The following is a 57671-nucleotide window of genomic DNA, read 5'->3' on the forward strand; positions in this document are numbered from 1 at the left end:
AATTCCCGAGTTTTTGCATCCGGCCTGCGAAACCCGGTCGGCATGGCCTGGGAACCCACGACCCAGACGCTGTGGACTGTCGTTAACGAGCGTGATGGATTAGGCGACGAGGTACCACCCGACTACCTGACATCCGTGCAAGAAGGTGGCTTCTATGGCTGGCCCTATTGCTATTGGGGCAAGACGGTGGATGATCGCGTGCCACAGGACGCCGCAATGGTTGCGACCGCCATCCGGCCCGATTATGCACTCGGTGGGCATACAGCATCGCTCGGCCTATGCTGGATGCCAGCCGGAACCTTGTCAGGCTTTGATGAGGACGGCATGGTCATCGGCCAACACGGCTCGTGGAACCGCAGCACCTTGAGTGGCTACCGCGTCGTTTTCGTACCCTTCCATGATGGCAAGCCGTCTGGCCCACCGCGCGACATCCTCAGCGATTTTCTGGCTCCGGATGAAAAGTATTCTTATGGCCGCCCGGTAGGCGTCACCATCGGCCCCGATAACTGCCTGCTGGTTGCCGATGATGTCGGTAACGTGATCTGGCGCGTGAGCGGCGCCAGCTAAATGATAGGCGCAGTCAGGCACCTTGCCGACTGCGCCCCACTCGATCAACCCTGGGCGCTATGCACCCACACCGGCGCAGACACACCCTCTGGCCTGTCAACAGGCATGCTTTGCATGACCACATCCCCAACCGCCTCGGCTGTAGCTGCTGACAAGGTCCAGCCCAGATGCCCGTGTCCGGTGTTGTAATAGACACCCCGCAATTTACCCGCACCAACCCGCGGCATCATATTGGGCATCATCGGCCGAAGACCTGCCCACGGCACCACGTGCTCAGTATCAACACGTGGAAAATATCGACGACACCAATCAATCAATGGCCTGATCCGATCGTCACGAATATCGTAGTTGACCCCGTTGAACTCAGCGGTTCCAGCAATACGAAAACGATCCTTACCCAGACGGCTGGTCACCACCTTGGCATCATCATCCAGCAAACTGACCCAGGCAGCCGCTGATTGGCTTTCCTCATCAGGCAGATTGACCGTTATGGAATAGCCTTTCACCGGGTAGATATTCACGCGATCACCCAATTGCGCGCCCAGTCTGCGACTCTCGATACCAGCGCAGATCACGACCCCATCGTAACTTTCAGTTTCACTGTTGGCACTGCCAGACTGGGTAAATTCCAACCTGACCCCGGCGCCGTCATGATGCAACTGCTGGACAGACGAATCATAGACAAACGTGGCCCCCAGACGCACACAAGCAGCAGCCAGCCCACGCGTGTATTTGTGGATATCACCTGTAGAGTCGCTCGGTGTGTAATAGCCGGCATACAGATCACCACCCAATGCAGGCTCGATGGCCTTCATCTCTTCCACGGTAACGGCCTTGCGCTCAAGCCCGCCATCGGCCAACATCTTGTTGACGCGAGTCGCGTGCTCGAAACCCTGCTGGTTCTGATACATATGCAGGATGCCGCGTGTCTGATGATCGAATTCTATATTCTCGCGCTCAGCCCAGGAAAACAGATGCTCCCTTGCAGCGATGGCCAGACGAGCAGACTCGATGGTGTTCTTCTCGTAGTGGGGAATGTTGCTCATGAACTCAGCCATCCAGGAGTACTTGTGCCAGTCCGGCTTGGGATTGACCAGCAATGGCGCATCCTTCCTCAACATCCATTTGATGCCCTTCAGGATGGTGGAAGACTGGGTCCACACTTCGGCATTCGAGGCCGAGAGCTGGCCACCGTTGGCAAACGAGGTCTGCATGGCAGCGTATCGGTGTTTGTCGAACACCGTAACGCTATAACCTCGTTGTAGCAGGGAATAACAGGTGGTAACGCCAGTAATTCCGGCACCGATAACGGCTATATGCTTCATGATCAGATTCCACTCAAACAGGTAAACACGATGAATTGCCAAAGCAATTCGTTTATCCCATCTGTCTTTGGACCTGAGAGCTTATGCCGCCTGATCAGCTTTTCTGATCCGGAACACTACCCCTTCGGTGGATGCACCCGATATCTCAGGCTCATCACTCTCCAGATGTCTCGTTGGGTATTGGGTCCTGGCTGCCTGAGAGTTTCCTGGGTGTTGCTCCTTCGGCGTCAACCTTCAACCTGGTACGCTTAAAAGCTACCCGGCTCATGCTGATCTCTCCCCTATACCGTTTTGATGCACCGCTGCAAAGACCAGCGAATGCCGTCAAGACGCGCGAACTATGCCAGAGCGCGTCTCACAAGACAAGCCTCTTGCCGTACCAAGCGCTCATAGAACCATAACGTGGCTATTTAACGCCCCGGGAGGGCGTAAGAGCCTCAGCGTTTGAGATAGGGCTTCAATATACCCAGCCAGCCCTTGCGGATACGCTCATATTCGTACTGGCAGCTCTGCGCACGAGCTTGCGTCAGACCATTCTCAGCATCGAGCAGATCAGCATGGGCTTCCGGATCACTACCGTAGACATGACACAAGGTGGTATGGAATCGCTGGATGTCGAGACTATGCTCACTCCAGAAGTCAGGCTCTTCCTGCCTTTCGAACCGTTCGCTCTCCAGACCAAACATCTCCGCCGCATTGAGCACAACTCTGGCGCCATCTTCGACATACTCCAGCAAAAGTACGCTGGCCAGCGCATCTGCGGCATCCTCTTCACGCGCCAGCAGGGGCATGTCATATTGCGAATACAGAACATGACCGACCTCATGAATCAGGGTATGCAGATAAACATCTGCAACCGGTGCATTCCGAGTGCCGAAATAGGACTCGATGACGTCGGCGAAACTGCCGGGCATCCAGATCTCCTGAGTATCCGGATCAAACAACGGCCCCTCCTCCACTTCATTGAGTACAGTGACCGTCTTCTTGAAACGCAGTAACTTATTGATGAAATCGACCTGCTCGGGCAGGTATTTGTCACGACTGATGACCGATCTGAGCACCATGCGAGGCTCAGAGCCCTGACTCTCGTCAGGATTATGCACAACTGGTTCACTAATCGACACAGGGACAGCTGGCTGAACCAGCACCACCGCTTGAGGTAGTTCTGACTGTTCCTCGCTCAGGCCACAGGATGCCAGTACCACTGTCAACAACACGGCGGCTGAGCCACGGATCAACTTGCCCGGACTGACGCCTTGGCGGAGAAAACCGGCTATCGATCTACACATTATTTTCGCTGATCAATGGTTCTTTTGAATTGCATAATTATTAACCCTACATTCAGGAGGGTTATAGCCTCGCAGACAGATTCGGATCAATGTTTGTTCCGGCCAGCAGTATGCCCACTTGCACGTTTGCATGTTGAGTCGGAATCATCTGCGCAGCGTTGTTGACTATACCTTGCCAACAGGCTGCTGCCTGCGGCATTTAACTCACTTTCGAGTTTTCAGGTAGACATGGAAGCATTTCATCAAGGTCAAATGGATTCTCCCGGCACGGTGTGCAATTGTCAGCGCAGAGCCCCAGGCCAGAGGGCTGCCAGATTCGTGAAGTTGCAGCCGCAGATCATCAGGCCCTGCCCAGTCATGGACAGCTCACATACCAGTTGGCTGGCTTGACACGCCACTCACGGAATTCTGCCAGAAGCTTCTTGAATACATTGCAACTACGTCCCTGAACTGCCTGAGAGTTGCAGAGATTTAGTCATCGTTGCAAAAACTATCAACACGGGTGATGGCCTTGCTTTTGAAGATATAGTGAATCTCGGGCATCTCTTCAATGAAAACTGATGAAGAAACCGCTGCATCTCTGCTTGCAGCGCAGACCCGCCCTTCTCACAGTGTAACCAGAACCCATAGAGCAATTTCATGGCAATGAATAATGATCAACAGTCCGGTTTTTCGTGGAAATGGGTCATCGTTGCGGTTGTACTGATCGGCGTGACAGCAGCCTGGTTCCTGTTACCAGCCAAAGAATGGCTTGATTCCTTCAGCAGCTGGATAAAAGAGCTCGGACCTCTGGGCTGGCTATTGTTCGGGCTGGTCTATATTGTCGGCACGATTGTGCTGGCACCAGGTTCTGTGTTTTCGATTGCCGCAGGCCTGACGTTTGGCGCGTGGGGCTACCCACTGGTCGTGGTGTCTGCAACCATCGGCGCGGCCATTGCATTCATTATCGCTCGTCACCTTGCACGCGACCGGGTACGCAAGAAAGTAGACAACTCTCCAAAGTTTGCGGCAATTGATAACGCGGTCAGTGAGGATGGTTGGAAAATTGTTGCGCTGATGCGTCTCAGTCCAGCTGTGCCATTCAACTTGCAGAACTATTTTTTCGGTGTCACCGATGTCAGTTTCTGGCACTACGTGGCAGCAACCTTCGTCGGCATCCTGCCAGGTACGGCGCTGTATGTCTATCTTGGTGCAATCGGCTCAGCCGCCGGCGGCGACTCTGGAGGTCCGGCCAAATGGGTATTCTTTGGCGTCGGTCTGCTGGCAACAATTGTTGTTGTCGTACTTGTCACTCGCAAGGCAAAGGCAAAACTGGACGACTATGGAGTTGATGATGAGAAAAACGAAGATTCAGCCTGATAACAGGTTGACGAAATTCCGATTTGCATTGATTTGCTTATCCACGGTTTTGATATTGCAAGGCTGTGCTGCCATCTCAGGCAATCCTGAAAAGTCATTATCGACCACTGATGCAGCTGGCAAACAGTTGCAAGAGCCACGGCGATCATCCAGTGAACTGACAGAAAACGATGAACGCACTGATGCAGATCGCAATCTCATTCTCAGCGAGGGCTACAGCCAGCTTTATGAAGCGGCCCAAGGCCTGAAGTTTCTTGATGAAGCCTTACTGCTGAAAGTCGAAACTGACGACTTCCAGAAAGTGGCCGAAAACACTGCGGACTATTTTGCCAGACTGGAGAAGACGCTGGAGCAATTGAATCGGGATTATCCGTCATTGCGACTGGATAATAACGGACTGCCAGTACTAATGAGGATGTGGATCTGCTGAATGCCAGGCACTTCAATCAATAACGGATAACCTGCCCGATAGATGCCTATCGGCAGGCGAAAATTCGGCATTTAATGAGCAATTCAGGTTATCGATTCGTTTTCATAACTCAGTGCACACGGTGAACGCTTGTGGACAGCTGCGGTCTACCCCTGAATCGCAGCTTTTACTTACCATTCACCTAACTGGAGTCACAGATCATCATGACCTTATTAAAACGATTTACGGCCGCAGCATTACTTCTATTGCTGACAACGACAGCTGCATTTGCAGCCTCCCCTATCAACACACTGGAAAAATCTGGCCTCTTTGGTGGCTATGAACCGACGGGAATCGCCCTTCACGGATACGATACTGTTGCCTATTTCACAGAAAGCAAACCCGTTGAAGGCTCTGACCAGTTCACCACGCAATGGCAGGAAGCAACCTGGAAGTTCGCCTCCCAGGAACACCTCGATCTGTTCACGGGAAATCCTGAAAAATACGCCCCACAGTACGGTGGATATTGCGCTTACGGTGTGGCTCAGGACTCTCTTGTCAAAATCGAAGTCGACAACTGGAGCATTGTGGATGGCAAGTTGTATCTGAACTACGACGACAAATTACAGGGCAAGTGGGAGCAGGACATTCCCAAGTTCATCAGCGATGCCGACCAGAAATTCGAAGGTTTGCTGTCTGCCGAATAGGAAGACAAGCACGCCCCTTGAACCGCGCGTTTATTGGCACAGCCAATAAAACCCTTTGTAACACCTACAGTACTAAAGTTTTCAGCCGACTACCTTCAGGTAAGGCAGCGCCGGTGTTCGGCCATGCCATGTCACTGGATGAACACTGTCGCAATGCTTCGAATAGTAGATTGTCTGACTCTTGATCACGACCTTAGCCTGGTGCTGCTGGCTGCCATGATATGCCTGCTGGGCTGCTTTGCCTGTGTCTTTGTAACCGGCAGGGCCATGTCCGGCGAGCGCTCACGAATTTGGGTATCGCTGCTCAGCTTGTGTGCGGGCTGTACCGCCTGGTCCACGCACTTTATCGCCATGCTGGCTTACCAAACCAGCGTCCCGATGACCTACGATCCGACAAAAACCGTACTCTCACTGATTGTCGGTATCGTTGTTATCAGCATCGGCTTTCTATTTTCGTTCAAACAACGCCATATAAAATCAAGGCGTTTGCTGGGTGGTGCTCTGGTCGGTGCAGGAGTCGCAGCCTTGCATTACATTGGCATGGCAGGCCTTCTGTTTCCCGGCTCAATAAGCTATGACGCCGATCTGATTATCGCCTCTTTGCTGGCCGCTCTTGGGTTTGGCGCCTTCTCAATCGACAGCCTGTTTGATCCCAGTCGAGACAAGCTGAATGTGTTGGCTGGCACACTCCTGGTGCTACTGATCGTCTCTTTGCACTTTCTGGGTATGTCAGCTGTCAGCCTGGAACTTGGCTTTTTTGATGCTACCGCCGGCATATCACGATCCTTCCTCATTGCCGGGGTAACAGTGTCGTCACTGACCGTCCTGACGATCGGAATTGCTGCATCCATGTTTGACAAGCGCTTGTCTCTGCAACTAGCCACGCAGGCAGAACGATTCAAAATGTTGGCTGACGGCGCTTTTGAAGGACTGATTGTTCACCAGAATCTTGACATCATGGACACAAACCTGGCGGGTCGCACCTTGTTGGGACTGGATCTGGATACTAGCGGCAGGAATCTATCAGAATGGTCCATCGTTGAGGTGTCAGAGCTGCGAATAGGTGATGACACCCTTGTGCAGGAGGTTCAGATCAACGATGGCAAGGGCATCGACTTTCCGGCAGAAATCTATCGTCGAGCCATCATGCTACACAATGGCGAAATAGGAGAAATGATCTCGATTCGCGACCTGACTCAACGCCGGGAAAATGAAGCACAGATTGCACATATAGCACTACATGACGCTCTGACAGACTTGCCTAATCGCCGATACTTCAATGAACTGGCGAATTGCGCCATGGCGCGCGCCAAACGCTCAGATGCCTCTTTCGCCCTGTTGGCCATGGATCTGGACAACTTCAAGTCAGTTAACGATATGCATGGGCATGCTGTTGGCGATGAACTGATACAACTCGTGGCAAAACGATTAGACGCACTGCTAAGAGATGGCGATGTGGTTGCACGACAAGGCGGGGATGAATTCACGCTACTGTCCACATCCGTTGATCAGCCCGCACAGTCCATGGAACTGGCACAACAGATACATGGGATTTTCAGCTCCAGCATTACACTGAATGGCGCTCAGTTGATGGTTGATGCATCGATCGGCATCGCGGTTTTTCCGGCAGATGGTGAAACACTCGAAGAGCTGATGCGCAATGCGGATACCGCCATGTACGAATCCAAAGCCGAAGGCAAAGCCACGACTCGCCTCTTTGAACCGCGTATGAATATTCATCTGGATGCCAGACGAAACCTGGAGGCACGCTTGCGAGAGGCGTTAGCACTAGGGGCCTTATCGTTGAATTATCAACCACTGGTCAGCTGTGATGATCGATCGGCGGTGTGCTTTGAAGCACTACTACGATGGACAGATGCAGAACTGGGCTCAGTCTCACCGGTGGACTTTATTCCTGTAGCCGAACAGACCGGCCTGATCGTACCTATCGGGGAATTTGTCTTGCGTCAGGCCTGTATGGATGCGGCCACCTGGCCTGAGCCGATACGTGTTGCAGTGAACCTGTCTGCAGCACAGTTCGGCAAACAGAACATCGTAAAAATCGTCAAAGCTGCTCTGCAAGCAAGCGGCCTGAGCGGTACCCGGCTGGAACTCGAGATTACCGAATCACTGCTGATCAATAACAAAGATGACGTACTAAGGACTCTGGATGAGCTCAAGATGCTGGGCATACGCATTGCCATGGATGATTTTGGTACCGGTTATTCTTCCTTGAGCTATCTGCAAAGCTTCAACTTCAACAAGATCAAGATTGATCGGGCATTTGTATCCGACCTTGAAAGCAATCCGGAGAACGCCAGCATCGTTCAGGCGGTCATATCCATGGGCAAGAGTCTGCACATGCGCGTCGTGGCTGAAGGCGTGGAGACTCGAGAGCAGGCAGACATATTATCGAACCTGCAATGCGACGAATTACAGGGCTATCTGATATCCAGACCTATGCCAGCGGCACAAGTCCAGGAATTTCTTCGCAGTACAGCTGAAGCCGACAAGCCTGACGAGGACTTGCCATCACTGGCCGCCTGAGAAGCTTGCCAGACTCGTTCTCTATAAACACCTGACTTGGCTGCTCAACAGGCTCGGCAGACGAAGCCCGACTGAGCCAATCAGGCCGTTGGAAATAAATCTTCACTCACCGCTAACAGGTGGAACTTCATCTTTGCCTGTGCCGAGTCGGTATCACGCTGTTCAATAGCTGCAAAAATGGCCTCGTGCTCGGCAAAGCTGTGATGCGCAGGCGTGGGCTCCTCAGTCCGTCGGTTCAACCTTCCCCAGACGATAGTGCGGCGCAAGGCATTGAGCTGCTCATACATGGTAATGAGCGGCGTATTCTGAGTGGCTTCAGCGACGAGACTGTGGAACTGATTATCAATTGATTCGTATTGACGCCAGGCAACCGCCTCGCGCGCCTTGATACAGCTGTCATGCAATTGCTCAACGTGCTCGGCAGTCGCATGCAGTGCAGCCTCACGAGCCAGCATCGGTTCAAGCACCAATCGGGCATGCATGACTTCTCGCGGCGTGGTGCGCTTGGCAATGGCTGCAATCGACAGAAACTCCGCGCCCTTGCCGTGACCGTTACCCACGAAGGTACCGCGTCCCACGTGTCGCCAGATAACGCCCTCTGACTCCAGTATCGCAAATGCCTTGCGTAACTCCGATCGTGCAAGACCCAGGGTTTCGCACAGCTCCCGTTCGGCCGGCAAACGATCATTCAGGTCGAAATCTCCCTGCGCGATATAAGCCTGCAGCTGTATCAACGCTCCTTCGCTGTTCTCTCTTTTCACGCCTGTTTGATGGATTTTCAAGTGAGTCTGGATCATAAACAATGGTGAACCAATATACAAATTGATTATTCAATTAGAAACCAAACAAAACCAATTTCACTGATCCAATGAGACTGATGGCATATAATATCGATATTTTTTGAACATCAAACACTGGAAATGTTTAGTGAAATTATTCTTATCTTATTGTTTTAAATATATTTATTATGTTTTTCAAGCACTAATTCGACCCCATTATTGCTCAGGAATAGGTCTTGTGCCCATTGTGAAATTACTTTATGGTTTCTGAAAGTCAATTATTGGTTCAAATCAATAAACCAATTTTGACTAAACAACACCTATCAATTTGTGGAGATCACGACCAATGCACTTTGCCACCATCGCCGTTAAAGGATTATCTGTAGCGGTAGTCCGCCTCAATGACGACTCCGTGCTGGAAATAGCCAAAGCGGCCACATCCGCAGTGGACGGTGCGGCTGCGGACTCACTGCGTGAAGGATCCCTGCAGGCAATCATCGAAGGCGGTGCAGAGGCACTGGAAGCTGTTCGCACGCTGGTTGCCGAAGCGGAATCCGGAAAACATGCCGATGCGCTACACGCAATCAAGGACATCGAGCTCCTGGCCCCGATCCCATCACCACGCAAGAATATCTTCTGCGTGGGTAGGAACTACGCAGAGCATATCGCCGAAGGCGACAGAGCTCAGAAACAGACGGTAGGTGTTACCGAGTATCCGGTGTATTTCACCAAGCCTCCAACCGCAGTCATTGGCCCCAAGGCACTGATCCCGATCTTCCCGAGCCTGTCCGAAAATATCGACTACGAGGTTGAATTGACCCTGGTCATTGGCAAGGCTGGCAGAAACATCTCTAGCGACCAGGCCTACGATCACATCTTCGGCTACACGATCATCAATGACATCACAGCACGTGACATTCAACGTCGTCACGGTGGTCAGTACTTCAAAGGCAAAGGCCTGGATGGCTCCTGTCCTTGTGGCCCATGGATAGTGACTGCTGATGCCATCAGCGATCCCCACAACTTGTCCATCGGCCTGTCAGTCAATGGCGAGGTCCGTCAGAACGGATCAACGTCGGACATGATCTTTGATATTCCAACCCTGATCGAATCACTGTCACAAGGGTTGACACTGGAGCCTGGCGATATGCTGGCAACCGGCACCCCTTCCGGTGTCGGCTATGCCATGGACCCACCAAAGTATTTGAAAGATGGCGACACCGTAGTTTGTGAGATATCCGAAATTGGACAACTCGAGAACACGATGACTACTGCCACCTAGGCAGGAGTTGCATTATTAACAAGAACCACTCACGCTAGACAGGAGAAATACACCATGATCACCCGTCGCACGTTCACAGCTGCACTGCTTGCAGCTCTGCCGCTGACACTACTCAGCGCGCCGACCCTCCACGCTCAGGATCTGCGAGAAATCACCTTCGTTCAGCCCAGCCCCTCAGCCATTAACTCCTATCCGGTTTTTGTCGCTATCGGTGAAGGCTACTTTGCCGAAGAAGGCTTGAAGGTAAACGTTGAGGCCATCAATGGCTCTGGTGCAGTTCTGCAGGCTCTGTCTGCAGGGCAGGCGCTATTCGGACGACCGGGCCCCGGCCCATTACTGGCTGCCCGTTCACGCGGTGTTGATGCCGTATTCTTCTACAACGTTGCTTCACGCAACAACTTTGGCATCGTGGTTCGCGCAGATTCCGACATTCAGGATCTGGAGGGTTTACGCGGCAAGGTCATTGGTACGGGAACAGCAGATGGGGCTGAAGTCGGATTTGCCCGCAATGTCATGTCTGACGCCGGCATGGTCGCCGGTGAAGACTTCGAGTTTCTGACAGTAGGCGATGGCGGCCCAGCCACTGTTGGCTTCAACAGCGGCGAGATGTCCGCCTATTCATCCTCAACGGCAGATTCAGCGGTTCTCAACCACCGTGGCATGAAGGTGCGGGATATCACGCCTCCCAAATTTGCCCGCTTCTTCGGCAATGGCCTGGTCACCATGGGAGACACGATTCGCAATGATCGTGAACTGGTGGAAAAATTCGGTCGAGCGTTCATTCGCGGTCATGCCTTTGCACTGGATGAGGCCAATCGTGAAAAGGTCATGACTCATTTGACCGCAGGTAATCGCCAGGAAGGCGAAGATCCGGAATTTCAGGGCGCGCTGTTCGATGCCATCAAATCAAAGACCACACCTGTCGACATGACCAATGGTCTGGGCTATCTGCCAGAGGAAGTCTGGGAAGAATGGCAGGAAAGCCTGGTCGCAGGCGGTGAGCTACAAAGCCCACTGGATGACCTGACTTCTGCCTATACGAACGAGTTCATCGCCGACTGGAATGAGGTTATCAAGTAATGAACGCTCTCGCAGCCGCACCGGACACATCCACCGTGCAAGCAGAAGCCGTCTATGAATTGGCGAATGTTGGCAAGACTTACGCCCGCAACAAGGTCGTTGCTCTTGAAGGTGTCAGTCTGACACTTGAAAAGGGCAGCTTCTCGTCAGTCATAGGTTCCAGCGGCTGCGGGAAATCCACTTTGTTGAAAATCATGGCTGGGCTATTACCGCCCAGCACCGGTCGGGTCGTTCTGCAGAACGATCCGGTCATCGGTCCCCGCAGAGACATTGGCATGATGTTTCAGCATGCCACCCTGTTTCCCTGGCTGACCACCGTTGAAAACATCGTTTTGCCCATCGAAATACGTGATGGACGTGCTGCAGCACAGCAGGCCAAGACACGAGCTCATGATCTGCTTGATGTCGTCGGCTTGAAGGGCTTCGAGGATGTCTATCCGAACGAGCTTTCAGGGGGTATGGCACAACGGGCGTCCATCTGTCGCATGCTGATCACCGAACCTGCCGTCTTGCTACTGGATGAACCATTCAGTGCGCTGGATGAGCTATCTCGCGACATGATGAATATGGAATTGCAGCGTATCTGTGCCGAGCAGCATGCAACCGCTTTTCTGGTCACTCACTCTATCGCCGAAGCAGTCATCCTGTCCGATCACATCTATGTCATGAAGCCACGCCCGGGAAGATTGGCCGAAATTGTCACGGTGGATCTGCCAAGACCGCGCACGCTGGACATGATCACAACACCAAAATTCGGAGCCATCGTTGACTACATCCGCCAGTTGCTGGACAAGGGAGCAGAGCTGTGAGACAGGCCAGCGTCAGTACCAACCCGGCACCCATGCCGAGTGAAGAGACGATCTGGGTAGAACGCGAATCCTTGCTGGATCGCATTCCACGCAGTGTCTCCATGGCGTTTGTATTCGTGTTGTTCGTGGGCTCCTGGCAGCTATCAACCAGTCTGGGACTCGTGTCTCCGATCATATTGCCGACCCCACTGGAAGTCTTCAACGACCTGATATTCGTTGGCAAGAACCTGCTCACCGGCGACTATATGCTCGGCGCAATGTGGATCACCATCAAAGAGGTAATCTACGGTTTTGCCCTGGCTATCTTCATCGGTTTCTCTCTCGGTGTACTGGTCGGCGAGACAGCATTCGGCGAACGTGCAGTCATGCCCTATCTGGTAGCACTGGATACCATGCCCAAAGTGGCTTTCGCCCCCCTGTTCGTCGCCTGGTTAGGCTTTGGCATTGAATCCAAAGTGGCACTCGCAGCCTTCATCGCCACTTTCCCGATTGTTGTCGGTACCGCAGCAGGCCTGCACGCTGCCGATGAAAATGCACGCATGCTGTTCAAGACCATGGGGGCCAGCAGATTGCAGACCTTGATCAAGATGAAGCTGCCGATGGGTCTTCCCCAGATATTCACTGGTCTTAAAATAGGTGCTGTTGGTGTCATGGCCGGAGCCATCACAGGCGAGTTTCTCGGTGGTGGCAAAGGCATCGGTGAATTGATTCGAGTCGCTGCATCACAGCTGCATACACCTCGGGTTTTCTCCCTTATTCTGTACATCAGCCTGTTAGGACTGGCGCTCTACGCCCTCGTGACATGGACACAGCGCCGTACCGTGTTCTGGCAGAAAGACTCAGTCGGAGCTCGTGATGAGTGATCCAGACAAGCCGGTCAGTGTCGCCAGCCTGCAAGCCTTCATTCACCGAGCTCTGACATCACAAGGTGTGCCGGAGGCTGACGCCAGCAAGGTATCAAGCCTGATGGTGGAAGCCGACATCTTTGGCCATGATACTCACGGTGTTTTTCGATTAAGACAATATCTGGCACGACTACGTGACGGCGGTTGCAATGCGCAGCCCAACATTGTTGTTGCCCATGAGACTGTGGCCACGGCCCTGATCGACGGCGATAACGGCCTCGGTCACCTGGCCATGAACCAGGCTTGTGAGCTGGCCATCGAGAAAGCTCGCAGCGCAGGAATTGGCTGGGTTGGTGTGCGACGCGGCAATCACGCAGGACCACTGGCACTGTATGTACGCCCGCAAGCCAACGCCGGCATGATCGGCATGGCAGCAGCAGTGGGCAGTGCCAATCACGTCCCCCCTTTTGGAGGAACAGACCTGCTATTGGGTACTAATCCAGTCGCTATCTCAGCACCCAACGGCAGCGATGACCCATTCGTACTGGACATGGCCAGCACCGTGGCTGCCATGGGCAAGATCAAGACGCTGGCACAGCGCGGCGAAGCCATGCCAGAAGGCTGGATGGTGGGACGTGATGGAGAACCGCTGACTGATCCGAACCGCAAGTCAGAAGGCTTTCTGCTACCCATCGGAGGCCCCAAGGGTTTCGGCTTATCGGTTGCCATCGGTCTGCTGGCAGGCGTTGCTAACGGGGCAGCTTTTGGCTCGAATGTCGTGGACTTCACCGCTGATACCAGCAGTGAAACGAACACGGGACAATTCGTCATGGCGCTTGACCCTGCAGCTTTTGGCATGGGAGAAGACTTTGCACAAACAGCCGCACAGGCCTTCGATGAGATGCGCGCCTCCCCGCCTCTGCCCGGACATGCGCCGGTACGCTTACCGGGTGATGGCAAGCATGAAGTGGCCGAGCAACGTCGTCGCAATGGATTGTTACTCGGTCCAGCCTTGCATCAGGATTTACTGGCACTGGCAGAACTGCATGGGTTTGATGCAACCCTGGAACCTGGCATATGAAGAAACAATCGCACTGCAGACGAGATGACTCTACTTACATTCGAACCGACTGAGCTGACAAGGTCACATTGAGCTGGAAGCTGCCCTCATTTACCAACCACTTGCGCAATGTATAGGTACGGACACCTGCTGCATGCATGGGGTCTGCATCAGCGATGGCACGGGCGGCCTGCATCGATTCGGCCCGGTAGATGATCAGACCGTTGCCTTGCATCTGCTCACCCGTGTCGTCCGAAAGCGGTCCAGCGAAGACCAGCGCGCCACTGCGCTCCTGCTCCAGCTGATATTGAAGATGTGCAGGCAAGGTGTCTGCCAATTGTTCCGGCTTCACCGCCGTTGTCTCGACAACATAGAGCTCCAGAGCAAGTGATCCACGCTCTTGTGCTGCCTTTTTATAGTCATTCCACGCTGGCATTTTTTTCTCCTTTAATATCGATTTTTATTGACAATAACACATATTATCGTTATTAATGAATGTATTTCGTCAGTCTTGTTTTCACACGCACCCAATCGAGGAGCCGATGTCTAGCCCTAACGAACACAACAACCATTCGACCCCTGAATCTGCTCAAGCAAGCGTGCGCGCGTTGCGGACACGGATGCCACAGGTGGACCCGGTGGCGATTGATGTCATTCTGCGAGCCGCACGATCACACTACGCCTGGACCGATCGGCAGGTCTCCGATGACACACTGCGGGAGCTGTATGACATCACTGCAGCAGGCCCTACCAGCATGAACACCTGCCCGGCGCGCTTTGTTTTTGTCAAGTCGGAAGAGGCTCGAACACGTCTGGCCAAGTCGTTGAAGGACAAGAACATCGACAAGATGATGAGCGCACCCGTCGCCGTCATCATTGCCTTCGATCTGGACTTCTGGAAAGAGCTGCCCTTTCTCTTCCCACACGAGGATCGACGTGGATTCTTCAAAGGCAAGGAGCAGCACTGTTATGACACAGCCTTTCGCAACTCATCCTTGCAGGCCGCCTATTTCATGATCGCAGCGCGTTCACTGGGACTGGATGTGGGCGCCATGTCCGGATTCTCCAACCAGATTGTCGACGAAGAGTTCTTTGCAGACACATCCCTGCGATCCAACTTCCTGTGCAATCTCGGCTATGCCGATGAAAGCGCAATCTTCCAGCGTCTGCCTCGATTCTCATTCGAACAAGCCTGCTCGTTTGTCTAGTTTGTTCAAGCAGTCGCCTTTATCCGATTAACTCAGCCAGGAGATTGACCTCATGAAAATGCATACGATTGTTGGCACCGTTGGTGTTGCTCTATCCACTTGCCTTATGCAGCCCTTGATGGCGGCAGAGACTATCCAGGCCGTTGTCATCGACGGCTATCCTGCAAAAGCCATGTGGGTCCAGGAATTAAGCAATTTCTTCATTCCTGAAGTGGACAAACGTCTGGCCGAAACAGGCAATTATGAAATGAATTGGCAGGAAAGTTATGGAGGCACGATCGTCAAACCCAAAGGTGTATTGGAAGGCATAGAGCTGGGCCTGGGCGATATCGGCATTGTCACCACGATCTTTCATTCATCCAAATTGACAAGTCAGGCCCTGGCAGCGGTAACACCTTTCATCACAACCGACGCCAGAGTTGTAGCCAAGGCCATCGATGAGATCGCAGTAGAATTCCCAACAATGCAAGAGGAGTTCGCTGAACAGAACCAGATACTCCTGGCTACCGGTGTGGTTCTGGATACCTATCAGCTGTTTGGCAAAGAGGCTATCAGCGCGCTTGCAGACATGGAAGGTGACAAGATTGCTGGTGCCGGCATGAATCTGCGTTATCTGGAAGGCCTTTCAGGCACTGCCGGTGTTCGAGGTGGACTGACTGATTTCTACAGCATGTTGCAAACAGGCCTTGCCGATCAGGCAATGCTCTGGCCGGAAGCGGCAAGTACCTTCAAGATTGCCGAGGTCGCCCCTTTCATGCTTAAAGCAGACATGGGTGCAGTCAATTCCAAGACCCTGACTGTTAACGCCGACTACTGGGAAAAGCTGCCCGAAGAGGTCAAAGTCGTTCTCAAGGAAGTCGCTGTCGCCTACCGTGATCATGTAGCGAATATTGCCATGGATCGTGCAGCCAGCAGCATTGAAGAATTCGTAGCAGCCGGTGGAACCGTCGTTGATATGGATCCTGCACAACGCAAAGCCTGGGCCGATGCCATGCCCAACATTGCTGTTGAATGGGCCGAAGAGCTGGATGCCAAGGGCAAGCCTGGTTCAGACATGCTCAAAGCCTATATGGACAAGCTGGAAGCGGCAGGCTTCACCCCGGTTCGTGACTGGGCTTCTGAGCTTTGATCGCCCTCTGTAACTGATCATTTTTCATAAAAGATAACGGAGGATATATGAGTGATATTTTTGCATCTTCATGGCGCTTTATCACGCTCGTTGCCGAACGTATATCCATGGGTGCCAATGTCGTTGGCACCCTGACCGTTCTGGCACTGGTAATGGTTGTGAACTACGACGTCATTGCACGAGGCTTCTTCGGTGCACCCTTCATGGGTGCAGTCGAGGTGGTTCAGTTCACACTGGTATTCATTGTTTTTCTGCAACTTCCCGATGTCGTTCGGGTTGGCCGCCTCACTCGTTCAGATGGGTTTCTGGCAATTCTTGCAACGGTAAAACCTACTCTGGCACTTTGGCTACAAAGAGCAGTGGATGCACTGGCGGCTGTCTTCATGATGTTAGTGGCCTATGCCCTCTGGCCCGAGTTCATGAAGATGTGGGAATCAGATGACTATTTTGGTGTTCCCGGTGTTTTTACTGCTCCATGGTGGCCTATCAAACTTGTCATTCTGGCCAGTGGCGCTCTTTGCGCTCTGTTGTTCATCATCAAGATCGTAAACGCCAAACCTGACGTTGCCCAGAACAAGGGTGATGTAAACGAAGACTCAGCGAGCTGATTGGTATGTCCCCCTTTGAACTCGGTACGGCGTCCGTTATCGCCATCGTCTTTCTTATCTACCTCGGTGTCTATATTCCTGTCGCACTGGGCATGGTGTCTTTCGTATCCATCTGGTTTATGCGAGACAACTTTGACCTGGCTGTCAATCTATTGAAGATTGCGCTGAGCGATAGCGTCATGGAGTACACCTTCGCCACCGTGCCACTTTTCACCTTCATGGGGCTGATCGTCTCCAAGGCGGGTATGGGGCGCGATATCTACGAAGTCATGAACGCCATATTCAGCAAGATCACGGGTGGCATCGGCATGGCAACCGTCGGTGCCAATGCAATCTTTGCCGCCGTCACCGGTTCATCAATCGCCTCCGCCTCTGTCTTCTCAACAGTGGCGGTGCCACAGATGCTGAAATATGACTACAATCCACGATTTGCTGTTGGTGTCGTAGCAGGCTCGTCTGTATTGGGCATGATCATCCCACCCTCGGCCATGCTCATCATCTACTCGCTGGTTGCAGAGCAATCGGTCGGTGACATGTTTCTTGCCGGCGTGGTGCCTGGTGTATTGCTGGCCATTGCCTACCTGGTTACCATCTGGGCAGCTGGGCGATTTGCACCCGATTTTGTCGGTGGACGCCATATCGATGATACCGAGACTCTGACCTCATCAGAGATCTTTACCCGCACAGCGCCTCTTTTAAGCCTTGTCCTACTGGTTCTGGGTGGTATTTACACCGGTTGGCTGACTCCTGTGGAAGCCGGAGCCGCAGGCGCACTCTTCGGACTGCTCATCGCCCTGATTCAACGACGCATGACGCTCACCAGTTTCAAGGATGCCTTGCTGGAAACCGGACACATCACCGCCTCCATTCTCTTTCTGATTACCGCCGCATCCATCTACAGCCGCATGCTTGGCCTGGCAGGACTGCCCAATGAGCTGGCCGCCTGGATTGCTGCCAATCAATTCTCCTTTGCCGTTGTCATGGTGATCTACGTTGGCATGATGCTGTTTCTGGGCACCTTGCTGGATACCGCCTCCATCATCCTGATTGTCGTCCCTCTTTTCCTGCCACTGATCGAAGCACTGGGCCTGAGTCCGGTCTGGTTCGGCATCGTGACTGTGGTGGGAGCAGAAATCGGACTGCTGACACCGCCATTGGGCATCAGCTGCTTTGTGATAAAGGCAACACTCAATGACGATCGAATCACCTTGAAAGATGTCTTCCTCGGAGCATTACCGTTCGCGTTCGTAATGCTACTGATGTTGATTGTCCTGATCAGTTTTCCAGAAATCAGTCTTGTACTGCTAAACCATTAAAGGCACTCGTATGCAAAACGTTACCGAAGACAACATCACTGATACTTTTCTCAACTACTTTGGCAAAGACACTGATCCACGAGTTCTGGAGATCATGAGCAGCCTTGCCAGACACCTGCATGACTTTGCCAGGGAGACCCGAATCACCCACGCCGAATGGCAGCAGGGCCTGGAATTCTTGAGGGCCACGGGCAGAATCACGACCCCCAAGCGCGACGAGTTCGTTCTACTCTCCGATGTGCTTGGCCTTTCCTCACTGGTCGACATGATGCACTCCCCCGCGGTGGGCACCAGCTCCAGCGTGCTAGGGCCCTTTCATGTATCAAACCCACCGGCTCATGATCTGGGCAGTGATTTGCGTGGTGAATTCGATGGCGAAGTGGTTCTGGTCAAAGGCCGCATCCTGGATGTCGATAACAAGCCAGTCAGTGGTGCCACGATCGATATCTGGCAGACCGCACCCAATGGCATGTATTCATCGCAGGATCCGGATCAGGATGATTTAAATTTCCATGCAAAATTCACTACCGATAAAGACGGTAACTACAGCTTCACAACCGTCAAGCCAGTTCCCTACACAGTACCCACCGACGGACCTGTCGGAGACATACTCAAGGCCACCGGTCGTCATCCCTGGAGACCTTCGCACTTGCATTACATTGTTGAGGCAGAAGGCTTCCGCTCTCTGGTTACCGAAGTGTTCCCATCCGATGACGAATACCTGAATCACGACACTGTCTTCGGAGTCCGGGATGACCTGATCATGCATTACCTGCCACAGCCAGCAGGCTCGTTTCCTGAAGCGGGATTCGAACTGAGTGGCTCCGTCAAGGAGCCGTGGCTGTTGGTGGAATTCGATATCGTATTGGTTGCAGCCTCCAGCATATAGGCAGAGTGTTAGCCTGAATATTTCACCAAGAGTTGGCGGAGCACCTGTAAAATTGTAGGCCGATCAAAGCTTTACAATCAAAAACAGGAGCGCCCCGCCAGTGTCAAATTGTACCCTCAAACGCAAGCTGAAAAAACGTAGCATCCAACTGGATTTCAGCGGTGGAGATGTCAGTGGCATTGGAGGGGTTGAACTGCTGCGGGCAGCCGATGATCGCCTCGGACTGTGCAAGGCGGCTTCCAGGCTTATGCACGACCCTCGCGATCAGAGTGGCGTGACACACCAGTGGGATGCGCTTGTGCGTCAACGTATTTTCGCTATAGCGGCAGGCTTTGCCGATTTGAATGACCATCAACAGTTGCGTCATGACGCCGCTTTGCAAAGTGCGGTCGGAGTGCTTGAGCCCATGGGTAGCGCTCCCACACTCTGCCGAATGGAAGCTGCTATCGCTCAGCATTCAACGGTACAAGCGAGAAAAACGGTGTTTGAGATGCATCGATTGATTCTGGAGCGATTCATCGCCTCGTTTGATGAGCCTCCCAAGTCTTTGATTCTCGACTTTGATGGCACTGATGATCGTGTTCACGGTGAACAGCAAGGTCGGGCATACAACACACACTACGATGGCTATGGCTTTCTGCCGCTCTACGTGTACTGTGGAGAGAAGCTGTTGGTCAGTTACCTACGCCCCATCAATCGCCCTGACGCCACTCATTCGGCAGCGGTGCTGTCGCTGCTGGTTAAAGGCATTCGAGCCCATTGGCCGCAGGTGAACATCGTTTTTCGTGGCGATGGGGGCTTTTACCGGCCGCTATTGCTGAGCTGGTGTGAGCGTCATGATGTTCGCTATATTGTGGGTTATACAACCAACAAGGTGCTGATGAGCGAGTGTCAGGTCAGCCGGGAGACACTGAGCAGTTGCTGGCTGTGGTTCGAGCACAAGGATGTGGATATTCCTGCACTCAAGGTATTCAAGGATATTGACTACCAGGCGGGTAGCTGGGTTCGCCCCCGCCGAGTCATTGCCAAAATGGAATACAACGAGATAGGACCCAATCAACGCTTTATCGTCACGGATCTGGTTGGCGAAGCTGAACAGCTCTATAGCGAGGTCTATTGCGAACGTGGGACCATGGAAAATCGGCACAAAGAGCTGCAGATGGGTCTATTTGCTGACCGTACAAGTTGCACAGCTTGGTGGAGCAACCAGCTGCGCGTGATGTTCTCCTCACTGGGGTATGTGTTATGGCAGACGGTGCGAGAGAAAGGATTGGCAGGAACCTCACTGGCCAGGGCCCAGGTATGGACGTTGCGCCAGCGCCTGGTCCATATCGGTGCCGTGGTGATCAGAAACACGCGACGGATTGTGATAAAGCTGAGTAGCGCGGCGTTAGAAAAAGAGAATTTTCTGATTGCGTTGCAACGTCTAGAAGCAGCGTAGCCATTGGCTATGAAATCTCTGGCCAGCCGAGATGGGGGAAAGGGGGCCTGTACCCGAAACTCAAAAAAATAGTCACTTTTGGTGCTATCGGCACTGATTTATGCTCAACAAGGTGACGTAGTTGCATTACTTGAGGCCGATGAAATATTCAGGTTAGTCTCTTTCAATGACCCAGAAAATCAGTGAAACTGTCAGCCTTAGAGCGTTGGAGGTGCTTGACGAGCTTGCTCGAACAGGCTCGATGCAGGAAGCGGCAAGCAAGCTGAACATGTCGGCACCTGCCACGTCGCAGCAACGCTTCATTACGCTGATACTGGACTGCACACATGCGCCAGCACAACCCGGTGACAGCATGATTGCCAATGAGTGGTCGGTACCGTCACCTCAGCCGGTTGGGGCTATCGAGTAGGCAAGAATATAGCCATGGGCTTTGTTGATGCAGCATTCACCGAGCTGGGTTGCAAGCTGCAAGTTGCAAAAAGAATCAGTGCAGTCCCTGGCTTGGCATGCGGTCACAGATTCTGGGTGGTTATGAAGTTCGGCTTTGCATTGGACAAATCGTCGACGGCTTCGTTAAACTGTACGTACACATTCAAGTATGGTGGTCGCCGCGTTTTGCAAGCACTAAACATTCAAGGATTGTTCAACGTCTCTCCATTCCCGATCGCCAAGCCTGGCAGCTGATGACCAGAATGGGCGCTTCATGAAAAGAAAACCACCCTGGAACGAGGCAGTGCGGCTTGCTGCTCTCGAACGTTACGGTATCCTCGACATGCCCTCTGATGCAGTTTTGAACAGCATTGTTCAAGCTGCAGCAAATCTGTGTGAAACACCCATTGCTCTGATAAGCCTCGTTGACTCTTCCTACTTGTGGCTCAAGCCCTGTGTGGGCATGCCAGAGATAAAGGCACCTCGCGATTATTCCTTTTGTAACAATGCTATCCAGGAGCCAGAAAAACTCTTGGAAGTTGAAGATGCCAGCAAGGATGAGCGCTTCAAGAACAATTACTTGGTGACGGGCGAACCAAATATTCGGTTCTATGCGGGCAAACCATTAGTAACACCCGATGGTATTGCTTTGGGTACCTTGTGTGTCATCGATTATAAACCCCGACGGTTATCTACCACACAACGAGATGGCCTCGATCAATTGTCCAATGCAGTTATGGAACTGTTTCACGAGCGACTTGAATCCAGAATAACGGCGATTGATCATATTGTCGAACAAGCTATTCAAGACGGCGTGATGATCACCGATGCCAATCAACCCGGCAATCCGATAACTTATGTAAACCAGGCTTTTGAACTCCTGACTGGTTATTCCAAAGCGGAAGTGCTGGGTAAGAACCCTCGATTTTTACAGGGGCCAGATACAGACCCCGACAAGCGATCACAACTGTGCAACGCGATCGCAGAACACAAATCCTGTACTGTCACCCTAAAAAACTACCGCAAGGATGGTGTTGGATTCTGGAACCAGCTGACCGTATCGCCAGTGATGGATTCATCTGGCAAGCTCATCAGTTTTGTTGGGATTCAACGCAATGCAGACGATCGGCTGCTCGCCGAGGACCGATCACTTCGATTATCAAAAACCAGGCAACAGCGGGAACAGGCACGCGCAAGCCGTAATCGACTGGCGCAGATTGTAGAAGATTCTACCAACGAGATTTATGTGCTGGATGCAGATAGCTTTCAGATCATGAATGCCAATCGCAGCGCACGCAATAACCTGGGCTACAGCTTTGACGAATCCCAACAGCTCATGCCGTGGGATTATGTTGAAGGGCTGACTCAGGAAAACATGAACGGGCTGATCGCCCCTCTGAGGGCCGGTGTGCTTGATACCCAAGTATTTGAAACGGTCCACCGCCGCAAAGATGGAAGCACCTATCCGGTTTCTACCCACCTGCAATATATGGCTGCACAGGATCCACCTGTTTACACAGCCATCGTTCAAGATATCACCGAGCGCCAGCGCCAGGAGGAAAGTGTTCGGCTGCGTGAGCGTGCGATCGAGGCGTTGGATGTCGGTGTCACCATCCTTGATGCGACCAAGGAGAATAATCCACTGGTTTATGTGAACCAGACACTATGCAGGATGACTGGTTATTCGGCCGATGAATTGATCGGGCAAGGTGCTGGCATATTTCAGAGAAATAACCGCCAGCAGATTCCCCATCTTGAAGTCAAGGCAGCACAGGCTAAAGGTGAGTCAGTACAAGTGTTGTTCAATAGCGTACGCAAGAATGGATCGCGCTTCATGAACGAGCTGTCACTTTCACCGGTTCATAATGCCAAGGGAAAACTGACTCACTACATCGGTATAAACCGAGATGTGACTGAGAAACTCGAGACTGAAGAACGATCGCAGCGGTCACGAAAAATTGAAGCAGTCGGTCAGCTTGCAGGTGGTATCGCACACGATTTCAACAACCTTCTGAGGTCATTACCGGAAATCTGGAATTCTTGACGATGGATATCACGAATGAGATTCATCGTGATTATCTCAACAAGGCTGACACTGCTGCTCAAATGGGGGCACGTCTGACTCGCAGGCTGCTTGGTTTCGCCAGGCAAAGACAGCTGAAACCGACGGTGCTGAACGCCAACAAACATGTTCTCGCTGCCATAGAATTGTTGCGCTCAACCATTGGTCAACACATTACTTTGTCCTCGGACCTAGCCGACGATCTATGGAGCATTCTTTCTGACTCCAGTGAAATCGAGAATACCGTAGTCAACCTTGTCATCAATGCACGCGACGCCATGCCCAGAGGCGGAACAGTCACTATTGAAACAAGGAACGTAAGCTTTACAGGACTTGAAGCTGAAAATTCCTTTGGAATACTCCCGGGGAACTACATACGATTGTCAGTTTCTGATACCGGAATCGGTATGAACGAAGTGGTAAAAGCCCATGTTTTTGAGCCTTTTTTTACTACCAAGAAAGCCAATTCGGGTCTTGGACTAGCCTCTATTCATGGGTTCGCACGGCAGTCAGGTGGCGATGTGCATATTCATTCAGATACCGATCATGGAGCTGTAATCAGTGTCTTTTTGCCTAGCGACTGTGAAACTGTCGCCTGAACGACTGACGTTGAACTTGAGATGACTCAACCCACTAAAAGGGTCAGCCGAGTTCTAGTGGTTGAGGATAACCGCATGGTCCGGGATCTCACGGTTGAACGCTTGCACGCGCTGGGTTATGACACCGTGCAGGCGAATGATGGACCATCAGCCATACAAATATTCAAGAATGACGCTGCTTTTGATCTGCTCCTGACCGATATCGTCATGGAGGGCGGTCTGTCTGGATTCGAGGTAGCTCAATGGGTTCAGAATCATGCGCCTCAGTGCCATATCCTTTTGACGTCAGGTTTCAGTGAACAGATGGCCGAAGCCAGCAACTTTGATATCGGCGAACTACGTGTACTTCAAAAACCCTACAGCCTTGCTGAGTTGCAGCAGAGAATCAACGACGTTTTTGAAACAATCGATTGATACCAGATCGTCAACGCACAGGCAGTCAGGGATACTGGCAGACAAAATCGATCCGGATCTGTGATCGAATGGGTAGAGCAGATCGTAGTAACAAACATGCAAACCGCAGCCCTCATCTTTCCCCACCAGTTGTTTGATCAACACCCGGCCATACGTGACGACCTCGAAAAGGTCTATCTGGTTGAAGAATCACTGTTCTTCGGTGATGATCGTTACCCACTCACCTTCCACCGCCAGAAACTTGCCTATCACCTGGCGACACTCGATGCCTATGAAAAGCGGCTGAAGCAACAACACCCGGTCGAACGAATTGCCTATACCGGCAAGTCCTCACTGCTAGACACGCTGATGGTGCGTCTTGCAGAAAACGGATGTGATTGCCTGCGAGTAGTCGATGTTCACGATTTCGAACTGAACAAGCGCTTGCACCGATCCTGTGCAAAATCACAGATCGAGCTGGTGATTCTGCCGACTCCCGCCTTTCTCAACACACCCGAAGAGAACCAGGATTTTCGTAGCGGGCGCAAACGATGGTTCATGGCAGACTTTTACCAGTGGCAAAGACGCAGATTCGATGTACTGATGGAAGATGGCAAGCCTGCCGGTGGGCAATGGAGCTTCGATGAAGACAATCGCAAGAAAATGCCCACCGCAGAAATAAAATTGATTCAACCGCTACCAGTCAAACAGAGAACAGCCCGAATCAGACGCGCCTGCGACCAGGCCGACAAACTCATTCCCGATGCCCGTGGTCATCTGCATGACTGGCTGTATCCCACGACGCACGAAGAGGCCGCCGATTGGCTTGATCGATTCTGTGCAGAGCGCTTTGCCAAATTTGGCCCCTTTGAAGATGCCATGGTTCATGGACAGAGTTTTTTGCATCATTCGGTTCTCACTCCCATGCTCAACACCGGACTGCTGACACCACAGCAAGTTCTGGATACGGCGCTGGCGGCACAGAAGGAATACAAGATCCCGCTGAACAGCGTGGAGGGTTTTATCAGGCAATTGATCGGCTGGCGCGAATTCATGCGCGCCACCTACGATGATCTGGGTGTTCGCATGCGCACCACAAATCACTGGCAACATCACAATCCTCTACCCGATGGTTTCTACACGGCAGAAACGGGTATCGCACCGATTGACGACTGTATCGGGCGAGTTCTGGAGACCGGTTATTGTCATCACATTGAACGACTCATGCTACTCGGCGGTTTTCTTTTTCTGTGTGAGGTGGATCCGGATGAAATCTACCGTTGGTTCATGGAAATGTTCATTGATGCCTATGACTGGGTCATGGTACCCAACGTCTATGCCATGAGCCAGAATGCTGATGGTGGCTTGATCACCACCAAGCCCTATTTTTCCGGCTCAAACTACGTGTTGAAGATGAGTAATTATCAGCGTGGTGACTGGTGCGATATCTGGGATGGCCTCTACTGGCGGTGGATCTGGAAACAGCGCAAGGCATTGAGTGGCAATCCACGCTGGGCGATGATGTGCCGTGCCGCAGAAAAGATGGACGCTGAGAAACGACAGAATCACCTGAATTGCGCAGAAGCGTATCTCGAATCGATGTAAGCCGGTCTGCCTTGCCGGACAGGCACAAATGACACAGACACAATGGCAATAGAGGCATGTTGGATGACTGCCTGAGTGACAACGCACTTTTCATCAGTGGTACAAGAAGCCCATACAGTCAGCGTGGTTCCTGTGAGTACACTCGCAGGTGCTGTAAACCACACTGGAGTAAACCATGTCCCACAAATATACCGGCGGATGCGATCACATCCATACACATTCCGACAACGACCCTATCGATAATCACACCTGCCATTGCTCAGTTTGCAAAAACGTTACAGGCCAGGACAGCACCCATGTTGTATTTTTCAACCATGGCGATGTAGTGGTTGATCACCCCGAGAATCTGAAGCGCCAGCCATTCAACGCTAACAACCCTGATGGGCCACTGGAATTATGTACCTGTGGAAGCTGTGGCACACCCATCATGCTGGATGACAAGGAAAGCCGTATTCGCGTCATCGTGCCGAACCTGATGGGATACACATCAGAGAATCTGGCTGCCTCCTATCATGCATTCTATGATCCGGCGACAGGTGAACCCCGGCCCGATGACGGTCGTCCGGTGCATGAAGGACTACGACCTGACTTTGTGTGGCCAGCCTCTGCCTGAGGCAGCACTCTGACTCAGCTTGAACAGGCTCATGTCCGGTTACGGGCATGGGCCTTTGTTTCGTTTCACGATCCCTTACGCCAGTAATCGGATTCTACCGACTCGAATGTTGGATCGTCCCACTTGCCCGTCAAGCTGTAATCCATCAGGCCAAGCCTGTCAAAATCAATGCCGATAGCCTTGAGAAAACCGGTTGCCACCAGTGCCCCAACCCCGCCAGTGGCACCTGCCGAGATGAGACCAATAAGCGGTAGAGCTGCACTGATGCGAGGTAGAACGGTAATGCGCTGATCAAATTCCTGATTGATGATATCCGACTGTCCAGAGATATCCACTACACCTATCGGACCGGTGAGCTGTACCAATGCAGCATTGGCCACGCCCTTGTCGATAGCGATATCGCCGGTGATTCGCTCAAATGCAAGCCCGTCAGCCGTGACATCCTTGAAGTCCAGTTCCAGACGTCGAGGCAGTGCCTGGAGCGCGAACAGACCTACCATTTTCCCTCCGCCAGGCTCTAAAGGAATAATGCTGCCTCGTTCGATCAACATTTTTATGCTGCCACTGAGCTCCACCAATTCGGGACTATACAAGGGCCCCGGCCATGACAAATAGACCTCAATGTCACCTTCTCCATCCGAAATCTTGTCGTCCATACCAATATACGTCAGCCCTTCGCCGAAGTCGTCAGCCTGCAACACCATGTTGAGCTGAGAAATCTGTTCACCGGCAAGCTTCGGATTAACGTTCTGAGGATCTTTCACGCGCCAGTAACCCTGCCCCACCAGACGCATGGTCTGATAGGCAAAACCGAGCGTTGTGATATTCAAACCGCTCACATCAGGCTGCGCTCTGATGACAAGATCACGCAAGGTATAGCCATCATGTGTCAGCCTGCTGATTTTCGCATCAACGGGCGGCAGACGACGAGGATCAAGCTCCTCGGTTCGATCAATGACTGTCTCCTCGCTCACTCTGGACATCAGCGCCGTGATCAGCGAGCTGTCCAGATGCTCGATCTCAGCCTTCATTTCTATTTCTTTTGTCCAGTGCTCCCTTGGGTACTGCACAAGACCACTGACCGATGGATTATCGATCTGCGCATTGACATAGGTTTCATCAGAACTTACTCGCAAGGTAGCAGGGCCCAGTAATCGCTCACCTACCTGCAGAGACTCTATATCCAGTTCGCCCAGCATCGGCATGATGATTGATGGCCCATCTTCACCCTCAGGTATTGATTCAATGAACGTGGATAGGGTATCAACCCAGGCATCCATGGCAACAGTTCTGGCGCTTCCCTGCAGGCGAATACCTGGTTCCCGCTGATCAATCCATGCTTCTGGCAACGAACCTTCGCCAATATGAATCAGCAAGGATTCCAGTTCCTCGGCCGTGGTCAGCGCGTTGACATGCAGCTGGTTGTCGTAGTGAACATCCCAGACCTGCGACTCGCCACCGTCTATGAAGGCGGTACTCAATTTAAAATCGACAGCCTTGCCGCTGCTCTTGTGAAACGGCACCGGCAACAACAACTCGGTGCCTACCAGGTCACTTTGTAATTCCATTGTGACACCTTCCTGTGCAAGACGATCAGCTGAATGCGGTGCACTCAGTTCGATGTCCCATGAAGACGCCCCTCGCAGGAACTGATCCAGCGAGCTACCATAGTGTGCCAGCGCCTCGTTGCCTTGCAGAGCTCCGGTAATACCAATACGCGTCGTCGCATCAATTCCCTGGCCCTCGGTTCTTGCCCTCACGATCACGGCACGATCCAGTGCCCGAGCACGAAGACCATTGATAGTAATGTTGCCTTCATGATCAAACTTGACAGCGCCATTGACCTTCTTCAGGCTCATATCAGCGAGGCCAAGATTGATTGTATTGTCTCGAAAGAAAACAGAGCCGTCGAGCGTCAGAGGCAAGGCCTCCGGATTGCTGACGTCTATCGGCTCATCACTCTGATGCAGCGGCACTGACAACGCCAGGTCCATATCGGCCTTGCCGGTACCGGAGACCTCTGTGAATACGGGCTCAAGAATACTTTGCAGTGGTCCGGTATTACCAAATTCAATGATGTCCTGCAAATTGCCTCGCCCCGTGGTCTCTATCTGCAATACAGGCTTCAGCAGATTGTTGATTCGCACGGCAGATTGCGTGATGTCGAATTTGCCCAATCGCGACATTTGCGCACTGGCGGTCAGCTGAAGACTATCCAGATCCAGCTTGCCATTCAAATTCGCGACTTCCGGCCAGTCCGGCAAGAACGATAGACGCCCCTCACTCAGATCCACACTTGAATGAAATACCCCTTCACTTTCATTAAAGGGAAATTCAGAGATATTGCCAAAAAACAGAAGTGAGCCGTTTTTCGCAGCCCCGCCCAGAATCGAGGTATCGAACCACGCAGACAGACTTTCTCCCAGTTTTCGACGTGGCAACCATTGCTTGATTGCGTTGATGTCTGTCGCAGAATATTGACTCTGAGCATCCAGATGCGGTGACTGACCAGGCACCAGAGTGGCTTTAAGGCGAGTAGATGTCTCGATACCATCGTCCAATAATCCGATATCAGCCTCCAGCAGTACATGCTGACTGTTGCGTGCATCGAAAGTCACAGCCGCATCAAGCGTGTCCAGCTCGACAGAGTCATCGAAAAAGCCGGGCCACGACAAACTCATGGTATCGCCAGTCAAGCTCAACTCGCCCTCCAGCTCAACGATATCCATACGTCCGTTGATAGAGCTGAATCCCGGAAAATCACCGACCGGAGCTATCGTCAGCTGATCGATATCCGCATGCGCACTCAGATTGGGAACACCGCCCTGTTGAGTGATATTGAAATCCAGATCCCGCAACCAGCCACTGGGCTGTGCTTGTTTCAGCACGCCCTCACTCTCAGGATTCAGACGCGACAATATACTGGCTGGCAGTCCAGTGAGTGCCTTCAGAGATAGCTGCGCATCACGAGCATCCAGCTCCCAGTCCAGCGAGCTGTCCGGATCCTTGCGCTGCCAGGAGAGCGACAGTTCATCGATGCGCGATTCACCATCATCAGCATTCAGAGTCAAATCGCCAGCGTTGAGTATCGTCTTGTCTTCCTGCACCGACAAACCAAGCATGGCACTCATGCCCTGCAGTAGAACATCGCCGCTATCGGTGTCCGTTATCGCACCGGTGCTTATCGGTCCATTCGCCGACACCAGCCGTCCGTCCTCCCATTGTCCCCACATTTCCAGCGACACCGCGGTATCCAGATGAGCCACCGCGTTACGCTTGAGATTCAGTAGCTGTGCCAGGCCCGGTATTTCAGACAGTGTCTTGACCTGGAGTTGATTGGCTCGCAGATACAACTTTCCATCGGACTGCGCAATGTCGTCGGCATCCCCAATCAGATCAATACCCGCCTCCAGTGAACCTCCCAACTCGCCAGGCAACTTCAGCTCTATGCGCAGCTGGTGTATATCGCCGACGTTTTCGGCCCGGATATTCAAATCCTCTACGACCAGCGTTCGCCCGGCACGGGTGTCAATCAAGGTCAACTGGGTATCCAGCAAGCCGACTTTTCTGGCGTTGAGTAGCCAGGCAAGCACGTCGACACCCGGCCCCACTTTCTGGGAAGAGTCAGCAGTCGCAACACCACCTGTGCGAACCGATTCCATCCCATGCAGGCGAAACTGGCCATCGGCATCGGCTTCAATGGCAAGACTGGCTCCCATCAACGTCAGCTCGTTGATGATCGGCACACCACGCAGCAGAGATTTGGCCAGATTCATGTCGATCAGCAGATCGTTCAGGGTCACCTTGCGATCGGGTGTTTCAAGCACGGCGACATTCTTTGCATGCAACAAAGGGCCAGCGCCTTCCCAGCTGAAAGAGAGCTCGCCGATATCGACCGGACTCTTCAGGTAGTCGCTGACGCCAGCTTCGATGGTTCCCTTGTAGTTGGCCACCATCGGCAAACCGAGTCGTGCGACCGCGGTGAACAGCGCCAACAGGATCACCATCACGCCCACAATGAACAGGCATACCCGAAAAGTATGACGCGCCGCGTGAATGATCATGATTGAGTGCTACCCGTCAACATGAGTGTGAAAGGCTCTGGCTACTGTAGGACGACGTCGTAATGTTCACGAGTGTAATATTGTTCTGCCTGCAGTCGAATCGGGACTCCTGCGAAATCCTGAAGCTCTGCCAGATCGTCCGAGCGCTCTTCCGTAAACCATTCCACGATCTCACTGGATGCCAGGACAGTTACCGAAACGATATCGAACTGCCTGACTTGACGAATAATCTCTCTCGCAATTTCAAATCCCACTGTCTCCAGTGTTTTCTGCATACCGCGACCATCACAAACCGAACATTCCGAGCACAACACCTGCTCTAGTGACTCGCGTGTACGCTTGCGAGTCATTTCAACCAGGCCCAAAGGCGACACCTCGTTGACCTGGGTGCGAGCGTGGTCGCGTTCCAGGGCTTTTTCCAACGCCCTGAGCACCTGTCGACGGTGCTCCAGAATCGTCATATCGATAAAATCGATAATGATGATGCCACCCAGGTTACGCAAGCGCAGTTGTCTGGCAATAGCCTGTGCTGCTTCAAGGTTAGTCTTGAAGATGGTTTCTTCAAGGTTGTGCTTTCCGACAAAGCCACCGGTGTTGACATCGATCGTCGTCATTGATTCGGTCTGATCAATGACAAGATGACCACCAGATTTGAGTGAAACCCGCTTGTTCAGTGCCTTGTCGATCTCATCTTCAACCCCGTGCAGATCAAAAATGGGTCGCTCACCCGGATAATGTTCCAGGCAAGTCTCTAACTCAGGCACGTATTCGTTGCAAAAAGTCACACATTGCGCATAGGTTTCTCGTGAATCTATCCGGATTCGTTCGATATTTCCGCGATTCAGATCGCGCATCATGCGCTGTACCAGAGGCAAGTCACGAAAGATCACGGCACCTGGCTTGCTGGATTTGCGCCTTTCCTGAACGCCTTTCCAGGCCTTGGCCAGATATTCCATATCGGCCTGTAACGCCTCCGTCTCAGCTCCCTCGGCGGCTGTTCTTACAATGTAACCATTGCTTTTGGATTCTCCGCGCAGCAACTCTATATTGCTGCGCAACCGTTCTCGCTCGGCCTCATTATCGATACGCACTGACACACCGATATTGTCCTCGTAGGGCATCATGACCAGATACCGACTGGGAACAGTCAATTTGCTGGTGACACGCGCCCCCTTGGTTCCCAGCGGATCCTTGGTGACCTGTACCGCCAGTGTCTGGCCTTCATGTAACAGCCTCGCAATGGAAGGCTCTGCCTGATTAGCGTTTGCCGCCTGCACATCCGATACGTGCAGAAAGGCTGCCTTCTCCAGACCGATATCCACAAAGGCCGCCTCCATACCAGGCAACACACGCTTGACGGTACCCTGGAAGATCGTACCCACACGACCGATTTTCTGGGCACGCTCGATCCATATTTCAGTGAGCATGCCGTTCTCAACCGTTGCGACACGCGTCTCCTGAGGGGTCACATTGATCAGCAATTCTTCAGTCATGTTGGGAAGTATCTGTGTGACTCATCCGGAAATAGCTGAGTCCGTTACGCAGGGTAATTCGCTGACAAGCCTGCCTGTGTCAACAGGTGATTCGTTTCGTACAACGGCAATCCCACTACATTACTGTAGCTGCCAGACAGGTAGGCGACAAATTGTGCCCCCAATCCCTGAATTGCATAGCCACCAGCCTTGTCGACCGGTTCGCCGCTCTGCCAATAGGCATTGGCCTGCGCCTTGCTGACAGGACCGAATCGAAGCTGGGTCGCGATGCAGATCTGGTTTTTCTCTGGAGCTGAACCGACACTCTTGAAATCGGCTCGCAACACACAAACACCCGTCAATACCGAGTGCTCACGATCGGCCAGTCGCTGGAGCATGCTCAAGCCATCAGATTTGCACTGTGGCTTGCCAAGAATCTCCCCATCCAAGTCTATGACCGTATCGGCGCCCAACACTACCACGCCATTACCAGAAGCTGGCTTATCCTTTTGGAACCCCAGTTGCAGACACCGTTCTGCCTTCTGACACGCCAGCCGTGTAACCAGTGCAGCGGGAGTCTCACCTTCGAAGGCCTGCTCGTCTATATCGACCGGCATGCAAACCGGATCGAAGCCAAGCTGTCGGAGTAATTGCTGGCGCCGCGGCGAGGCGGATGCAAGAATGAACTGGGTATCGTGGAAAGCGATCATGACTCGACTTCGGCACAGGCGATACCGGGCAGAAACCTTGTTGATCAGGCCCGGTGGTAGGGATGATTATCCAGCAGAGTCTGTGCCCGATACAACTGCTCTGCCAACACGACGCGAACCAGCGGATGAGGAAACGTCAGTGGCGACAGACTCCACATCTGATCAGCCCGCTCGCGGCAGCGTGGATGTAATCCATCCGCGCCCCCAATCAGCACCACCAGAGACTTGCCTAGCTCCTGCCAACGCTCGAGTTGCCCGGCAACCTGCTCTGTAGACCAGGCAGCGCCGCGATTGTCCAGCGCTATCACATGCGCCTTATCCGGAATGGCGGCGAGCAACATATCAGCCTCGCGCGCCATGATCACATCACTGCTGTCACCCTGTGACTGGGCAAATTCACGTACTTCGAATTGCCAGCGCCGAGGCATACGCTTGATGTAATCTGCCGACGCCTGGTTCACCCAGGCTGGCATTTTACGACCGACGGCATAGACGCTTATCTGCACTGGCTCAAATCAGATTGATGCTGGGCTAAACAGACAGAGGCTCTAGTGCGAACCTGCCACATTGGATGAATCAGTGTCCTCATCGTCCGCTGCATGCTGTTGAGTATCAGGACCGACAGACCACAGCTTCTCCAGAGAGTAGAAGTCACGCTTCTCTTCAGTCATGACATGCACAATGACGTCACCCAGATCAACCAGCACCCAATCGCTGGAATCCCCACCTTCGACACCCAGTGGCGGATGGTTAGCTTCCTTGGCGGCCAGACGTACGGTTTCTGCCATTGAACGCACGTGTCTTTGGGACGTACCCGTTACCACGATCATCGCGTCAGCGATGCTTGATTTTCCCACAATATCGATCACGGTCAGATCGATCCCTTTCATGTCTTCGAGGACCTGTACGGACATATCGATGACGGCTTGACTATTCATGCTCAGAACGTTTACTGCTCCCGTCGGTGCTCGTTTGTACCCTGAAAAGGGACCTGGCACTGACTATTGACTTTTGCGATACAAATTATTCCGCCCAATATACTCCAGTACCTGCTCTGGGAGCAAAAAACGCACAGTTTGTTCGTTGGCAATGCGACGTCTGACGTCTGTGGCCGAGATAGCCATCTGCGTTACCTCACACAATTCGATGACTCCCGCGCCCCCGCTTTCGATCTTGTGCCCGCAACGCTCTTGCTGACGCGCCACCAGGCGGGCCGAGAAGTCTGAATGCTCAGCCTCCGGTCGGCCGACGATCACCAGATTAGCCAGATTCAGAATACCCTCCCAGTCATGCCAGGTATCAAACGCTGCGAAGGCGTCCATACCCATGAAAAACAACAGAGTGGCCTCTGGCTGCTCGGCATGGATTTCACACAAGGTGTCGAAGGTGTAACTGGGTTTGTCTCGCAAGGCCTCGCGCGTATCAACTTGCAGCCGCGGTGCATCCTGCAGTGCTATTTTCAGCATGTCGATACGACAATCGGTCGTCGCCGCGGTCGGACCACGATGCACAGGCCGGTGATTGGGCAGCAGATAGAGCTTGGATAGCTGGTATTGCTCTGCCATTTCAACGGCCGGGCGCAAATGGCCGTAATGAACGGGATCGAAGGTACCGCCAAACAGACCGACCCGGGTATGGGCGCCAGAACGGCTACCGTCGACAGCTGATTCGCTAGCCACGAGTCGTGTAGTCCCCGTTAACCACATATTTTTCGGTCGTCAGACCCAGCACCCCGACCGGACCACGGACATGCATGCGGTTGGTGCTGATGCCGATCTCTGCACCCAGACCGTATTCGGCTCCGTCTGCAAAACAGGTCGCGGCATTGACCATGACCGAGGCGGAATCCACCTGTCGGACAAACCGACGGGCGCGCCCGATATCATTGGTCACGATGGCATCGGTATGAGCTGAACCATGACGAGCGATATGCTGCATGGCCGCATCCATGTCGTCAACAACACGAATCGAGAGAATCGGCCCCAGATACTCTGTATCCCAGTCAGCCTCAGTCGCAGCCACCATGCCAGGAACAAGGGCAAGTGTTCGCTCACAGCCCCGTAGCTCGACCTCTTTCGCAGCAAAGGCATCTACCAGCATGGGCAATACCCGCTCTGCCTCATCCCCATGCAGCAACAAGGTTTCCATCGAACCGCAGATGCCGTAACGATAAGTCTTGGCGTTCAACGCCACCTCGACCGCCCGAGCCAGATCGGCACCAGCGTCGATGAAGACATGGCAGATACCGTCCAGATGCTTGATAACCGGCACTCGCGCCTCTTCACTGATGCGTTTGACCAGCCCCTTGCCGCCTCGCGGAATAATGACATCCAGATATTCATCCATTGCCAGCAAAGCCCCAACCGCCGCCCGATCAGTGGTTGCCACCAGTTGCACCGCCGCTTCCGGCAAGCCCGCCTTTTGTAATCCCTGACGCACACACTCGGCAACGGCCTGATTGGAGTTGAACGCCTCCGAGCCCCCACGCAGAATGACCACATTGCCGGATTTGATACACAGGCCAGCTGCATCAGCAGTGACATTGGGGCGAGATTCGTAAATAACACCAATAACACCCAGAGGCACACGCATGCGAGCGATTTCCAGCCCGGACGGACGACGATCAGTTGCCGACAAAGCCCCGATCGGATCCGCCTGTGCAGCGACGCTGCGCAGTCCCTCAGACATGCCGCTGATCCTGGCCGGCGTCAGTTCCAGCCGATCCAGCAAGGCGGCATCGATGCCCTTGACCCTGGCGGCCGCCAGATCCTTGGCATTGGCAGCCAACAGTATTGACGCGGCTGCATCAATGGCATCAGCCATGGCCAGTAACGCCAGATTCTTTTGTCCGGTATCAGCAACCGACAGCACTGCAGCGGCGCCTCTGGCAGCCTTGCCCATGGCGTTTACGTCGGCTAGTACCTGACTCGTCATGTCCTTGTCTTCCAATGTCACCGTTTTTCGCTCCTACTCAACCGCGGCTATGCCACGTACACTTCGACCATCATCAATTTACAGACAACGCCACGACTTCACATGCAACTCGTCGACTCGCATTGCCATCTGAATTTTCCCGACTTCAAGGATCGGATTCCCGACATTCTACAGAACGCGGCTGATAATCAGATCCACCATCTGCTTTGTATCGCCACCAGCTGGGAAAATTGCGAAGAAGTGCTGGAGCTGGCCCGGACCCATGCCCCCATCAGTGCCTCAGTCGGCGTGCACCCGACAACCGAGGGCGGTTATGAGCCTACCGTCGATGAACTGCTGGCGGCCGCTTCACACAAGGAAATTGTCGCTATTGGCGAGACCGGCCTCGACTATTTCCGCAGCACCGGAGATGATCTGACCTGGCAACATGAGCGTTTTCATCGCCATATCGAAGTGGCCCGCCGCACCCAGAAGCCACTCGTGATCCACACTCGTGCCGCCGCCGAGGACACCATGAACACCCTGCGAGAGCACAAGGCCAGCGAGGCCGGTGGCGTGATGCACTGCTTTGCAGAAGACTGGGAAGTTGCCCAACAGGCACTGGACATTGGTTTCTATATCTCGTTCTCCGGCATCGTGACCTTCAAGAGTGCCAAAACGATTCAGGAAGTTGCCCTCAAGGCTCCACTGGACCGAATACTGGTCGAAACCGATGCGCCCTACCTTGCACCGGTGCCGCACCGCGGCAAGACCAACGAGCCGGCTTTCGTGCGTCATACCGCCGAATATGTGGCGCAGCTACGAGGCATTTCTCTGGAGGAACTGGCCGAAGCAACAACCGACAACTTCTTCCGACTGTTTTCAGGCGCAGCCGCATTGACGGGACGTAACGCTTGACATCCTCCCCTCCCTAAAACGAACGAAGGGGATTCCTACAGCGCTCGGTATGGTTTTACCGTTCGCTTCGGTGGGTTCCTGTTTCATTGAGGCTGCTTGTGCTGCGTACTGCTGCAACTCAAGTCTAACGTCCCCTCCGCAGGCATAACACGGCATGTCCTGCCGCTGATAGAAATACTAACACAGCTCTAACGTTCGTTTACATCCCCGCCCTGAAGGACCGGGCTTTTCACTCAATCTGGTAAGTTGCTGCATCTGCCAGCAACCTACCTCCGGACATCGCTCTGCCGATACCCCACAGAGCTTCTTGCAAGCGCCGGAGCGCCGGAGCGCCGGAGCGCCGGAGCGCCGGACCGCTAAAGATCCAGAACTTGCAGAAAGCTTGCAACCCGTTCCACCACTTCTGACTCTTTTTCCCGATGCGGAACATGCCGAGTGTCCGGCATGAGTTCGACCTGTACCGGACCGCCGGCCAACTCGCCCATCAATTGTGGATGTCTTGAGGTTCCGTACTCATCTTCGGCTCCGTGAATAGCCAGTATCGGACATGTCAATTGCGGCAGGACAGGCTCTAGAGTCCAGCAAGCAAATGCAGGACTGAGCCACGTACTTATCCAGGCATCCAGCACCCACTCGGTTTTTTCACCGTGGAATTTTCTCAAGCGATCCAGCTGTTTCTGGTCTTTGAACAATTCGCGAGCCTGCTCGACTCCCAGTACGGTTTTCTCCTCGACAAACATCTGGGCAGACTCGGTGATCAATGCAGCACAGGCCTGGCCATGAGCCAGCGCACAGTGCACCGCCATACCTCCGCCAACGCTATGCCCGAACAGAATAAAGCGATCGATACCCATGTCCTGCACTAGCGCAGCAAAGCCGGTATTTGCCTCGTCTGATACAAAATCCTGCGCCAGCTTGTGCGGGTAGGGGTCCGATTGGCCAAAGCCCAATCGGTCATAGGCAATGACAGTCCGTCCCGTGGCCACGGCCAGTTCGGCAGGAAAACTGCGCCAAAGCTCCACACTACCCAGAGAGTCGTGCATCAGAATAATGGGTATGTCTGATGCAGATGGCGATGATGCCTGCCAGGAGCGGACAAAGAGGCGCCCTTGCAGGCGACCGTCTGCGTCTTCAATCCAGTGGTCCTTTACGGTGACGTCGAGCATCCTGGTACCCTGACCGCTCAGGCGGCATCTTCCTTCTTGGCCACTTTGTGCTCTTCTTCCTTAAGACCCTGCTTCCAGTAGCTGGATATATACAGGTGTGATTTTTCGATCTGTTTGTCGACTCGCAGAAATTGTCGAATTTTCTTCATGGTCTTGAATTCACAGGCAGCCCAGGCAGCCACCTGCCCATCAAACCACTCCAGCTTTTCCAGCGCATGAAATAGTGGCGACTCATCGGAGCCTGCATGCGGGTTGACGACCCAGATAACGTCCATATTCACTGGCACCTGCAGATCTTGTTTATCTTCATCAGCCAGGATTTCCACGACAATATAGCCCCCTGCACTTTCAGGCAATAACGCAAGATTGGCAACCAGTGCCGGCAGTGCGGTCATATCGGCTGCCAGCAGAAACCAGTCAGCATCGGTATTGATGAAGGTGGCAGGGCCGGGGCCGAAAACGGGCATGGCATCGCCGGGTTTCGCATCAAGCGACCAGGGAGCCGCAATGCCACTAGCCGTGCCATCTGAGCCGACATGCAACATGAAATCGACATCGATTTCAAATTGTTCGGCACGGTGTTGTGCCACGGTATAGGTTCTCATGATGGGTCGCTCCGGATTACCGGAGTCAAAGGTCAGCTTGATGTAAGCCCCTTCAGCATTGTCAGGAAAACGGGCAAGGTCCTCGCCCTGTAGAGTAACCCTGCGCATATTAGGGGTAAGTTGAGAGACCGCAGTAACCGTCAGTTCTTTCGGTGAGCGTTTTTCAGCCATGGTTCATTCTCGATTCGTCTAAGCATGTCCTCGATACCGGCAGGCAGCAGCTATGACAGGCCGCAAGCCTGCACTCCCTATCGAGCGATCTCCACAATATACACCCGCACCCTTCTTGCCTGAGTTTACCGATTTGTATAAGGAAGTTTGAAATGGTTAGGGCTTGTTACACGAATATCAAGCGGCTGGCAGGCAAGTTACGCTCAGGCACACTGACTTAAAGCAAACGACCTTCAGGCACACCATCCTCAGACCTGTCTGGCAACAAACAGCCCGGGCGTGCGATTGACTATCGCCACCAGCGACAGCATGACAGGCACCTCAACCAGCACACCCACAACGGTTGCCAGTGCGGCACCTGAGTTCAGACCAAACAGCGAGATGGCGACAGCCACTGCCAGTTCGAAAAAGTTTGAAGTTCCAATCAGACTCGCAGGCCCCGCCACATCATGCGGCAAGCGCAAGGCTCGTGCAGCGGTATAGGTAATGGCGAAAATCCCGTACGCTTGTAAAACAAGCGGTATGGCGATCAGCACGATGGTGACCGGTTGGCTGACGATCTTGTCGGCCTGAAAGCCGAACAGCAACACCACGGTTGCCAGCAAACCGACAATGGACCAGGGTTTCAGTCTACCGACAAAGGCGCCCAAAGCATCAGGATCGTGGCGAGCTTCCAGTTGCCGTCGTGTCAGCACACCGGCGAGCAACGGCAGCAACACATACAGGACCACTGACAACAACAGAGTTTCCCACGGCACCACGATATCACTAACGCCCAGCAACAGAGCGGCGAGCGGGGCAAAGGCAAACACCATGATGATGTCATTGACGGACACTTGCACCAGCGTGTAGTTAGGATCGCCCTTGACCAATTGGCTCCAGACAAAAACCATGGCGGTACAAGGAGCCACACCCAGCAGAATCATGCCTGCGATGTACTCGCTGGCAGACTCAGGATCAACCCAGTCTGCGAAAATCACCTTGAAAAACAGCCAACCCAGCGCTGCCATGGAGAAAGGTTTCACAAACCAGTTCACCACCAGAGTCAAGGCCAGCCCTTTAGGCTTCTTGCCAACATCCTTGATAGCCGAGAAATCTATCTGCACCATCATCGGGTAGATCATGATCCAGATGAATACGGCAATCACCAGATTAACGTGTGCATATTCCAGATGTGCAATGCCCTGAAAAGCACCTGGAATCAACTGCCCGAGAACGATGCCCGCCACAATACACAGGCCCACCCAGATAGAAAGATATCGTTCAAAAATACCCATTTTTGTCTCTTTTCCTAGATGCTTTTCTGATTAACACGTCCCGCCAACTCGGTATGAGTTTCCTTGCGCTCCGAATAGCGATCCACCAGATGCTCCTTGATGTCTCGAGTCAGCAGCGTGAAGCGCAGTAACTCCTCTACGACATCCACCATGCGATCGTAATAAGCTGACGGCAACATCCGCCCAGCCTCATCAAACTGCTCGTAGGCCCTGGGCACTGATGATTGATTGGGGATAGTAAGCAGGCGCATCCAGCGGCCCAGTATCCGCAGTTGATTGACAGTGTTGAAACTCTGACTCCCTCCACACACTTGCATGACAGCCAGAGTCTTGCCCTGCGTCGGTCGCACACCACCCAACGACAATGGTATCCAGTCAATCTGATTCTTCATGACTGCCGACATGGCACCGTGCCGTTCCGGCGAACACCAGAGCATGCCTTCACTCCAGCTCACCAGTTCTCGTAACTCGGCCACCTTGGGATGGGAGGCGTCGACACTATCAGGCATCGGCAGATCACTCGGGTCGAATATCCGCGTCTGGGCACCCAATCGTTGCAGCACTCGAGCAGCCTCCTCCGTCATGAGACGTGAGTAGCTCTTCTCACGTAATGAGCCATAAAGCAGTAGCAACCTGGGGGCATGGCTTGCACCTCCAACACCGAACAGCTGCTGGCGATCAATCTGGCGAAACTGAGCCTCATCAATCTGCGGCGTATCGCTCAGCACCTTGTCGCTCTGATTAACGACCACCTCGTTTTCATTCTTTGTCATATTCATCAACAACCACAGGCAATTTTATCAATGACCGGCTGACAGAGCTCAGGCTGGCCGCCACAGCAATCCTCCATCAGGAACGCAAGAAAGCCTCGCAGGCCTTCCATATCTGCAAAGTAGCGAATAGCTCTGCCTTCACGTTGATTTCTGATCAGGCCCGATTGCAGCAGAATCGACAGATTGCTCGACATCGTGTTTTGCCGGACATCCAGATGCTCAGCAATTTCGCCAGCCAGCATGCCATCATTACCGGCTTGCACCAGTAGACGGAAAACATCCAGACGCGTCTCCTGCCCCAATGCAGCCAAAGCTTCAAGTGTATTTTTCTTATCCATATATCGAGATTAATGGATATATATTGAAAACACAAGCACATCTTGAAAACCATCAAGCCTTTGGTTGTCCAGAGACTGTCCAGAATTCAGCTTACATCAGGGATTTCAGACGGGGATTGCCAATGACCCCTTTCTTGCGGCACCACCGGATAGTCAGGCTGCTTTTCGAGCCTTTGAGTCAGACAGAATGGCCTCTATAGCGCAAGGTCTGGCGATATGATATCCCTGCGCATAGTCAACACCGATATCGGACAAGACTTCCATCACGGCTGCGCTCTCAACGAACTCAGCAACGGTTAGCAGCCCCAGCGCCTTGGCCATCTGGTCAATGGCACTCACCATTTGCCGGGCGACTGGATTGATGTCCACCTCTTTGACAAACTGACCGTCTATTTTCAGAATATCAACGGGTAGTTTCTGCAAATAGACAAATGAGCTCAAACCCGAACCAAAATCATCCAGCGCAACCTTGGCGCCCATTTCACGAAGCCCCTGCAACAAAATGCTCGCTGTTGAATACTGGGAGATGGCAGCTGTTTCTGTGATCTCGAACCAGACACATTCTGGACTTACTTCGTGTCTGGCAAACAATGTTCTGATGTAATCCAGAATCTGGGGGTCAGACAAGGATTGTCCGGAAAGATTGATTGAAAACGTGCACTGCTCATCCAGCTTATTCAGCAGTTTGCTGATATGCATAAATGCGTTTTCAAGCACCCAACGATCTATCTTGGCCATCATATCGTAACGCTCGGCTGCCTTGATGAACTTGTAAGGCGATATCTCCTCATTTTCCGAATCGAGCAGTCTGAGCAAGAATTCGTAATGCTGGATAGCAGGTTTTACCGTACCTTTTTCCAATACAGTAATGGCCTGAACAAGCAATCGAAAACTACCCTGCTCCAGTGCAGATTGCAGTTTAGGCTGCCAGTTTATTTCTTCCGTCCGCTCCGAAACAGCATCATCGTCTTCTGAATAGACCACAAGTGCATTCCTGCCCGACTCTTTCGCTGCATAGCAGGCACTGTCGACAGATGACATAATGGTCGTGTAGTCGCAGAACTCTCGATCAATGGCAACGAATCCAATGCTTGCACTCACCGAGAAGGCAGAGCCTGCATATTCAAAAACATAGTTCTTGAAGAACTCATGGATTTTGCTGGCAATCCCCAAAGCTTTCGCAACATCACAATCACAGATGACCGCACCGAATTCATCGCCCCCAGACGAGACAGCATGTCACCCGTTCGCAGCTTCTTTTGAAGCTCCGCCGTGACTTCGCACAGCAAACTATCACCAGCTGCATGGCCACACGTGTCATTGACTATCTTGAAGTTGTCCAGATCGAAAAAACACAAGGCATGTGTGCGTTTAGTGTCGACGGTAGCATCGAGCAGGGATCGCAGTCGCGTCTCGAAATGGAAGCGGTTGATGGCTCCAGTCAGATGGTCGTAATTAGCCCGATATTCCAGTTCCGATGTCAGTTTGCGCTCGTTACTCACATCTTTCATTACCACGATACTGCCCTGTCTGGCCCCATCCGCATTACTCATACTGGTAAGCGTCAGTTTCACGGCGACATCATTCAGATGCGGTAAACGCAACGATAAATCATATTCAGCCGTGTCCTGCGAAGGCAGTGCCGCCAGGGCCATTTCGAACCCCGGGAACGAACCGTCACAGTCATCACTATCCGCCATCATCAGATAGTATTCGATCGGCTTGTTCATTTCCCCCACACCGGATGTACACAACAGACGAGCAGCAGCGGCATTCATGTACACAATATAGCGGGCACTATCGAGTGAAATAACGGCATCACTGATGGACGCCAGAGTTCGCTCGGCCTTCTCACGCTCGGTGTTGAGTACCTGCAGACTATCGAACAGCTCCGCCTGGGCTCGACGCCTACTGTATATGATCAACAACCCGGCAATGACAGCAATCAGCAATATCAGCAACACAGCCACTGTTCTTATCCAGTCAAATACCGGCATCAAAGGCTCCATAACCCACGATAGCTGCAAACTGCTACTACCCATGAGCCAGCTGCGTTCACTTTTCAGTGTCGCAAAACCAGCTTTGATTCCAGGCTGAGATGAAGCTGGCGTATTGCTGATCATGATCTTTGACAAGCGTTGGCCGGAGCTAAGCGTGACACTCAGGGTTCCAGACAATGCCTCGCCATGAAACATCATCTCCGCCGGATCCAGAGAAACCCAGATACCACCGGTAAAGAGCTGCCTGCGCTCCATGAGCGTCTCTGGCACTTGTTTGCCAAGATACAGCGGTTGAATCAACAGGTAGCGTGTATGAAACGGCCACCCAACAGGTGCCAGCGCTATGAAGGATTCACCGGTATCGATCGCAGATTCGAGCATCTTCTCGATCTCCTTTGAACCTGTCAGGTCCGCACCTAGCAGGATCTTGTGTGTGTCATCAAAGGGCGTGATGGAATGGATGGGCAGAATTCGTGCTTGCGAGCCAACCGGTACCTGAGCCCCCAGTGCCGAATAGTGATGGATGGAGAAAGAATCTCCAATCTTGCCCATCATCTGACGCTGATACTGCTCCCGCATGGGTGCAAAAACATCCTGGAACATACCCAGACTGTGCAGATAAGGAGAATACTCACTGACTTGTTTGACGAAAGCTTCGATATCGGGATCAGTAAAGTCTTGCGAGACGTAGTGCATGGCCTCAATCGACTTGATGAAGCTGCGGGTTTCGGCGATATGCAAACCGGCTGCATTATTGATCTGCTGAGACTGACTCGTAAACGCAAGAACCTGCTCGCGCTCGCTGATCCGATAACCCCACGTCAGCGTACCCATCACGATAGCCAGCATCAGCGCAGCAATGAATAAAAGTTCGATGTGAGTAAAACCGGCTTTTAATGCATTGCGCTTCATGGCGATGTGCCAACCAGGCCCCAGGTGAATTTGGTTGACGATCTTTCAAACGACAAGGAGATGGCTTCCAGATTTAGGCTATCCCCCTTTGGCGGTCAGATACTCCTGAATCTTGAGGTATTCGAGGCTATATCTGACATCGCCGCGCAAAATTCATACCAATGCACCATCAAGCCAGCGCTGCCAGTGTGAACAGCGTCAGCACACTGGTGAATATCATGATCATGACGATCGCATCCGTTCGGACACCGTGTAACAGAGCCAGGCTGAATGCCATCGTGCCAGCAGGACCTGCCGAACCCAACAAAAACAGAGCACCATCACCTTCCATCAGGCCAAACAACCTCAGCCCCGCCCAAATGACCGCCGGGAACAATAGCAACTTGACCAGAGTGAACGTCACGATACTGCGGTCAATCACAAAAGTTGTCGTTGACATGACGACACCCAGTGCATACAGCGCCACGGGGGCTGCGGCCACGCCATTGAAATCCAGAAACGTCTGCAAGGGTGTGGGAATTTCGAATCGAGCCAGGCTGAATATCACCCCCAGAGCGATCGCATAGAGTAACGGTGTTTTGCCAATGGTCGTCACGACCTCCAGAGGCGCAACTCTACCCAGCTTGATCAGTTGCAGCGCAATCATGACGCCCGCAAAGGTCACCGTCGTGTCCATCGTCAGCACCGTTGTGATGGGCAGCACCCCGCTCTCGCCATATAACAACAGGGAGATCGGCAAGACGTAGAAGGCGTTGTTGGCAAAAATTCCGCAAAAGGCCAGTAACACGGACTCATCCGCAGGTCGTTGAAAAACACGACGAGCCAGTAAAAAACCCATAGTGAAGATGATTGCCTGCACGCTGGTATAGAGCAGAACCGCCGCCATGTTGAACTCATGTATGGGGGCATTGGCGAGCAGGTCGAACAACAGAGCAGGCAGGAATACCGTCAGCGAAATACGATTGATCAGGCGCGCCTCTGCAATGCTGGTGCGCCCCGCTCGCCCCATCGCATAGCCAACTGCAATGATGCCGAACACGGGTAGTATCGGATCAGCAAGAACGGTCAGAATGTTCAATCGGTTCTACTCGTAGCCCAGGTTTGCCGCAGCCGAGCCTGCGAGACATCAAGGGCATATAGTGCCACAAATGATACCTTCAGCTTCTACTTCCTGATTCCTCTACTACTCCTCGAGATCCGTTATGCCTGCAAACCCTCAAGAGTTGCAGCCTGAAGTGAGGGACTACCTGGATTCGACACTAGCCAGCCAGTCTGCGACTTTGGGCCAGATTTCTCGCGCCGCTGGTCGTGAGCTGATCAGGCGAGAGTGCGTATAGTCCTCAGCGAAATTTTCACTCAAACCGCATTCCTGCCAGACATTGTCAACACCCGGTAGCAGCGCATGCAATTTTCGGCAAGCTGGTGCGGGGGCAATGAAACGATCACCTGAACCTGCCAGACCCAACACAGGTACACAACTTAACGTTGGATGCTTCTGTAGAGCTTGAAGGTAATCAAAGTTATTGCGCCCCTGCCAGCCTCCCTGCAAGTTCCACCGATACCACTGCAACATGACGGCAGCAACCTCGTTTTCAGGTCCCAGTCGCAGTGCTCTTGCAGGCACATAGCCCAGCATTCTGGTCAACAGTTGAAACATTCGGAGTGTCATCCGGTGTGTAAAAGGCTTGGCAGCGTCGCAGGCCTGACTGCCCAGCATGACCAGTGAATGTAACTGACTGGTGAGTTCAGGCTTTCGAGCCACAGCCATCAGTGCCGCCAGACCACCTCCGCTGTGACCCACCCAGTGAACTTTGCCATCACCTCTGGCCTCCACATACTCCAATGCTGCAAGCGTACCGGACAAAAACAGTTCTTCGAAATCTGGCTCTGGCTGCACCTTGCTACTGCAACCATGCCCCTCGAAATCTATCAGCCAACAGGCATGACCGCGTTCGGCAAGGTAACGGGCCAGACCACTACAGGTGCGATAGTTTGAGAACGTCCCGTGAGCCAGCAAGACATCGGCTTTACGCACAGTTTCACTATCCTGTGCAGGGCAGACATGATGCAGCACCAGCTGCGCACCACGATCGGTTTGCAACGCTATGCGTGCGTGTATCCAGTCTGGCTTGTCACCAGACTGATCGTCCACCGGGTTTTTCTCAAGCAGCTTGTTAAACAACAGTGATCGGAATGTTTTTCAGGCCACTTGACTTGCCCACCTTACTGCCTCGAACCTGTTCAAGACGCTTGCTTGCTATCAGCGACTGGAACATGGGTATATAGTATTGGCCTGCCCCCGTAAAATGGATAGCCTGATCATCAATGCGTATCCAGTCACGCGCATCCAGAGCATCCCAGACAGGCTCGAAGGTCTCCAGCAGGTTCTCTGCAAATATCTGCTTATAGACAACATGATCGATACGCATGGTCTGCATGGATTGAAACAACCAGGCCAGTTTCACATCGTCATGCTTATAGATAAATCCACGTCCGACCGGAAATTCTCCCCGATCCAGCATGTCGCAATAGTCCTTCAGCGATGTCTGGTTCATATAGATCCAGCAACGATCATCTGGGCTGAGACTGTTGGGATGAAAATTGACCGCGGCAAAGCCAATGCCACAAACCTGACTGATTTCATTAACACGACCATTATCGTGCTGCACGAAGTCATGCATATTGTGCTCGTAGTTGTACGAACTCAATCGATCTGTCTCCGCATCTTTCGGTAAACGACGCCAATCATAGACGGTCACCTGCTCAAAGCCGGCGCTACGCATGAACTCATTGGCAGCCAGATACATTTCAATATTGTCTGGAATGGTGGGTAAAAGCTTGCGTTGCGCAGGAGCTGAGAAATTACTGCGCCCGGCGATATTCAACTCATAATGCGTAATGTGATGAACCCCTGCATCAGTGGCCCGTTGTAGATCACCCAACATGTCTTCCATGGTCTGCTCAGGCCAGCCATAGATAAGATCAACACTGTTAGCCAGCCCGTACTTGTGACACAACTCCAGGGAGTTGTGCACCTGATCCAGCTTCTGATGACGACCACTGTAGTGAATCAGCTTGTCATTGAATTGTTGTACGCCAATACTGACCCTGTTGAATCCAGCCTCTTTCATGGCCCTGATCTTGGGTTCACTGAAGAGCTGCGGAATACCCTCAAGTGTTATTTCTATGTCCGATGGCACGCTGCCATACAGATCATCGACCATTTGCATCAGCCGACCGTAGTGCTCCGGGCGATACAGATTGGGAGTACCACCACCAAAGTAGATACTACCCAGAGTGTCATCAGCGTAATAGGGTCGATAGAGTTCGAACTCTTTCTGAAGGTAGTCTAGATAAGTCTCTACACCGCGATTACCTTCGTAATCCTCGCTTGGAAACAGACAAAAGCCACACCGCGCTGGCTTGGTCTTGATACAAAATGGCGTACCGACGTAGAGATTCACATCAAACTGTGTATTACGTGAATAAGCTGCACGTTCTTCGAGAAGCAGACTGGTAGGCGAACTCAGAGGCTTCCAGTACATGGGAGACGGATGACCGTGGAGTACCTTGTTCGACTGCCTTCGAAACTCTTCGCGCGACAGGAACTCATCAACTTCATTCTTGTTGGGTGCTGGAACATTTTTTGGATCAGACAATTGCGAATCTCCTGAAATGCAGATCCATTCGCATTTTTCGCTAGGTAGGTTGAATTATGCTTTCAAATACCATGCTTTAATAACAGGTTACATGTCTACCTCTTAAAGTGTTAATAATTGCAAACACTTATTCCGCTACCTTGCCTCATTCCAAAGTAACTGTTGGGCTTCTTACCCGGTTTCCATGTTCGGAGTGACAGGCAAATTGTCAGGCTACGCGGGCCAGGGACCAGTCGGTGGCAAACAGCATCGGCATTTTTGATGCTTCAACAGGACGACTGAAATAGTAGCCCTGAATATAGGGGCAACCCCTTTCTCGCAGGACTTCAAGCTGATCTGCGCTCTCCACACCCTCGGCAACGATGTCGTACCCCAGGCCAAGCGCCAGATCAATGATGGCTCGCACCATAAGCTGCGATGCAGGCTCACTGGCAACACCATCAATGAATGACTTGTCGATCTTCAGAGTGTCTACCTCCAGATTCCCCAGCACCGACAACGATGAATAACCGGTACCAAAATCATCGATGGCAATCCTCACCCCTCGGCTTCTGAGCTCATGGCATATCAGTCTATGCTCTTCAGGGTCGCGACTGAGACTTTCTGTTATCTCGATTTCTATATCCTGGAATCTCAACTGATGCAGTTCTATCGTTTTTACGATGAAGTTACAAAAATTGGCGGCGATGAAATGATCTCCAGAAATATTGACCGCCATGCTCAGCTTCAGGCCCATATTGTTCCACTCACGTAGTTGAGTGCAGGCCGTGGCAAACACCCACTCACCGATCTCCTTGATCATGCCAACCCGCTCAGCCGTTGATATGAAAAGATCGGGTTGAATCATGCCTCTTTCAGGATGTCTCCAGCGTATCAGGGCCTCCACACCCATCAAGCAGTTGTCACGTATATTGATCTTGGGTTGATACCAGAGTTCGAATTGCCCTTCAGCCAAAGCCTGGCGCAAGTCTGCCTCCAGACGGACACGCTCCTGACTCTCAGATGCCATTTCAGGCTGGTAAAAGGCATAACTCTGCTTGCCTGCCAATTTGACTGTATACATTGCCATATCCGCACACTTGACCAGATCATCCGCCAGCCTGGCGTTATCGGGATACAGTGCAACACCAATACTCAATCTGGGATGAATCCTGTGATTGTTCAGTTGCACTGCCTGTTGTGTATATCCCATGCAACGAAGCACCATATCCTCTACCGATTCGCGCATAGCGACATCACTGATCAGCAAACAGAATTCATCGCCTCCCAAACGAGCAGCCATATCGGTTCGCCGGGTAATTTCACGCAAAAAATTCGCAAAGTGCGTTAAGTACGCATCACCCGAAGCATGACCATAGGAGTCATTGACCCCCTTGAAATCATCAAGGTCTATATAGATGATCGCAAATTCCTGTCCACGCATTTCCGACTGGATGATTTCAGCATCCAGACGCTCATGAAAATGCGCTCGATTAGCCAGGCCGGTTAATTCGTCATAATAGGCCATGCTGTAGATTTTCTGCTCGGCCGACTTGATATCGGTGATGTCCTGAACTGCCCCAAGCAAGGTGTCGCGACCCTCTGAATCGCTGATGAGCTTGACCATGAGGCGCATGTCTCGCAGGCCGCTATCATTTGGGGCGTACACTCGGCACTCCACTTCGACATCCTCACCTGTTTCAATAACACGGGTACAGGCATTCTCCACTTTCAGTCTGTCGTGATGATGAATTCTGGAGAAGGTGGCTCTGATGTCCACCTTTGAGATATCCACATCGGAGGAGTCGTAACCAAACATGATCGACAAACGCGTTGACAGACTGACTGATCTGGACCTGAGATCCCACTGCCAGTAACCTAGCTTCGCCATTTGCTCGGTGGTACGAATCAGCTCAAGATTGTTCTCCTGCGAGTCCTGCCTGAGCCGCAACAAGTCAATATAGTTCTTGCCTACTTCTCTGCCACAACTGATCAGAAAACCAAAAACGAAGCAGCTGAACAGGGCCAGCTCGTACGCAAAAGCGCTACCATCAAACAGCAGACGCAAAACGACAGAGGCAAAAATCAGTATCTGAAACTTGTTACTGAGACGCAAGTCATAGGGTAGCGATGCCAACGCACCACCGGCCACCGCACCGAGAGTCAGTACCAGTAACACCTGATGTGCCTGATCGGTTTCGGGGTAGATCAGCCACATGGCTGATGCCCAGGCAGTAGCCGAGGCTAGTGCACCAATAGCAAAACGTCGCGACCAATGGTGAACGTGCTGTTGGCGCGAGACTGACCTTTTGAACAATTGGCAATCCAGCGCCCGAAGCAGATAGGCAACGTACAGAGCGCCAAACCATATCCAGACACCGACCGGCGAACTCGCCAGGGGACCAAAAGTATAAACACCCACCCCGGCTGCCAGTAGCGAACCTGCAACCGAAAACTTGACGCCCTTGTACAGGAGAACGTTCTGGTTGTGCCTTATCGCATTATTCCTGGCTAAGGTGGTGCTGCCCATCAGTGAGTTGCTCAGATGCTATGGCAAGTGATACGGCATCCTTGATATTCCCGTCCGACTCGCTACCCGTACCAGATCGGCGGAAACCAGAATGACTTTAGCGGCTTACCAATTAATCTTCTGAGTAAACCACCTAAAAATGTAACCTATGGACAGATCCATACTGCGCGGCTTCACAACATTGCCGAACAGCACTCAGCGCGTGTCGGCCTGATACTCCAGTCGACGAAACAGCATCGACAGTACAAAACAGATCAGGAAATAGAAGGCGGCAGTCGTAATCCAGGCCTCAAAAATGGCTCGGGTGGAAGCAACCAGCTCCACCGTTTTGAAGGTCAGCTCCTGCACCGATATCAAAGAGATGATGGAACTGTCCTTGATGAGGGAGATGAACTGGTTAGCCATGGGTGGCACGACTTTTTTCATCGCTTGTGGCAATACGATAAATCGCATCTGGTCGATGCGTGACATGCCAATGGATTGAGCCGCTTCGTGCTGTCCTTTGCCAATCGACTGAATGCCCGCTCGTACTATCTCACCAACAAAGGCGCTTTCGAATAGCGCCAGCACGATAACACCGGACACCAGCGAAGGAAATCGGCGCATGTCACCAAAGAAAAACTCCCAGGCAGCCTTGTCCTCGGAGCGAGCGATGGCTCTTGCCCATGATTCGATATTGAAGGCAACGACGAGTTGCTCGGAAAGAAAGAAGTAGAAAATGAAGATGACAACAACAGGTGGGATATTGCGCAGAAACTCAAGGTAGGTTCTTGCCAACATCCGGATAGCCAGATTGGTGGAGCATCTGGCAATACCGAGCAAGGTTCCCAGCACAATTGCCAGGACACTGGCATACACACTGACTCTAAGGGTGGTTATGACACCTTGCAGCAATATATTGGGGACCCAGCTTTGCGTCTCCTCATTCCAGCGCAGAATGTAGTTGGGGATGATTTCCCATCGCCACTTGTAATTCAGTGCACCATCAATGCGATACCAGACGATTGCCACAAACGCGGCAAGCACGACCAGGATGAGCACATCCAGCCAGTGAAATCGCTTGAGAGTCCGAGAGATCATGAGGTCAATACGGCGAGCCAATCAGACTCGCCGTAATATCATCAGACTCTATTTTTCACTGACTTGATCAGCCCAATCATTACCTTTGAACCAGTAATCATTGCGCTTTTTCAACCAGCCGTTACGGGTGTAGTTGTTGATCCAGTTGTTGAAGTAGTTCAACGCATCCGGATCCCCCTTGCGCAAACCGAAGGCCTCTCCGGTAGCAGAGAAAGTACGATCGAAGGGTACCGACAAGGTGTCAGGATAGCGACGTGCCTCGTCAGATGGAGATGGCTCAGATGCCATGGTTGCATGTGCCTTGCCATTGAGGACTTCCTGCGTGGAAGCACCATCTTCATCAAATAGCAACAGTTCGGCCTCAGGGAACATCTCGGCAATCAAGGCTGCCGGCGTAGCACCACGGCGGGCAGCAAAAGTGATGTCGGGGCTGTTGTAATCTTCAACCTGCATACCGGCCGTCATTTTGGTATTAGACAGCAATGTCACTCCGGAAAATGCATAAGGGTTGGAGAAGTTGATGGTCAGATTACGCTCGGGGGTCGTTGTCATGCCACTGATGATGACATCGAACTTGCCAGACATCAGCGCCGGAATGATGCCGTCCCATGAGGTAGGAATGAACTCGGCTTCAACGCCCATATCCGCTGCCAGCTTGTTGCCGACATCCAGTTCGAATCCGATAAGCTCACCATTCTTGTCACGCATCGACCATGGCGTAAAAATGGACAGTCCAATCTTGATGGCGCCGCGTTCCTTGATGGTTTCGATCACGCTGGCGGAGGCCAAAGCCTGTTGCGCCTGTTGAGCCGATGCCACGGCACTAAAGGCAATTCCCAGCAACAGGACTGCCAGACTGGCCCCCATGCGTCGAGTAATTTTAGACGTGATTCTGTTCATGTTCTGAATAGTTCCCCTGAAATTGACTAAGTACCCTGGGTGGGCGTGTGACAGCTTGACTACTGGATAGAATAGCGGCGTTCGACTAACGATACACCAACGGACATTATCAAAGTCACCACCAGATAAACCGCGGCGATGGTGAACCATATTTCAAAACTCATGTACGTATCGGATATTAAATTGCGACCAACAGTGGTCAGCTCGGCAACAGCAATGACACTGACAATGGCAGAGCTCTTGACCATGTTGACCATTTCACCCGTCATGGGTGGCAACATGAATCGTACCGACTGAGGTAGTACGATATACCGATACGATTGGACCTTGCTCATGCCAATGGACGACGCCCCTTCCCATTGGCCTTTGGGAACCGCCTGAATACCTGCGCGGAATATCTCCGAGACAAGTGCTGCGTGATAGACACCCAGACATAGAATGCTGGCTTCGAAGCGATCCAGATCAAAGATGGGTCCCAACACATAATAGAATAGATACAGCAGGACCAATAATGGCGTATTACGAACAATTTCCAAAAAAACAAAGGCCACCGCAGTTCCTACCAACAAGTCCGACAGTCGCAGAACGGCGACCAGCAATCCCAGACCAATGGCCAACACAAAAGCCAGCAGTGATAACTGCAGTGTCTTGACCAGACCAATTGCAATTTCTCCCCACTGAAAACCATCATCAGTCATGGTCCAGAGGTACTTGGGAATACGATACCACTGCCAGTTGTAACCCATCGCCTTCGAGCCGTTGTAGGCCGAATACACAATGACTCCCATCACAACCAGATAGATCAGTATCGAGACGGGCGTTGATGAAAAAAATCGACCCAACAGAGGCGGCTTGGGGCTTACATACTCTGTTGCAGGAGTGCCAGCCATCAGTGTTCCAGTATCTGCTCCAGAAAGAGCCTGCACCGCTCCGTCTCCGGGTCGGTGAAGAATTTTTCCGGTGGCGCCGTTTCGATGATTTCACCGCCGTCCATGAAGATCATCGTATCGGCAACCTTTCTGGCAAATCCCATCTCATGCGTGACGCAGACCATGGTCATGCCGGTGTTAGCCAGACTCACCATGACATCCAGCACCTCGTTGATCATTTCAGGATCCAGCGCCGATGTCGGCTCATCAAAAAGCATAATGCGGCTTTCCATGCACAAAGATCTTGCAATGGCGACTCGCTGCTGCTGGCCACCGGATAACTGACTGGGGTACTTGTCCGCCTGCTCGGGAATATGCACCCGTTCAAGATAACGGTGTGCGGTCGCGTTAGCTTCTGTCCGAGATACCTTGCGCACCCGCATGGGCCCGATAGTGAGATTCTCCAGAACAGTCAGATGCGGAAACAGATTGAATTGCTGGAACACCATGCCCACTTCCTGGCGCAGCTTGCGAATCTGCTTCGAGCCTTCAAAAATCTCGATGCCATCCACGACAAGCTTGCCCGCACTGTGATGCTCCAGCGCATTGAAACACCGGATAAGCGTCGACTTGCCTGAACCCGAAGGGCCGCAGATGACCACTCGCTCACCCTGATGAACGGTCATGCTGATGTTTCTGAGAGCCTGAAAGGAGCCGTAAAATTTGTCCAACCCTTCAGCCTGGATAATAGGTGTGCCCTTCATGAACGCATTTCTTGTTGGCTTGACCTCGTCGAACCCAATCAATTCGACACACAAATGTTGATGTTAGCAGCTTAGCGGATTCACGCACGAGCAATGAAAGGCAAGGATCTTTGAACTGAGAGATATTGACTTTAAGGCAACTAATTGCTTATTGTGCAATATTACCCCACCTTCGCCGGCATCGACCCATGAGCAACAACTCATCAAGCAACGCCATAAAACTCGCTCAGGAACCAATACCGGTCATCGATATCTCCCCATTGCGTCGCGGTGAGGATCCGAGTGCTGTTGCGCACGCCCTGCATGCCGCCAGCCAGGGTTTAGGCTTCATCTACGTCAAAGGTCATGGTATCGAACCATCCAGTATTGAAGCCGCTCGAGCTGCGGCCTATCAGTTCTTCCGAGCACCCGATGAGCAGAAGGCGATGGTCAACGTCTCGGCTCAGCATCGTGGCTGGTTGCGGCCGGGCGGCGCAAAAATGCAGGACAATGCCGCCGTTGATTTGAAGGAAAGTTTCATCTGGGGCTATCAGGATGCTAACGGCCATACAGAATCAGATCATGCTTTGCGCGGCCCCAATCAATGGCCCGATTCGGTACCGCAACTACAGAGCGCGGCGATGGACTATTTCAATCAGGCACATCAAGTTGCCTACCAGCTGATGCGCGGATTCGCTTTGGGTTTGAACCTGCCGGAGGACTTCTTCCTGCGTAGTTGCGAACGCCCTATCAGTCGAGGCTCATTTGTCTATTACCCACCACAGGACGTGACTCAGTCGGAGCCGCAGTTTGGCGTCGGACCTCATACTGATTTTGGCGTGTTGACGGTACTCTGCCAGGACAATGTGGGCGGCTTGCAAGTACAGAACGTGAATGGCGACTGGATTGAGGCAACACCCATCAAGGACACACTGATCGTCAACGTCGGCGATCTACTGTCCCGCTGGACCGATGGCGCTTACAAATCAACCCCCCATCGTGTCACCAATACATCCGGCCGTGAGCGACTCTCACTGGTGCTGGCTTTTGATCCGGACCCGGACACACTCATAGATGCAAGAGAGATATACGGTAAAGGCCACCAGCCTGCCGAAGAAGCCATCACCTGTGGAGACTATCTGCTCTGGCGATTTGCCAAAGCCTTCTCCTATCGCAACGCAACCCAGTGAGACGATGATTCGTGAGCGACGACAATCAATCGCAAATCAGGCAGTCCAGCTTGCCTGCCAGTGAAGATGTGGACTCGGCTATCGGTTCCGCCTTGCGCAGCCTGCGTGAAGCTCAATCGCTGACGGCTCGTCAGCTGGCAGAGCAATCGGGTATCTCGGCGGCCATGATCAGCCGTATAGAAAATGCACAGGTGTCCCCTTCCATCGCGACCATGACCGCATTGACCAATGCACTGGATATACCGCTGGTCAGCCTGTTTCGCGAAACATCATCCGAGCGGGCAGACTTTACCCATGTCCGGCAAGGCGAAGGCATTGTGTCTACCCGACTGGTGGGAGACCATATACATCACTACGTCAATCTTGCTTTGCATCGACGACGTGACATGAATTTTGAAGCTCATCTGATCACGGTCACTCAACAGTCAGCTGCACCGCCTAGCTATGTCGAGCATGGTGTCATCTTCATGCATGTACTTAAAGGCTCTGCCCGCTATAACTACGGCAAACAACAGATGGTGCTCGAAGCAGGTGACAGCCTGAGTATCGATGCAGAACTATCCCACGGTATAAATGAATTACTGACTGATGAATTCGTCTTCCTGTCAGTGCAAGCGGAGTGTCGACGATGAGTGCATGGATTGAAATGATCAGCGATAAAGATGCTGATGAAGAATTACTGGACACCCTGAAACTGGCGCGCACCCCGCATGGCACTGTTGATAACGTCATGCGAGTACATTCGCTACGACCGTCCACCATGCGCGGCCATGTAGCACTCTACCGGGCAGCCTTGCACGACACTGGAAATACACTGCCAACCTGGCTTCAGGAGACATTGTCATCCTACGTCTCCATTCTCAACCACTGCCCCTATTCTCTAGCCAATCACTGGGCCAATGCCCGGCACCTGATTAACGATGATGCGCGTGCGGATGCGATTGAAAAAGCCCTGCATGCAGACACGCCTGACACCGTCTTCGAAGGCGCTCAACTACAACTCATGCACTACGCACGAAAACTGACCTTGCACCCCGGAGACATGAACAAACAGGATGTCGAACACTTGCAACAGGCAGGTGTCAGTGACGGGGAGATACTGGAAGCCAATCAGATCATCGGCTACTTCAACTACGTTAATCGATTATTGAACGGACTGGGTGTTACCACCGATGGTGACACCGTTGGATACTACTCATGAGCCCCACTGCTCCCGTGGAACAGTTCTCCGGTGCAATGACACTACTGCGTGAATGTGTGGGCGGAATGGCCGGCGAACGCCTGCTGATTGTCAGTGAACCTCAGGGCAGCGGTTTCTACGACGATGCGGCACCTCGCATCACCGCAGCTGCCGGACGTGCTCTGAACATGCGGGTTTATCAGACACAATCGGATTGCTTCCTGGCCAGCGCTGAAGATACCAGCACCCTGATGGAGACACTAAAAGGCTTTGATCACATCGTCTTCTTCTCACGCGTAGGCGATCAGATCCGGTTCTCTGATGACAGCGATATGCCCTCCTCCACCATGTGCTACACCCTTGATCTTGAATCACTGAACTCCCCTTTCGGTACAGCCTGCTACTTTGGCATGTGTGAGATCAAGAAAGTGATTGATGCCGCCTTCATCCAGGCTGAACATGTTCGTCTGAGCTGTCCGATGGGCACCACCTATGAAGGACGCCCCGACTGGGGGCTGCAGGCAACACTGAACCCTGCCTTGAAAAATAACGAGGCCAAGGATGTCCGCATCAAGCGTTTCCCCATGTTGATTTCACAACCGGTTCCCTCCAAAGGTCTTAGCGGCAAGATTGCACTCAGTCGCTTTCTGGTTGGCACCGGCTCGCAATATTACGAGCCCTATCATCTGCCACTGAAATCAACCGTGTTCGCCCATGTTGCCAATAATCGCATCAGTCACTTTGAAGGCTCGCCGGAGGAGGTACTGCGAGTGGAGCAGCACTATGAACATGTCAGTAGCAAATTTGATATCGACCCACTATTTGTGCACTCCTGGCATGCCGGCATACATCCGGGTTGTCACTTTCAACCACTAGCTGAGACCGACATCATGCGCTGGTCAGGCTCCGCCTTCGGTAATCCCCGCATACTGCATTTTCATACCTGCGGTGATTATGCACCCGGCGAGATCTCGTGGAACATACTCGACCCGACCATCTGGATTGACGATGTGCCGGTGTGGGAGAACGGACAACTATTTCCTGAACGCCTGCCCAACAGCGCCGAGGCACTGGATTCCCACCCACACCTGGTAGAACTGTACAAACACCCGTATCGTGAGGTTGGTCTGGTTGCCTGATGCTCGACATTCTCAGAAAAACCGGCAGTAACGATTAGTTCATTGCTGCCAGTTTTGATAGTTTTTCTGTATGTTGCTAACGCCAAAGGATACGATTTCCGCCAATACTGTCATATAGATATCTGACAATTTGTTGATATACAGACAACTCTTGCCGATCTTGTATTTTCCGAGCCGCTGCAGATACTCATCCAGCTCCAGATACCCCGGCATGATGTAGATCGACAGATTGGCTTTACGCGGAGAAAAACCGGTAATCAGGCTATCACCGCTGCGACCACTATCGTAGACATAGTGATACCGACCATAGCCGACAATGTTACCGCCCCACATGACAGCTGGAAAACCCGTTACGTCATGAAACCAGTCCAGCAATACTTCAGCATCAGAACGACGCTGCGAATGTTCAACACCGGCGATAAAATCCATCGGAAGAAGGTCTGTCGGTTGAGTCTTGTTATCACTGGTTTTAGCTGCCATCGTCAACCCTCCTCCAGTTTATTTATCACTGTACACCAGATGTAAAATCACTCTGCTGGTGAATTTCGATAAATGAGAGTCCCTTACGACAGCGCCAGAATGGCAGCCGTGGACTGAACATCTGCGAATGTATCGCTCAATGAGGCTAGCGAAGCCTGATGCAAAGCAGCGTGTGGGACTGTCTGACCATTTTCGACTGTCAGGTCCCGAGTTGCACAGGCATCATCAGCAACAATGACATCATAGCCCAGAG

At 52.5% G+C, this 57671-nt stretch carries 55 protein-coding genes, 1 pseudogene and 1 riboswitch (2 of these 57 running past the window's edge); of the genes and pseudogenes, 28 read left to right on the forward strand and 28 right to left on the reverse strand.

Features of this window, described 5'->3' with window-relative positions; translation table 11 throughout:
- Positions 1–567, forward strand: the final stretch of a protein-coding gene (locus IMCC3135_RS29890; protein WP_088920914.1) for a PQQ-dependent sugar dehydrogenase. It extends 819 nt beyond the left edge of the window; 567 of the gene's 1386 nt are visible here — the last part of the coding sequence; its start codon lies off the left edge, out of view; the stop codon is at positions 565–567.
- Positions 568–611: 44 nt separating this feature from the next.
- Here IMCC3135_RS29890 and IMCC3135_RS29895 read toward each other — a convergent pair whose 3' ends face one another.
- Both IMCC3135_RS29895 and IMCC3135_RS29900 read right to left on the reverse strand, forming a co-directional pair.
- Positions 612–1892 carry a D-amino acid dehydrogenase gene (locus IMCC3135_RS29895; protein WP_088922163.1) on the reverse strand — a complete coding sequence of 427 codons (1281 nt, stop codon included), beginning with the start codon at positions 1890–1892 and terminating at the stop codon, positions 612–614.
- A gap of 51 nt (positions 1893–1943) precedes the next feature.
- Positions 1944–2067: riboswitch (glycine riboswitch) on the reverse strand.
- Between the two features lie 262 nt (positions 2068–2329).
- The gene (locus tag IMCC3135_RS29900; protein WP_088920915.1) at positions 2330–3181 is read right to left on the reverse strand and encodes a DUF4344 domain-containing metallopeptidase; all 852 of its coding nucleotides are present in this window, start codon (positions 3179–3181) and stop codon (positions 2330–2332) included.
- A gap of 639 nt (positions 3182–3820) precedes the next feature.
- On the opposite strand from IMCC3135_RS29900, the gene IMCC3135_RS29905 reads away from it, so the two are divergent.
- The 4 genes from IMCC3135_RS29905 to IMCC3135_RS29920 all read left to right on the forward strand — a co-directional run bounded on the left by IMCC3135_RS29905 (position 3821) and on the right by IMCC3135_RS29920 (position 8203).
- On the forward strand, positions 3821–4540 hold the full coding sequence (locus IMCC3135_RS29905; RefSeq protein WP_088920916.1) for a TVP38/TMEM64 family protein: 720 nt from the start codon (positions 3821–3823) through the stop codon (positions 4538–4540).
- Positions 4541–4547: 7 nt separating this feature from the next.
- The gene (locus IMCC3135_RS29910) at positions 4548–4970 is read left to right on the forward strand and encodes a hypothetical protein (RefSeq protein WP_169727547.1); all 423 of its coding nucleotides are present in this window, start codon (positions 4548–4550) and stop codon (positions 4968–4970) included.
- Between the two features lie 203 nt (positions 4971–5173).
- Positions 5174–5656 carry a YHS domain-containing (seleno)protein gene (locus IMCC3135_RS29915; protein ID WP_088920918.1) on the forward strand — a complete coding sequence of 161 codons (483 nt, stop codon included), beginning with the start codon at positions 5174–5176 and terminating at the stop codon, positions 5654–5656.
- A gap of 153 nt (positions 5657–5809) precedes the next feature.
- The gene (locus IMCC3135_RS29920; protein WP_169727548.1) at positions 5810–8203 is read left to right on the forward strand and encodes a bifunctional diguanylate cyclase/phosphodiesterase; all 2394 of its coding nucleotides are present in this window, start codon (positions 5810–5812) and stop codon (positions 8201–8203) included.
- Positions 8204–8283: 80 nt separating this feature from the next.
- On the opposite strand, the gene IMCC3135_RS29925 is transcribed toward IMCC3135_RS29920, so the two are convergent.
- Positions 8284–8964, reverse strand: coding sequence for a FadR/GntR family transcriptional regulator (locus IMCC3135_RS29925; RefSeq protein WP_205737780.1), 681 nt, complete (start codon positions 8962–8964; stop codon positions 8284–8286).
- Between the two features lie 364 nt (positions 8965–9328).
- Between IMCC3135_RS29925 and IMCC3135_RS29930 the strand changes: the two genes are divergently transcribed.
- Genes IMCC3135_RS29930 through IMCC3135_RS29950 form a run of 5 tightly spaced genes read left to right on the forward strand, consistent with a single transcriptional unit; the run spans position 9329 to position 14079 of the window.
- The gene (locus IMCC3135_RS29930) at positions 9329–10264 is read left to right on the forward strand and encodes a fumarylacetoacetate hydrolase family protein (RefSeq protein WP_088920921.1); all 936 of its coding nucleotides are present in this window, start codon (positions 9329–9331) and stop codon (positions 10262–10264) included.
- Between the two features lie 54 nt (positions 10265–10318).
- The gene (locus tag IMCC3135_RS29935; protein ID WP_088920922.1) at positions 10319–11344 is read left to right on the forward strand and encodes an ABC transporter substrate-binding protein; all 1026 of its coding nucleotides are present in this window, start codon (positions 10319–10321) and stop codon (positions 11342–11344) included.
- On the forward strand, positions 11344–12153 hold the full coding sequence (locus IMCC3135_RS29940) for an ABC transporter ATP-binding protein (RefSeq protein ID WP_088920923.1): 810 nt from the start codon (positions 11344–11346) through the stop codon (positions 12151–12153). The genes IMCC3135_RS29935 and IMCC3135_RS29940 overlap by 1 nt, the downstream gene beginning before the upstream one ends.
- Entirely contained in the window at positions 12150–13016 is an 867-nt protein-coding gene (locus IMCC3135_RS29945) for an ABC transporter permease (RefSeq protein ID WP_205737781.1), read from the forward strand. The genes IMCC3135_RS29940 and IMCC3135_RS29945 overlap by 4 nt, the downstream gene beginning before the upstream one ends.
- On the forward strand, positions 13009–14079 hold the full coding sequence (locus IMCC3135_RS29950) for an Ldh family oxidoreductase (RefSeq protein WP_088920924.1): 1071 nt from the start codon (positions 13009–13011) through the stop codon (positions 14077–14079). The genes IMCC3135_RS29945 and IMCC3135_RS29950 overlap by 8 nt, the downstream gene beginning before the upstream one ends.
- 34 nt (positions 14080–14113) lie before the next feature.
- Here IMCC3135_RS29950 and IMCC3135_RS29955 read toward each other — a convergent pair whose 3' ends face one another.
- Positions 14114–14494, reverse strand: coding sequence for a YciI family protein (locus IMCC3135_RS29955; RefSeq protein WP_088920925.1), 381 nt, complete (start codon positions 14492–14494; stop codon positions 14114–14116).
- A 106-nt stretch (positions 14495–14600) separates the two neighbouring features.
- Between IMCC3135_RS29955 and IMCC3135_RS29960 the strand changes: the two genes are divergently transcribed.
- The 13 genes from IMCC3135_RS29960 (at position 14601) to IMCC3135_RS30020 (ending at position 26350) form a co-directional block, all read left to right on the forward strand.
- Entirely contained in the window at positions 14601–15266 is a 666-nt protein-coding gene (locus IMCC3135_RS29960) for a malonic semialdehyde reductase (RefSeq protein ID WP_236994693.1), read from the forward strand.
- Between the two features lie 52 nt (positions 15267–15318).
- Positions 15319–16395, forward strand: coding sequence for a C4-dicarboxylate TRAP transporter substrate-binding protein (locus IMCC3135_RS29965; RefSeq protein ID WP_088920927.1), 1077 nt, complete (start codon positions 15319–15321; stop codon positions 16393–16395).
- Positions 16396–16442: 47 nt separating this feature from the next.
- Positions 16443–17003: a TRAP transporter small permease subunit gene (locus IMCC3135_RS29970; protein ID WP_088920928.1), complete on the forward strand. Its 561-nt coding sequence runs from the start codon at positions 16443–16445 to the stop codon at positions 17001–17003.
- Positions 17004–17008: 5 nt separating this feature from the next.
- Positions 17009–18319, forward strand: a complete 1311-nt coding sequence (locus IMCC3135_RS29975; RefSeq protein WP_088920929.1) for a TRAP transporter large permease — start codon at positions 17009–17011, stop codon at positions 18317–18319.
- 10 nt (positions 18320–18329) lie between these two features.
- On the forward strand, positions 18330–19208 hold the full coding sequence (locus IMCC3135_RS29980) for a dioxygenase family protein (protein ID WP_088920930.1): 879 nt from the start codon (positions 18330–18332) through the stop codon (positions 19206–19208).
- A 100-nt stretch (positions 19209–19308) separates the two neighbouring features.
- Positions 19309–20649, forward strand: a complete 1341-nt coding sequence (locus tag IMCC3135_RS29985; RefSeq protein WP_088917058.1) for an IS1380 family transposase — start codon at positions 19309–19311, stop codon at positions 20647–20649.
- 166 nt (positions 20650–20815) lie between these two features.
- A complete protein-coding gene (locus IMCC3135_RS29990; RefSeq protein WP_088920931.1) occupies positions 20816–21058 on the forward strand; it encodes a helix-turn-helix domain-containing protein in 243 nt (80 codons plus the stop codon).
- Between the two features lie 14 nt (positions 21059–21072).
- Positions 21073–21333, forward strand: coding sequence for a hypothetical protein (locus tag IMCC3135_RS29995; protein ID WP_236994694.1), 261 nt, complete (start codon positions 21073–21075; stop codon positions 21331–21333).
- Positions 21334–21352: 19 nt separating this feature from the next.
- Positions 21353–23122, forward strand: coding sequence for a PAS domain S-box protein (locus IMCC3135_RS30000; protein ID WP_088920933.1), 1770 nt, complete (start codon positions 21353–21355; stop codon positions 23120–23122).
- A 2-nt stretch (positions 23123–23124) separates the two neighbouring features.
- Positions 23125–23739, forward strand: coding sequence for an ATP-binding protein (locus tag IMCC3135_RS30005; protein WP_088920934.1), 615 nt, complete (start codon positions 23125–23127; stop codon positions 23737–23739).
- A 21-nt stretch (positions 23740–23760) separates the two neighbouring features.
- A complete protein-coding gene (locus IMCC3135_RS30010) occupies positions 23761–24153 on the forward strand; it encodes a response regulator (RefSeq protein WP_088920935.1) in 393 nt (130 codons plus the stop codon).
- A gap of 96 nt (positions 24154–24249) precedes the next feature.
- Positions 24250–25737, forward strand: coding sequence for a cryptochrome/photolyase family protein (locus IMCC3135_RS30015; protein WP_088922165.1), 1488 nt, complete (start codon positions 24250–24252; stop codon positions 25735–25737).
- A gap of 175 nt (positions 25738–25912) precedes the next feature.
- Complete coding sequence (locus IMCC3135_RS30020; protein ID WP_088920936.1) at positions 25913–26350, forward strand: GFA family protein; 438 nt, start codon at positions 25913–25915, stop codon at positions 26348–26350.
- Between the two features lie 65 nt (positions 26351–26415).
- Here the strand turns inward: IMCC3135_RS30020 and IMCC3135_RS30025 are convergent, their stop codons facing one another.
- The 7 genes from IMCC3135_RS30025 to IMCC3135_RS30055 form a co-directional block, all read right to left on the reverse strand.
- A complete protein-coding gene (locus IMCC3135_RS30025; protein ID WP_088920937.1) occupies positions 26416–30414 on the reverse strand; it encodes a YhdP family protein in 3999 nt (1332 codons plus the stop codon).
- A 41-nt stretch (positions 30415–30455) separates the two neighbouring features.
- Positions 30456–31907, reverse strand: a complete 1452-nt coding sequence (rng, locus tag IMCC3135_RS30030) for a ribonuclease G (RefSeq protein ID WP_088920938.1) — start codon at positions 31905–31907, stop codon at positions 30456–30458.
- A gap of 44 nt (positions 31908–31951) precedes the next feature.
- Positions 31952–32596 (reverse strand): Maf family protein, encoded by a 645-nt coding sequence (locus IMCC3135_RS30035; RefSeq protein ID WP_088920939.1) that lies wholly within the window; start codon positions 32594–32596, stop codon positions 31952–31954.
- A 44-nt stretch (positions 32597–32640) separates the two neighbouring features.
- Complete coding sequence (gene rlmH, locus IMCC3135_RS30040) at positions 32641–33102, reverse strand: 23S rRNA (pseudouridine(1915)-N(3))-methyltransferase RlmH (protein ID WP_088920940.1); 462 nt, start codon at positions 33100–33102, stop codon at positions 32641–32643.
- Between the two features lie 42 nt (positions 33103–33144).
- Positions 33145–33534 (reverse strand): ribosome silencing factor, encoded by a 390-nt coding sequence (gene rsfS, locus IMCC3135_RS30045; RefSeq protein ID WP_088920941.1) that lies wholly within the window; start codon positions 33532–33534, stop codon positions 33145–33147.
- A gap of 63 nt (positions 33535–33597) precedes the next feature.
- The gene (nadD, locus tag IMCC3135_RS30050) at positions 33598–34275 is read right to left on the reverse strand and encodes a nicotinate-nucleotide adenylyltransferase (protein ID WP_157736368.1); all 678 of its coding nucleotides are present in this window, start codon (positions 34273–34275) and stop codon (positions 33598–33600) included.
- The gene (locus IMCC3135_RS30055; RefSeq protein ID WP_088920943.1) at positions 34268–35530 is read right to left on the reverse strand and encodes a glutamate-5-semialdehyde dehydrogenase; all 1263 of its coding nucleotides are present in this window, start codon (positions 35528–35530) and stop codon (positions 34268–34270) included. The genes nadD and IMCC3135_RS30055 overlap by 8 nt, the downstream gene beginning before the upstream one ends.
- A 102-nt stretch (positions 35531–35632) precedes the next feature.
- Here IMCC3135_RS30055 and IMCC3135_RS30060 point away from each other — a divergent pair, with 102 nt between their 5' ends.
- Positions 35633–36427, forward strand: a complete 795-nt coding sequence (locus IMCC3135_RS30060) for a TatD family hydrolase (RefSeq protein WP_088920944.1) — start codon at positions 35633–35635, stop codon at positions 36425–36427.
- 356 nt (positions 36428–36783) lie between these two features.
- Here IMCC3135_RS30060 and IMCC3135_RS30065 read toward each other — a convergent pair whose 3' ends face one another.
- From IMCC3135_RS30065 to IMCC3135_RS30135, 15 genes and pseudogenes are all read right to left on the reverse strand, one after another.
- Positions 36784–37593, reverse strand: a complete 810-nt coding sequence (locus tag IMCC3135_RS30065; protein ID WP_088920945.1) for an alpha/beta fold hydrolase — start codon at positions 37591–37593, stop codon at positions 36784–36786.
- Positions 37594–37610: 17 nt separating this feature from the next.
- The gene (locus IMCC3135_RS30070; protein ID WP_088920946.1) at positions 37611–38369 is read right to left on the reverse strand and encodes a siderophore-interacting protein; all 759 of its coding nucleotides are present in this window, start codon (positions 38367–38369) and stop codon (positions 37611–37613) included.
- Positions 38370–38617: 248 nt separating this feature from the next.
- Positions 38618–39646, reverse strand: a complete 1029-nt coding sequence (gene arsB, locus IMCC3135_RS30075) for an ACR3 family arsenite efflux transporter (RefSeq protein ID WP_088920947.1) — start codon at positions 39644–39646, stop codon at positions 38618–38620.
- Between the two features lie 14 nt (positions 39647–39660).
- Entirely contained in the window at positions 39661–40425 is a 765-nt protein-coding gene (gene arsH / locus IMCC3135_RS30080) for an arsenical resistance protein ArsH (RefSeq protein ID WP_236994695.1), read from the reverse strand.
- Positions 40425–40757 (reverse strand): ArsR/SmtB family transcription factor, encoded by a 333-nt coding sequence (locus IMCC3135_RS30085; protein ID WP_088920948.1) that lies wholly within the window; start codon positions 40755–40757, stop codon positions 40425–40427. The genes arsH and IMCC3135_RS30085 overlap by 1 nt, the downstream gene beginning before the upstream one ends.
- Positions 40758–40910: 153 nt before the next feature.
- Complete coding sequence (locus tag IMCC3135_RS30090; protein ID WP_418251451.1) at positions 40911–41798, reverse strand: EAL domain-containing protein; 888 nt, start codon at positions 41796–41798, stop codon at positions 40911–40913.
- A pseudogene (locus tag IMCC3135_RS30095) lies at positions 41796–43669 on the reverse strand (diguanylate cyclase); the annotation flags it as partial. The gene IMCC3135_RS30090 and the pseudogene IMCC3135_RS30095, both read right to left, overlap by 3 nt.
- A gap of 169 nt (positions 43670–43838) precedes the next feature.
- Positions 43839–44747 carry an AEC family transporter gene (locus IMCC3135_RS30100; protein ID WP_157736370.1) on the reverse strand — a complete coding sequence of 303 codons (909 nt, stop codon included), beginning with the start codon at positions 44745–44747 and terminating at the stop codon, positions 43839–43841.
- 165 nt (positions 44748–44912) lie between these two features.
- On the reverse strand, positions 44913–45851 hold the full coding sequence (locus IMCC3135_RS30105; protein ID WP_157736371.1) for an alpha/beta fold hydrolase: 939 nt from the start codon (positions 45849–45851) through the stop codon (positions 44913–44915).
- The gene (locus IMCC3135_RS30110; RefSeq protein ID WP_157736372.1) at positions 45844–47328 is read right to left on the reverse strand and encodes a coproporphyrinogen-III oxidase family protein; all 1485 of its coding nucleotides are present in this window, start codon (positions 47326–47328) and stop codon (positions 45844–45846) included. The genes IMCC3135_RS30105 and IMCC3135_RS30110 overlap by 8 nt, the downstream gene beginning before the upstream one ends.
- A 208-nt stretch (positions 47329–47536) precedes the next feature.
- Positions 47537–49837 carry a putative bifunctional diguanylate cyclase/phosphodiesterase gene (locus tag IMCC3135_RS30115; RefSeq protein WP_088920953.1) on the reverse strand — a complete coding sequence of 767 codons (2301 nt, stop codon included), beginning with the start codon at positions 49835–49837 and terminating at the stop codon, positions 47537–47539.
- A gap of 195 nt (positions 49838–50032) precedes the next feature.
- Positions 50033–50917 carry an amino acid ABC transporter permease gene (locus IMCC3135_RS30120; RefSeq protein ID WP_205737782.1) on the reverse strand — a complete coding sequence of 295 codons (885 nt, stop codon included), beginning with the start codon at positions 50915–50917 and terminating at the stop codon, positions 50033–50035.
- A 48-nt stretch (positions 50918–50965) separates the two neighbouring features.
- Positions 50966–51817: a transporter substrate-binding domain-containing protein gene (locus IMCC3135_RS30125; protein ID WP_088920954.1), complete on the reverse strand. Its 852-nt coding sequence runs from the start codon at positions 51815–51817 to the stop codon at positions 50966–50968.
- Between the two features lie 59 nt (positions 51818–51876).
- Entirely contained in the window at positions 51877–52707 is an 831-nt protein-coding gene (locus IMCC3135_RS30130) for an amino acid ABC transporter permease (RefSeq protein WP_088920955.1), read from the reverse strand.
- On the reverse strand, positions 52707–53450 hold the full coding sequence (locus IMCC3135_RS30135) for an amino acid ABC transporter ATP-binding protein (protein ID WP_088922169.1): 744 nt from the start codon (positions 53448–53450) through the stop codon (positions 52707–52709). The genes IMCC3135_RS30130 and IMCC3135_RS30135 overlap by 1 nt, the downstream gene beginning before the upstream one ends.
- Before the next feature lie 188 nt (positions 53451–53638).
- On the opposite strand from IMCC3135_RS30135, the gene IMCC3135_RS30140 reads away from it, so the two are divergent.
- Genes IMCC3135_RS30140 through IMCC3135_RS30155 form a run of 4 tightly spaced genes read left to right on the forward strand, consistent with a single transcriptional unit; the run spans position 53639 to position 56938 of the window.
- Positions 53639–54619 (forward strand): isopenicillin N synthase family dioxygenase, encoded by a 981-nt coding sequence (locus tag IMCC3135_RS30140; protein WP_088920956.1) that lies wholly within the window; start codon positions 53639–53641, stop codon positions 54617–54619.
- A gap of 11 nt (positions 54620–54630) precedes the next feature.
- A complete protein-coding gene (locus IMCC3135_RS35295) occupies positions 54631–55251 on the forward strand; it encodes a helix-turn-helix domain-containing protein (RefSeq protein WP_269467045.1) in 621 nt (206 codons plus the stop codon).
- Positions 55248–55820, forward strand: a complete 573-nt coding sequence (locus tag IMCC3135_RS30150; protein ID WP_088920957.1) for a peroxidase-related enzyme — start codon at positions 55248–55250, stop codon at positions 55818–55820. The genes IMCC3135_RS35295 and IMCC3135_RS30150 overlap by 4 nt, the downstream gene beginning before the upstream one ends.
- A complete protein-coding gene (locus IMCC3135_RS30155) occupies positions 55817–56938 on the forward strand; it encodes a hypothetical protein (RefSeq protein WP_088920958.1) in 1122 nt (373 codons plus the stop codon). The genes IMCC3135_RS30150 and IMCC3135_RS30155 overlap by 4 nt, the downstream gene beginning before the upstream one ends.
- A 39-nt stretch (positions 56939–56977) precedes the next feature.
- On the opposite strand, the gene IMCC3135_RS30160 is transcribed toward IMCC3135_RS30155, so the two are convergent.
- Positions 56978–57418, reverse strand: a complete 441-nt coding sequence (locus tag IMCC3135_RS30160; RefSeq protein ID WP_088920959.1) for a DUF1801 domain-containing protein — start codon at positions 57416–57418, stop codon at positions 56978–56980.
- A gap of 83 nt (positions 57419–57501) precedes the next feature.
- Positions 57502–57671: the 3' end of a cysteine hydrolase family protein gene (locus IMCC3135_RS30165; protein WP_088920960.1), read on the reverse strand. 436 nt of this gene lie beyond the right edge of the window; the window shows 170 of its 606 coding nt (coding positions 437–606); the start codon falls outside the window, past its right edge — the gene reads right to left on this strand; it ends in the stop codon at positions 57502–57504.

It is taken from the genome of Granulosicoccus antarcticus IMCC3135, from assembly GCF_002215215.1.
Taxonomy (GTDB): domain Bacteria; phylum Pseudomonadota; class Gammaproteobacteria; order Granulosicoccales; family Granulosicoccaceae; genus Granulosicoccus; species Granulosicoccus antarcticus.

Excerpts from the sequence above, each read along its gene's own strand:
- IMCC3135_RS30035 (WP_088920939.1), bottom strand. The coding sequence starts at position 32,596 with ATGATCGCTTTCCACGATACCCAGTTCATTCTTGCATCCGCCTCGCCG.
- IMCC3135_RS30005 (WP_088920934.1), top strand. The coding sequence starts at position 23,125 with ATGGATATCACGAATGAGATTCATCGTGATTATCTCAACAAGGCTGAC.
- IMCC3135_RS29955 (WP_088920925.1), bottom strand. The coding sequence starts at position 14,494 with ATGCCAGCGTGGAATGACTATAAAAAGGCAGCACAAGAGCGTGGATCA.
- arsH (WP_236994695.1), bottom strand. The coding sequence starts at position 40,425 with ATGAATATGACAAAGAATGAAAACGAGGTGGTCGTTAATCAGAGCGAC.
- IMCC3135_RS29995 (WP_236994694.1), top strand. The coding sequence starts at position 21,073 with ATGGGCTTTGTTGATGCAGCATTCACCGAGCTGGGTTGCAAGCTGCAA.
- IMCC3135_RS30155 (WP_088920958.1), top strand. The coding sequence starts at position 55,817 with ATGAGCCCCACTGCTCCCGTGGAACAGTTCTCCGGTGCAATGACACTA.
- IMCC3135_RS29950 (WP_088920924.1), top strand. The coding sequence starts at position 13,009 with ATGAGTGATCCAGACAAGCCGGTCAGTGTCGCCAGCCTGCAAGCCTTC.
- IMCC3135_RS30065 (WP_088920945.1), bottom strand. The coding sequence starts at position 37,593 with ATGCTCGACGTCACCGTAAAGGACCACTGGATTGAAGACGCAGACGGT.
- IMCC3135_RS30115 (WP_088920953.1), bottom strand. The coding sequence starts at position 49,837 with ATGGGCAGCACCACCTTAGCCAGGAATAATGCGATAAGGCACAACCAG.
- IMCC3135_RS29905 (WP_088920916.1), top strand. The coding sequence starts at position 3,821 with ATGGCAATGAATAATGATCAACAGTCCGGTTTTTCGTGGAAATGGGTC.
- IMCC3135_RS29940 (WP_088920923.1), top strand. The coding sequence starts at position 11,344 with ATGAACGCTCTCGCAGCCGCACCGGACACATCCACCGTGCAAGCAGAA.
- IMCC3135_RS30000 (WP_088920933.1), top strand. The coding sequence starts at position 21,353 with ATGAAAAGAAAACCACCCTGGAACGAGGCAGTGCGGCTTGCTGCTCTC.
- IMCC3135_RS30055 (WP_088920943.1), bottom strand. The coding sequence starts at position 35,530 with ATGACGAGTCAGGTACTAGCCGACGTAAACGCCATGGGCAAGGCTGCC.
- IMCC3135_RS29990 (WP_088920931.1), top strand. The coding sequence starts at position 20,816 with ATGACCCAGAAAATCAGTGAAACTGTCAGCCTTAGAGCGTTGGAGGTG.
- IMCC3135_RS29960 (WP_236994693.1), top strand. The coding sequence starts at position 14,601 with ATGTCTAGCCCTAACGAACACAACAACCATTCGACCCCTGAATCTGCT.
- rng (WP_088920938.1), bottom strand. The coding sequence starts at position 31,907 with ATGACTGAAGAATTGCTGATCAATGTGACCCCTCAGGAGACGCGTGTC.
- IMCC3135_RS30125 (WP_088920954.1), bottom strand. The coding sequence starts at position 51,817 with ATGAACAGAATCACGTCTAAAATTACTCGACGCATGGGGGCCAGTCTG.
- IMCC3135_RS30015 (WP_088922165.1), top strand. The coding sequence starts at position 24,250 with ATGCAAACCGCAGCCCTCATCTTTCCCCACCAGTTGTTTGATCAACAC.
- IMCC3135_RS30120 (WP_205737782.1), bottom strand. The coding sequence starts at position 50,917 with ATGATCTCTCGGACTCTCAAGCGATTTCACTGGCTGGATGTGCTCATC.
- IMCC3135_RS29915 (WP_088920918.1), top strand. The coding sequence starts at position 5,174 with ATGACCTTATTAAAACGATTTACGGCCGCAGCATTACTTCTATTGCTG.
- IMCC3135_RS30010 (WP_088920935.1), top strand. The coding sequence starts at position 23,761 with ATGACTCAACCCACTAAAAGGGTCAGCCGAGTTCTAGTGGTTGAGGAT.
- IMCC3135_RS29965 (WP_088920927.1), top strand. The coding sequence starts at position 15,319 with ATGAAAATGCATACGATTGTTGGCACCGTTGGTGTTGCTCTATCCACT.
- IMCC3135_RS29935 (WP_088920922.1), top strand. The coding sequence starts at position 10,319 with ATGATCACCCGTCGCACGTTCACAGCTGCACTGCTTGCAGCTCTGCCG.
- IMCC3135_RS30160 (WP_088920959.1), bottom strand. The coding sequence starts at position 57,418 with ATGGCAGCTAAAACCAGTGATAACAAGACTCAACCGACAGACCTTCTT.
- IMCC3135_RS30060 (WP_088920944.1), top strand. The coding sequence starts at position 35,633 with ATGCAACTCGTCGACTCGCATTGCCATCTGAATTTTCCCGACTTCAAG.
- IMCC3135_RS29975 (WP_088920929.1), top strand. The coding sequence starts at position 17,009 with ATGTCCCCCTTTGAACTCGGTACGGCGTCCGTTATCGCCATCGTCTTT.
- IMCC3135_RS30070 (WP_088920946.1), bottom strand. The coding sequence starts at position 38,369 with ATGGCTGAAAAACGCTCACCGAAAGAACTGACGGTTACTGCGGTCTCT.
- IMCC3135_RS29930 (WP_088920921.1), top strand. The coding sequence starts at position 9,329 with ATGCACTTTGCCACCATCGCCGTTAAAGGATTATCTGTAGCGGTAGTC.
- IMCC3135_RS29900 (WP_088920915.1), bottom strand. The coding sequence starts at position 3,181 with ATGTGTAGATCGATAGCCGGTTTTCTCCGCCAAGGCGTCAGTCCGGGC.
- IMCC3135_RS30025 (WP_088920937.1), bottom strand. The coding sequence starts at position 30,414 with ATGATCATTCACGCGGCGCGTCATACTTTTCGGGTATGCCTGTTCATT.
- IMCC3135_RS30090 (WP_418251451.1), bottom strand. The coding sequence starts at position 41,798 with ATGTCATCTGTCGACAGTGCCTGCTATGCAGCGAAAGAGTCGGGCAGG.
- rsfS (WP_088920941.1), bottom strand. The coding sequence starts at position 33,534 with ATGAATAGTCAAGCCGTCATCGATATGTCCGTACAGGTCCTCGAAGAC.
- IMCC3135_RS30150 (WP_088920957.1), top strand. The coding sequence starts at position 55,248 with ATGAGTGCATGGATTGAAATGATCAGCGATAAAGATGCTGATGAAGAA.
- IMCC3135_RS29980 (WP_088920930.1), top strand. The coding sequence starts at position 18,330 with ATGCAAAACGTTACCGAAGACAACATCACTGATACTTTTCTCAACTAC.
- IMCC3135_RS30130 (WP_088920955.1), bottom strand. The coding sequence starts at position 52,707 with ATGGCTGGCACTCCTGCAACAGAGTATGTAAGCCCCAAGCCGCCTCTG.
- IMCC3135_RS30020 (WP_088920936.1), top strand. The coding sequence starts at position 25,913 with ATGTCCCACAAATATACCGGCGGATGCGATCACATCCATACACATTCC.
- IMCC3135_RS29970 (WP_088920928.1), top strand. The coding sequence starts at position 16,443 with ATGAGTGATATTTTTGCATCTTCATGGCGCTTTATCACGCTCGTTGCC.
- IMCC3135_RS30085 (WP_088920948.1), bottom strand. The coding sequence starts at position 40,757 with ATGGATAAGAAAAATACACTTGAAGCTTTGGCTGCATTGGGGCAGGAG.
- IMCC3135_RS30140 (WP_088920956.1), top strand. The coding sequence starts at position 53,639 with ATGAGCAACAACTCATCAAGCAACGCCATAAAACTCGCTCAGGAACCA.
- IMCC3135_RS30135 (WP_088922169.1), bottom strand. The coding sequence starts at position 53,450 with ATGAAGGGCACACCTATTATCCAGGCTGAAGGGTTGGACAAATTTTAC.
- arsB (WP_088920947.1), bottom strand. The coding sequence starts at position 39,646 with ATGGGTATTTTTGAACGATATCTTTCTATCTGGGTGGGCCTGTGTATT.
- IMCC3135_RS29920 (WP_169727548.1), top strand. The coding sequence starts at position 5,810 with ATGCTTCGAATAGTAGATTGTCTGACTCTTGATCACGACCTTAGCCTG.
- IMCC3135_RS29895 (WP_088922163.1), bottom strand. The coding sequence starts at position 1,892 with ATGAAGCATATAGCCGTTATCGGTGCCGGAATTACTGGCGTTACCACC.